Consider the following 56,448-nt stretch of genomic DNA (forward strand, 5'->3'; position numbering starts at 1 on the left):
GCAAGATGTGCAAAATCTGCAGACCTGTCGCGCGAAGCCGCATCCAGGGGTTGCTTGATCGCCAAAAAGGCGACCGTCGCCGGGGCCTTGAGCGAGGGAAACGGCCGCGCGTGCAATTCGCCCGAGAGCGCGTAGCGTTGGGGATAGTCCTTGATCGGGGCCATGGCGGGTCCGTCCAGCAATTGCATTTCGACGAAACATAGGGGAATTTTCCGGTTTTAACAGAGAAAACTGATTTTATTCAACATGTTGTCAGTACACCAATGTATACTGACCCGCCATCCGGGACCGGGAAATCACCGGCGTCCGCCCCGAAGCTTCAGCTTTTTGCCGCCTCGAAAACCTCCAGCGCCGCATTCAGCCCGTTGATCGCCGCAGGCATCCCCGCATAGACCGACATCTGCCAGATCGCCTCCACGATCTCGCGCCTGTCCGCCCCGGCGGCGAGGGTATGTTCGATGTTGACCTTCAGCTGCGGGCCGGTCCAGCCGCCCATCGACACCAGTGCGGCCACCGTGCACAATTGCCGGGTCCGGTTGTCCAGCCCGCCGCGCGTGTAATGCTGGCCATAGGCCCAGTCGATCAGGCTTTCGGCCATGCCGGGGACAAGGTGATCGTATTTGCCCGCCAAGGCCTCTTCCAGACCGGGGTTCATGTCGGCCACATGGGCCCGGCCGCGTTCCAAAGTTGCATCGGTCATATCTGTGGTGTCTCCGTTTCAGCCTCAAGTGTTTCATAAAGCGCGACCTTGTGGTCCATCAGCGCCATGGTCTGCTGCATCAGTTGCAGTTTCTCCCGGATCACCTCGCGGTGCGCCTCCAGCATCTCGCGGCGCGCGCACAAGGTGCTGTCGCCCTGCTGGTGCAGCTTGGCATAACGGATGCGGTCGGCCTGCTTCATGCCGGTGGCATTAAGCTGTTCGAGAAAACCGACCCAGCCCAAGACGTCCTTGCCATAGACCCGCCTACCCGCGTCGTTGCGCATCGGCGGTGCGATCAGGCCGATCTTTTCGTAGAACCGCAGCGTGTCGATGCTGAGCCCGGTGCGGTCGGATACTTCGCCGATCATCATGTCCTTGCTCCTATTTCCAGGTCACGAATCGACTTTACAAGCTGGAGTGCGCTCCAGCTCAAGCGGTTTTTCCGCGGAGCTGTTCCGTTTCGCGCTCCGGACCGGTGTTTTCGGAAACCCTGGCCGTTTTCTTCTCAGAAAACGGATCAAGGCAATGATGCCGGGCGTCGAAATCACCCCGATCGATTGAGCAGGGTGCCAGTTGCCTGCACCGGAGTTTTCAAAAACTCCGGGCCGTTTTCTTCGAAGAAAACGTACCCCGGCAGCGCCTGCAGCAACGACACCCCATCATCTTGAGCGATATACCATGCGCCTGCACCGGAGTTTTCAAAAACTCCGAACCGTTTTCTTCGAAGAAAACGTACCCCGGCAGCACCCGCGGCAACGCCACCCTATCATCTTGAGCGATATACCATGCGCCTGCACCGGAGTTTTCAAAAACTCCGAACCGTTTTCTTCGAAGAAAACGCACCCCGGCAGCACCCGCAGCAACACCACCTCATCATCTTGAGCGATATACCATCCGTCTGAACCGGAGTTTTCAAAAACTCCGAACCGTTTTCTTCGAAGAAAACGTACCCCCAACAAAAAACACCCCGCTCTCTCGAACGGGGTGTCTTCAACAGGCGCCGGAGGTTTCGAAACCTTCGGACCGGGTTTTTCGGAAAATCGCCTAGTCGATCAGCGGCAGCAGCTTGTCCAGGCTGGCCTTTGCATCGCCATAGAACATCCGCGTGTTTTCCTTGAAGAACAGCGGGTTCTCGATCCCGGAATAGCCCGTGCCCTGCCCCCGCTTGGAGACAAAGACCGTCTTGGCCTTCCAGCATTCCAGCACGGGCATGCCGGCAATCGGGCTGTTGGGATCGTCCTGAGCGGCAGGGTTCACGATGTCGTTGGACCCGATCACGATGGCCACATCCGTATCCGGAAAGTCCTCGTTGATCTCGTCCATCTCCATCACGATGTCATAGGGCACCTTGGCCTCTGCCAGCAGCACGTTCATATGCCCCGGCAGACGCCCCGCAACGGGGTGAATGGCGAAACGCACGTTCTTGCCCTGGGCGCGCAGCTTCTTGACCAGCTCGCTGACCGCCTGCTGGGCCTGTGCCACCGCCATGCCGTAGCCCGGAATGATGATGACACTGTCCGCCTCGTTCAGCGCCGCGGCAACGCCGTCGGCCTCGATGGCGATCTGTTCGCCCTCGACTGCCATCTGCTCGCCCGCCGGACCGCCAAAGCCGCCCAGGATCACGCTGACAAAACTGCGGTTCATCGCCTTGCACATGATGTAGGACAGGATCGCACCCGAAGAACCGACCAGCGCGCCGACCACGATCAGCAGGTCGTTGCCAAGGCTGAAGCCGATCGCCGCCGCCGCCCAGCCGGAATAGCTGTTCAGCATCGAGACCACCACGGGCATGTCCGCGCCGCCGATGCCCATGATCAGGTGATAGCCGATGAACAGCGCGCAAAGCGTCATGACAAACAGCGGCAGGAAGCCACCGGTGCCGAAGTACCAGATCAGGCAGATCAGCGAGAGACCGGCCGCACCGGCGTTCAGGATATGTCCGCCGGGCAGTTTCGCCGCCGATGAATTCACCCGCCCCGCCAGTTTGCCATAGGCAATGACGGACCCGGTAAAGGTGACCGCCCCGATGAAGATGCCCAGGAACAGTTCGACCCGAAGGATGTTGATCTCCACGGCCGTCTTCTTGGCGATCAGCGCGGCAAAGGTGCCGAACTGCGCGACATCATAATTGGGGTTCAGCAGCGTTTCCTGCACATTGGCGATCTCGAAATGGGCGTTGAAGCCGACGAAAACCGCCGCCAGACCCACCAGGCTGTGCATCGCCGCGACCAGTTCGGGCATCTGCGTCATCTGCACCCGCGTCGCCAGCTGATAGCCGATGGCCCCGCCTGCAATCACCAGGATCACCGACAGGATCCACAGCCCCGAACCGGGCCCGATCAGCGTGGCCAGCACCGCCAGCCCCATGCCGACAATGCCGTACCAGACCGCGCGTTTCGCACTCTCCTGCCCCGAAAGCCCCCCGAGCGAGAGGATGAACAGGACAGCCGCGACAACATAGGCCGCTGTTGTAAAACCAAATTCCATTGCTCTGGCTCCTTTAAGATTTCTGGAACATGGCGAGCATGCGCCGTGTCACGAGGAAGCCACCAAAGATGTTGATGCCACACATGAAGACCGACAGCGCGGCGAGGATCACCACGATGGCCGAGCCTGACCCAAGCTGCATCAGCGCACCGAGGATGATGATCGACGAGATCGCATTGGTCACGGCCATCAGCGGCGTGTGCAGGCTGTGCGCCACGCCCCAGATCACCTGGAAGCCGACAAAGACCGCCAGCACGAAGACGATGAAGTGCTGCATGAAGCTGGCAGGTGCCACCAGGCCGACTGCCAGCAGCAACGCACCGCCGATGGCCAGCAGGGTCACCTGATTGCGGGTCTGCGCCTTGAAGGCCGCAACTTCCTGCGCCGCCTTCTCCTCGCGGGTCAGCTCCTTTGGTTTTTCCTTCTTCGGCGCCGCCGCAATCGCCGCCACCTTGGGCGGTGGCGGTGGGAAGGTCACGGATTTGGCATGGGCAATCGTGGCGCCCCTTATCACGTCATCTTCCATGTTGTGATTGATCACGCCGTCTTTTTCCGGCGTCAGATCGGTCATCAGATGGCGGATGTTGGTCGCATAAAGCGTCGAGGCCTGGGTCGCCATCCGGCTGGGGAAGTCGGTGTAGCCGATGATGGTGACGCCATTGTCGGTGACGATCTTCTGGTCCGGCACGGTCAGCTTGCAGTTGCCGCCCTTTTCCGCCGCAAGGTCCACGATCACAGATCCCGGTTTCATGGATTTGACCATGTCCTCGGTCCACAGTTCCGGCGCTTCGCGGTTGGGGATCAGCGCGGTGGTGATCACGATGTCCACATCGGGGGCCAGTTCACGGAACTTGGCCAGCTGCGCCTCGCGGAATTCCGGAGAGGAAACAGAGGCATAGCCGCCCGAAGCGGATCCATCCTGCTGCTCTTCCTCGAAATCGAGATAGACGAATTCGGCGCCCATGCTCTCGACCTGTTCGGCCACTTCGGGGCGCACGTCAAAGGCATAGGTGATCGCACCCAGCGAGGTGGAGGTGCCGATCGCGGCAAGACCGGCCACACCGGCCCCGACGACCAGAACCTTGGCGGGGGGCACCTTGCCTGCCGCCGTGATCTGACCGGTAAAGAAACGGCCAAAGTTGTTGCCTGCCTCGATCACCGCGCGGTAGCCCGCGATATTGGCCATCGAGGACAGCGCATCCATCTTCTGCGCGCGGCTGATGCGCGGGATCATCTCCATCGCGACGACGGTGGCACCCTTCTCTGCGGCTAGGTTCATCCTGGCTTCATCGGCCACCGGGCTGAAGAAGGAGATCAGCGTCTGCCCGTCCCGCAGTCTTTTCATTTCTGCGTCTGACGGCACCCGCACCTTGGCGACCACATCAGCGGCCTTCCACAGGGCGGCGGCGGTCTTGACCACCTCGACCCCGGCCTCCTTGTAGGCGGCATCGGCAAATCCCGCGGCCAGGCCTGCACCGGTTTCGATCACGCAGTCATGACCCAGCTTTTGCAGCTGCAAAGCGGAATCAGGCGTCATCGCAACGCGGTTTTCTCCTTCGAATATTTCTTTCGGCGTACCGATCTTCACACTTCTTCCCCCATTCTGGACACCAGACACACGAACGTTGAGCCCGCACTGCCTGCACTTACCCTGCGCCCCCTTGATCCACAAGCAAAACACCATGTGAAAGGTGATCTTGGGACCGGGACGAGCCGCCGGAACGCCTCTTTTTCAGGCCTTGGCGCGGATTCGAATTTGAAACTTTATTTCACACAGATAAAGCGAAACGCAACAATGAAACTCCATGCCACGGCAGAAAATTCCGCAGCGCAGCGTAGGGGCCTCCCCGCCGCATACCGCCGCGCGCCGGAAACCGCAGGCTTCCTGCCCGCCCGGCGGGTTCTGCCCCGGCCTCCGGCTTAACCCCGCCTTAACCAAAATGCGCCTAGCCTGCCGCATGCCCGCCTGCCTTCACAGACGCCGCCCCGGTGGCACATATTTCTTCACAATCCGTCTGGCGGACCGCAACGATGATGCCCTGGTCCGCCGCATCGCCGAGTTGCGCCGCGCCATGCGCCACAGGCTGAAACACCATGCTTTCCGGATCGACGCAATTACCGTGCTGCCATCGGTCATCCACACGATCTGGACCCTGCCTGCAGACAGCGCCGGTTACCCCAACCGCATCGGGATGTTGAAAGCGCGCTTTTCCCGGGCCCTGCCGATGCCGCCGCATCGCACACCCGCGCAGATCGCGCGCGGGGAAAAAGGGATCTGGCAACGCCGTTTCTGGGAACACGAAATCCGCGACAGCGCCGATTTCAACCGGCACCGGGATCTGATCTATCTTGCCCCGGTACAGGCAGGCCTGGCCGCGCAGCCGCAGGACTGGCCCCATTGCTCATTGCACCGCGACCTCAGACGCGGCATGCCCGCATTCGCGCAGATCGGTCAGACTGCTGCGCGGATGCAATTCCCGCCTCCCGAACAGGAACCGCTTATCCTTACGCAATAGTGCCGGTTGTCAGGTGAAACCGGCGTCGCGTCACCGCGCTGACCCGGATCAATCGAGCGGAGCGCAAAACGGATAGTCGCGCAGATCGCTGCGAACGGCAGGAACCGGCCCCTCCTGGGCCTCAAAAACGAAGCGCAAGCCGGCCCGGCGCCTGCGGCTTGTTCCGGGCTTTGGCTCCATTGATCGACGGCAGCAATACCCGCTCACCTGCCCTCGATGCGGATCGCGTCAAAGCAACGCGGCAGGCGCCACATCGCTCAGACCGCCTTCAGCGCCGGTGCCACTTCACCCGCAGCCCAGCTGCGCGCCGCATCGCCGAAGGCCTGGAACAATTTGCGCGACACCGGGTCCTGACTGGCGTTCCATTCCGGATGCCACTGGACCGACAGGGTAAACCCGCAGGCCCCCTTGACATAGATCGCCTCGGGCGTGCCGTCATCGGCGAAACCGTCCATCATGATCCGGGCACCGGGGGTCTTGATCCCCTGCCCGTGCAGCGTGTTGGTGCGGACCTTCTGCGACCCGATCAGGTTGTGAAAGACACCCCCCTCGGAAAAGGTCACGTCATGGCGCAGCTCGAACTTCTCCTCGATGGTGCCATCGGGCGGCATCCGGTGGTTCATCCGGCCCGGCAGATCGCGGATTTCGGGGTAAAGCGTGCCCCCCATTGCCACGTTCACTTCCTGAAACCCCCGGCAAACGCCGAAAAACGGCTGCCCGCGCTCCACACAGGCGCGGATCAGCGGCAGGACAATCGCGTCCCGCGCGCGGTCGAAGGCGCCATGCGCCTCGGTTGCCGCCTCGCCATATTCCTCGGGGTGAACATTGGGCCGCCCGCCGGTGAACAGAAAGCCGTCACAGACCTCCATCAACTCGCTGACCGACAGATGCCTGGGGTCGGCGGGAATGATGAAAGGCACGCAGTCGGAAACGCCAGACACCGCCTCGGTGTTCATCTGTCCGCCTGCATGCACCTCGTACTGGTCATTGATCAGGTGCGAATTTCCGATAATGCCAACGACAGGACGCGCCATGGGTCACCTTCTATTGCTGCAATTGCATAAACATAGGCCAAGCCCGCCGCCCGCTCAAGCACCGCGTCAGATTTCGCCCTGCAACCGGGCGGCGGCAATGCCCGCCATCGCGCATTCTGCATCTTTTTCAGACGTATCGCCGGTCACGCCGACCGCGCCGATCACCGCCCCCTTGCGGTCGCGCAGCAGCACGCCGCCCGGCACCGGAATCACCTGACCGCCGTAAACCCCGTTCACCGCCGCCATGAAATAGGCCTGATCCTCCGCGCGTTTCATCTGCTCCGTCCCCGCCATGCCCAGCATCACCGCGCCATAGGCCTTGCCATGGGCAATGGCAAAGCGCCCCGCGGCCGCCCCGTCCTCGCGTTCAAAGGCCTGCACATGGCCGCCTGCATCCAGCACCACGACAGAGAGCGGTTTCAGCTCCATCTCGCGGCCCTTCTCCAGCGCCTTGCGTATGATCGTGCGTGCTTTTCTCAATGAAACAGCCACCTGCTTCTCCTCTTTTTGGCAAAAAATATTCCCGGGGTGTGGGGCAGCGCCCCACGCAGCTTTCACCCCGCGCTCAGCCCGCCGCCTTCAGCTCCAGCCGCCGCGCATGCAGCACCGGCTCGGTATAGCCCGAAGGCTGTTCGCGCCCCTTCAGCACCAGATCGCAGGCTGCCTGAAAGGCAATGCCGTCATAACCGGGCGCCATCGGGCGATAGGCCGGATCACCGGCATTCTGACCATCCACCACCCTGGCCATCTTCTTCAACCCCTCCATGACCTGATCCGCGTCGATCACCCCGTGATGCAGCCAGTTCGCCAGCGCCTGGGCGGAAATGCGACAGGTGGCGCGGTCTTCCATCAGGCCGACATCATTGATGTCCGGCACCTTGGAGCAGCCAACCCCCTGATCGACCCAGCGCACCACATAGCCCAGAATGCCCTGGGCATTGTTCTCGATCTCGCGGGTGATTTCGGCCGCGCTCAGGTTGCGCCCCTCCAGCACCGGGATCTCCAGCAGATCGGCCAGCGTGCCGCGCGGCCCGCCTGCCCGGATCTCGTCCTGCCGCGCGATCACATCGACCTGGTGATAATGCATCGCATGCAGGGTGGCCGCGGTCGGCGAGGGCACCCAGGCGCAGGAGGCCCCTGCCATCGGGTGACCCACCTTTGCCGCGATCATATCGGCCATCATGTCCGGCATCGCCCACATGCCCTTGCCGATCTGCGCCCGCCCCTGCAACCCGCAGGCCAGGCCGATATCCACATTGCGGTCCTCATAGGTGCCGATCCAGGTGGCGTTCTTCATGTCGCCCTTGGGCACCATCGGTCCGGCCTCCATCGAGGTATGGATCTCGTCGCCGGTGCGGTCCAGGAAACCGGTGTTGATGAAAGCCACCCGATGTTTCGCCGCGCGGATACATTCCCTGAGGTTGGCACTGGTGCGGCGTTCCTCGTCCATGATGCCCAGTTTCACGGTATGGGCCGGCAGGCCAAGCAGGCCTTCCACCATTGTGAAAATCTCGTCGGTAAAGGCAACTTCGGCAGGCCCGTGCATCTTGGGCTTGACCACATAGACCGACCCCTGCACCGAATTTCCGCCCGCGCGCTTCAGGTCGTGCATTGCGATCAGCGTGGTGATCATGGCATCCATCAGCCCCTCACCCACTTCGCTGCCCGCGCGGTCCAGCACCGCAGGGTTGGTCATCAGGTGGCCGACATTGCGCACCAGCATCAGCGCGCGGCCTTTCAGCGTCACCGCCCCGCCATCCGGCGCGGTATAGCGCCGGTCCGGGTGCATCACCCGTGTCATCGGCTTGCCGTTCTTCTCGAAAGTCTCCGACAGATCGCCCTTCATCAGCCCCAGCCAGTTGCGATAGGCCACCACCTTGTCCTCGGCATCCACCGCGGCCACGCTGTCCTCGCAATCCATGATGGTGGAGACCGCGCTTTCCAGCAGGACATCGGCCACATGGGCCGGGTCGGTCCTGCCGATGGGATGGTCCGCATCGACCGTGATTTCCACATGCAGCCCGTTGTTGCGCAGCAGGATCGCCGAGGGTGCCGCCGCATCCCCGCGATAGCCCGCGAATTGCGCAGGATCGGCAAGTGCGGGCACCAATGCGCCATCTTCCACGGCATAGCCGGTCACATCGGCATGCGAACCGCCCGCAAGCGGTGCCGCCTGATCCAGAAACGCCTTGGCCCGCGCCACCACCCGCGCACCGCGCGCCGCGTCATACCCACCCGCCGGGGGCAGATCGCCCAGCGCATCGGTGCCATAGAAGGCATCATAAAGGCTGCCCCAGCGCGCATTGCAGGCATTCAGCGCAAACCGCGCATTTGTGATCGGCACCACCAGCTGCGGGCCCGGCACCGTTGCGATCTCGGGGTCTACATTGGCGGTTTCGATGGTGAAATCAGGGCCTTCGGGCACCAGATAGCCGATATCTTTCAGAAAGCTGCGGTAGCTTTCGGCATCATGTTGCCTGCCCCGGTGGGCGATGTGCCAATCGTCGATCTGCTGCTGCAACGTCTCGCGCTCGGCCAGCAGGGCGCGGTTCCTGTCGCCCATCTCGTGCACCAGCTGCGAAAACCCCTGCCAGAAGGCATCCGGCGTCACGCCACTGCCCGGCAGGGCTTCATCCTCGATGAAAGCGACAAGGGCGGATTCCACCTGCAAATCGTGTTTGTTGATCCTGTCTGACATTGCTTGCGCTCCCTTCGCCCGGAAATTTCCAAAGGTGTACGGCGATTGGTTCCGAGCGACAAGTTTCTTGGTAAAGTAATCTTACCAAAATTCGCGCAATCCTTGCGGTACTGGCCTCCACCCCTGGGATGGAGGGCAAAATGGCGGCATCGGAAACGGGTGCCGCCACGCTGATCCTTCCGGGCGCGGCCCTAGTCGGAGCCGCCTGCCACCGGGGCCACGGCGTCATCGGTGCTGTTCACCGTGCTGCCCGTTTCAATCGCGGGCAGCTGATCATCGCCACCGCCCATCACGGCCAGGAAAAAGACGATCAGGACCATCAGCACACCAAAGACCATGGCCCCCTTGATCCCCAGCAATGCGGGCTTGTGACGTTGTTCCTGCTTGTCGATGTTTGTTTCGGGTGCAGACATCAGGGTGTCCTCCGTGTTGTTTGACTTTCGTTCCATTCGCCCCGTTGCAGGGCAGGTCTCATGGTCATAACGTGCAGCCCAACCGAACCGTTCCGGCAAAAAGAGGTACTTCCATGCGCGACGCGGCCCCCAAGACGATCTATCTGTCCGACTACACACCTTTTGGTTTTGTGGTCGACAGTGTTGCGCTGGACTTTGATCTTGATCCGCACAAGACCCGCGTCAAAAGCAGGATCGCCTTCCGCCCCAACCCCGATGCGACCGACAGGCGGTTCTTTCTGCACGGCGAAAACCTGTCGCTGATCTCTGCCCGCATCGACGGCAGGGAAGTCACCCCGGATCTGTCAGAGGACGGGCTGACCTGCGATACCCCCGACGGCCCGTTCCTGTGGGAATCGGAGGTCGAGATCGACCCCGCGAACAACACCGCGCTGGAGGGGCTTTACATGTCGAACGGCATGTATTGCACCCAATGCGAGGCCGAGGGTTTTCGCAAGATCACCTTTTATCCCGACCGCCCGGATGTGATGAGCGTCTTTACCGTCACCATCAACGGCCCCCACCCGGTGCTGCTGAGCAATGGCAACCCGGTCAGCACCGCGCAGCACAGCGCCGAATGGCACGATCCCTGGCCCAAGCCCGCGTATCTCTTTGCTCTGGTTGCCGGTGATCTCGTGGCGCATTCCGATCATTTCACCACCATGACCGGCCGCGAGTTGGCGCTGAACCTTTACGTGCGCCCCGGCGACGAGGGCAAATGCGCCTTCGGGATGCAGGCGCTGAAGGCCTCGATGAAATGGGACGAAGAGGTCTATGGCCGCGCATACGACCTTGAGCTGTTCAACATCGTCGCGGTGGATGATTTCAACATGGGCGCGATGGAGAACAAGGGGCTGAACATCTTCAACTCCTCCGCCGTGCTGGCCAGCCCCGAAACCTCCACCGACATGAATTTCGAGCGGATCGAGGCGATCATCGCCCATGAATATTTCCACAACTGGACCGGCAACCGGATCACCTGCCGCGACTGGTTCCAGCTCTGCCTCAAGGAGGGGCTGACGGTGTTCCGCGACAGTCAGTTCACCTCTGACATGCGTTCCGCCCCGGTGAAACGCATTCACGATGTGATCGACCTGCGCGCGCGCCAGTTCCCCGAGGATCAGGGCCCGCTTGCCCATCCGGTGCGGCCCGAAAGCTTTCAGGAAATCAACAACTTCTACACCGCCACCGTCTATGAAAAAGGCGCCGAGGTCATCCGCATGCTCAAAACCCTGGTCGGTGATGAGGCCTATGCCAGGGCGCTGGACCTCTATTTTGAACGCCATGACGGTCAGGCCTGCACGATCGAGGATTGGCTGAAGGTCTTTGAGGATACCACCGGCCGGAACCTCGCGCAGTTCAAGCGCTGGTATTCTCAGGCCGGCACCCCGCGCCTGTCTGTCACCGAAGACTGGGACGGCAGCACCCTCACACTGACCTTCCGGCAGGATACCAAGCCCAGCGCGGCCTCCCCCGATCCGAAACCGCAGGTCATCCCCATCGCCACCGGTCTGATCGGCCCGGACGGGAGCGAAGTGGGCGAAACCCGCATCCTTGAAATGTCCGAAGCCACGCAGAGCTTCAGCTTCGACGGGCTGGCGGCGCGCCCGGTCCCCTCGATCCTGCGCGGCTTTTCCGCGCCGGTGATGCTGGAACATGATCTCAGCGATGCCGACCGCGCCCATCTGCTGAGCCATGACACGGATCCCTTCAACCGCTGGGAAGCCGCGCGGATGCTGGCCCGCAAGGCGCTGATGCCGATGATCCACGACGGGGCGGATGCCGATCCCGCCTATCTGGCGGCCATCACCACGGTGCTCAGCGACACCGCGCTCGACCCCGCCTATCGCGCGCTGATGCTGGGCCTGCCCACGCAATCCGAACTGGCCGCGCTGATCCACGGCGAGGGCGGCACCCCGATGCCCGAGAACATCCATGCCGGTGTCGAGCGGATGCGCGATGCAATGGCCGATGCCCTGGGCGATGCCGCTCAGCAGATCCACGCCGCCAACCTTGTCACCGCCCCCTATGATCCCGGTGCCGAACAGGCCGGCAAACGCAGCCTTGCCAATGCCATGCTCTCCCTGATCACCCGCCGCGACGGGGGCCGGGCCGCACAGGCGCAATATGATGCGGCGGACAATATGACCAACCAGCTGGCAGCCCTCGCCGCCCTGCTGCACATCGGCAAGGGGGAAAAGGCGCTTGCCGCCTTCGAGGCGCAATGGAAGGACGACCGTCTGGTGATGGACAAATGGTTCGGCCTGCAGGTGCAGCAGGCAGAGCCCCGGGACGCCGCCGATGTCGCGGAGGACCTGACCCGCCACCCGGATTTCAACTGGCAGAACCCGAACCGCTTCCGCGCGGTCTTTGGCGCGCTGGCCATGCATCACGCCGGGTTCCACCACGCCTCGGGCAAGGCCTATCGGCTGCTGGCCGACTGGCTGATCCGGCTGGACCCGAAGAATCCGCAGACCACCGCGCGCATGTGCTCCGCCTTCCAGACCTGGAAACGCTATGACACGGACCGGCAAAGCCTCATCGCCACCGAGCTGGACCGGATGCTGGCCACGCCAGACCTCAGCCGCGACACGACCGAGATGCTGACCCGCATCCGGGGCGCGACATGACCCGGCCGGTCTGCCTGATCACCGGGGCCTCCACCGGGATCGGCGCGGCCTGCGCGCGGCTGGCGGCAACACGGGGCTATGACCTGGTGCTGAATTACCGGTCTGACCATGACAGCGCCCATATGGTTGCCAGCGATGTGGCAAAGTCAGGCGCGCATGCCCTGCTCTGCCCCGCTGATGTGGCCGACCCCGATGCCATCGAAGACATGTTCGCCCAGATCGACGCAGAGTTCGGCCAGCTTGACGCACTGATCAACAATGCAGGCATCGTCGACCACCCCTCGCCGGTGACCGCCCTGACCCATGACCGCCTGCGGCGGATGTTCGACATCAACGTGATCGGCGCGATCCTGATCGCCGGCGCTGCCGTCAGACGGATGCAGGCACAGGGCGACGGCGGCGCCATCGTCAATATCTCTTCGGCGGCGGCCCGGCTGGGCTCTGCCCATGAATTCGTGGATTATGCCGCCTCCAAGGCCGCCATCGACACCTTTACCAAGGGCCTGTCGGACGAGGTCGCAGCCGAGGGCATCCGCGTCATGTCGCTGCGCCCCGGGCTGATCGAAACCGGCATTCACGCCAAGGGCGGCAGCCCCGACCGGGCCACGCGCCTGTCGGGCAATGTGCCCATGCGCCGCGCGGGCACGGCAGAGGAAATCGCCCAGGCCGCCCTGTGGCTGCTGTCGGACGAGGCAAGCTATGTCACCGGCTCCACCCTTGATGTGTCGGGCGGCAGATAGGCCCCGTGACCGAGGTCCTGACCGACCCCGTCTTCAGCTACCGCCGCGCGGGCCGCAGCCTGCGCGGCATGGCAATCCTGGCCCTGGTCTGGGCCGCGCTGCTCTGCCTGCTGATCGTCTTTGAGGCCGCACCGATGGTGGTGGCGGTCCTCGCCGTCTTTACCCTGCCGACACTCTGGGACCTGATCCGCAATCCGCTGGCGGGCATCGATTTGAACGCAACCCATCTGCGCTGGTTCACCGGCCCGCGCGACGCGCTGATTGCCCTGGCCGAAGTTGACCACATCCGGCTGGACACACGGCTCGACTTTTCCGTGCGCGCCAGCATCGTCCTGCCGAATGGCCGCAAGATCAGGATGCCCTTTGAAGCCACCCCGCCCCATCAGGCATTCGAAGAGGCGCTGACCGCACAGGGTGTCACCGTGAAACGGTTCCACTTCCAGCTTTTGCAATAATTTCCGGCCGGCGGCTCAGGGGCGTGCGCGGGGCCGGGTCGCGTTGATCGGCTTGCAATAGGCCTGCTGCCGCAGCCAGCCCGCCATCTCGCGCCGCTTGGCGGCAGAGCGCATCGGCCCCCAATCGGCACCGACACCCTTGTTGCCGCGCGGGCCGGATATCACCCCGTCACGCGGCACGGTATGGGCCATGATCCGCACGGCACAGCTGAGATTTGCCGCACCACTTTTCAGCGCCGCGCCATCCCCTACGTTACATTTGTACCCCCGTGCGGTGCCCGGCAGGATCTGCAACAGCCCGTACCAGCGCCCGCCGCCGCCCACGGCCCAGGGTTTGTAGGTGCTTTCGTGCTTGGCCAGGGCCGACAGAAACCCCACCCAGAAGGCCCGCCGCCTGCGGTCGTCCGCCTTTGGGTAGGCCGGGCACCAGGTTTCGATGTCGCCCGGCACCATGTCCACCAGCGGCTTGCCATGCGCCTTGAGTGCGGCAAGCGCGGTTCGGGTCCACAGCGCATTGCCCGCCATATGCTGCCAGCGGGTGCGCGGCAGGTTCGGCGCGCGTGCCTTCGGGCGGATGAGCGGCGGACCCGGCACAACCAGAACGGGCGCACCGGGAAGCGCAGCCTCTTCCGGCAGTTCAAGCGGAGCAGCCTGCGCCCGGGCCGGAAGCTGCGGGACAGCAGATGCCTCCACCGGTTCCAGCGCCATGCCATCAACCTGTGATTGTTCAACGGGAATCGCGCGCGGCTGGGTCCGGAGCGGCGAACGCGCCTCGGCCCAGAGCGGCTCTGACATCATGACGAGCCCGATGGTCAACCCGATAAATTTCATGACGCGCACTATGTGCCGCCACTTTCAAGCTGGCAAGTAGACCGCAGACAAGCAGCGATAAAACGCAACAATGACCGCCTTTCGGTCTGATCGGTGTGAGGCCCGGAACAATCGTTAAAGTTTGAGACGCTGATGTGGAAAATGCACCCTATGGATGTATTATTTCCCTGATATCTTCGCACGTCAGCCATGTTTCAGCCCGATTGCAAAGGCAAGCTCACTGCAATCGAGAAATCTGCCGGATACTCCCAGAATGAAAACGCTGCGCTCCCTTCTGACCAAACACATCCGCCCGCTGGAAAACCGGCTGCGTCAGCGCCCGGAACCGGAGCCGGTCTTGCCGCTGCGAACCACCATTCTGCGCCGCCGCCCGCGTGCCGCCGCTGGCACGCCCACCGCCATGCTGAGCATTGCCTGCCCCGATCCCACGGCAGAGGAAAAGATTCGCGACCATTACCTCAACATCGGCCAGCGCATGGTCCGGCAGGAGGACTGGGACGCGCTTTCGGAACTGATCTATCAATCCGACGAGAAACGCGAGCTGACACCGGGCTTCATGCCGGTGGCCGAACTGCTGGCCTATGGCGCGCGCGCCGATGTGATCATGGCGGCGGAACATGCGCTGCTCGACGGGAAACCGGCCAAGGGTGCGCCGCTGCTGGCCGGGATCGAGGCGTTGGAACATGTCCTGGCCGAACGCCCCCGCGACCATATCGTCGGCGCAATTGTTGCCCAGGCGCATATGGACATCGGCTGGGCCTGGCGCGGCACCGGCTGGGATGCGGAAATTCCCGAACGCAACCGCGACGCCTTTGCCGCGCATTTTGACCGGGCCCGGGATATCGTGGCCGCCTACCCGGGCAAGGACTACGACTCGCCCCTGCTGGCGGCGACAAATTGCGCCCTGCTGGCCAATGCCTCGCAGAACGAACACCGCATTGCCAACCACTATGAAGCGCTGATCGACCTGAACCCGGCCAACCCCCGATCCATGCGGGCGCTCGGCAACCACATGCTGCCGCGCTGGTTCGGCTCCTACTCCGGGCTGGAGCTGGAAGCGCGCCGCACGGCGTCACGGACCGAAAAGATCTGGGGTGCGGGTGGCTATACCTGGGTCCAGTTCGATGCCATCGCCTGCGATGACCAGGCCTGCGCCAACCTCGATGTGGGTTTCTTCATCGAAGGGCTGCACGACATCCTCAAGCGCCGGCCCAATGCCTATACCGCCAACCTGCTGGCCGCCTATTGCGCCAATTCCGTGGGTCAGGCCTTTTCTGGCAACGATCATGCCGACCAGAACCGCATCCAGATCGCGGAATGTGCCCATGACATCGTGCGTGACCACCTGACAGAGCTGCACCCGATGATCTGGGCCCATGCGGCGCAGGGTTTCGACAACAACCTGCGGGTCCGCTCGCCCGCCCGCTTTGCCGCCTCTGGCCGCGAAGACGCGATGCGCATCATCACCTCCCTGTTCAGCCGCGAGATCGCCCAGGGCCACCGTATCGTCTTTACCGACACCGGCCCGCAGACCATCCCCGCCTGAAACGGCCCGCAGCAGGCCCTTGCGACACATCGCGCGCTATCCTATGACCCGGATAACCCGTTTATCCCAGACCAAGGTGCGCCATGCTTGACCTGACCTATGAAACCCCGAAACCCAAACGCATCGCGGGGGCCAAGGAGGATTGGGAACTGGTCATCGGGATGGAAGTGCACGCCCAGGTCTCCTCCAACGCCAAGCTGTTCTCGGGCGCCTCCACCCTCTTCGGGTCTGAACCCAATTCCAACGTCGCCTTCGTGGATGCCGCCATGCCCGGCATGCTGCCCGTGATCAACGAATATTGCATCGAACAGGCGGTCCGCACCGGGTTGGGCCTGAAGGCGCAGATCAACCTGAAATCGGCCTTCGACCGCAAGAACTATTTCTACCCCGACCAGCCGGCCGGCTACCAGATCAGCCAGCTTTACGAACCCATCGTCGGCGAAGGCGAAGTGCTGGTGGAAATGGGCGACGGCACCGCGCGGCTGGTCCGCGTCGAACGCATCCACATGGAACAGGACGCGGGCAAATCCATCCACGACATGGACCCCGACAGCTCCTTTGTCGACCTGAACCGCGCCGGCGTCTGCCTGATGGAGATCGTCTCCCGCCCCGACATCCGCGGCCCGGAAGAGGCCGCCGCCTATATCCTGAAACTGCGCCAGATCATGCGCTACCTCGGCACCTGCGACGGCGACATGCAGAACGGCAACCTGCGCGCCGACGTCAACGTCTCGGTCTGCCGCCCAGGCGATTACGAACGCTACCGCGAGACCGGCGATTTTGCCCATCTCGGCACAAGGTGCGAGATCAAGAACATGAACTCCACCCGCTTCATCCAGCAGGCGATCGAAGTCGAGGCGCGGCGCCAGATCGCCATCCTCGAAGCGGGCGGCACCGTCGATCAGGAAACCCGCGGCTTCGATCCCGTCAAGGGCGAGACCCGCACCCAGCGCTCCAAGGAAGAAGCGCATGATTACCGCTATTTCCCCGACCCCGACCTGCTGCCGCTGGAGATCGAACAGGGCTGGGTCGATGACATCGCCGCCCGCCTGCCCGAACTGCCCGACGCCAAGAAGGCGCGGTTTATCAATGACTTCGGCCTCAGCGATTATGACGCCTCCGTGCTGACCGCCGATCTCGACTCGGCGGGCTATTTCGAGGCGACGGCACAGGGCCGCGACGGCAAGATGGCCGCGAACTGGGTCATCAACGAACTCTTCGGACGGCTCAAGAAAGACGACAGCGACATCACCGACAGCCCGGTCAGCCCCGGCCAGCTTGGCGCCATCGTCGATCTCATCGCCTCCGACGCGATCAGCGGCAAGATCGCCAAGGATGTCTTCGAAATCTGCTACACCACCGGCCGCGACCCCGCCGAGATTGTCGAGACCGAAGGCATGAAACAGGTCACCGACACCGGCGCCATCGAGGCCGCGGTGGACGAGATCATAGCCGCCAACCCCGACCAGGTCGCCAAGGCGCGCGAGAATCCCAAGCTGGCAGGCTGGTTCGTGGGCCAGGTGATGAAGGCGACCGGCGGCAAGGCGAACCCCAAGGCGGTCAACCAGATCGTGGCGGCCAAGCTCGGCGCGTAGCGCCCGCTTGGACGACACGATCAGCGCGAGGCAGGGCATCTGAAAGATGCCCGTTCGCGCCCCTTGCCCGCATCGCCACCAACGCAAAAAGCCGCCGGAGAAACCCCCATGAACGCCCCTTTCCGATCCAGCTTGATGACCGTCAAACCGGAATGGATCGACTTCAACGGCCATCTCAACATGGCCTATTACTCCGTGCTGTTCGACCAGGCGGTGGATGAGGTCTATGGCCAGCTGGGCTTTGGTCCCGATTATCAAAAGACCGGCTGCACCACCTATGTGGCGGAATTCCACATCTGTTACTTGCGTGAATTGCATGAGGGCGACCGGGTGAACGCCGCCTTCCATCTGATTGATTTCGATGAGAAACGCTTTCATTCCTATCAGGAATTGTACCACGAGGACGGCTGGCTTGCCGCCACGGCCGAAGGGCTGACCCTGCATGTCGACCAATCCGGCCCGCGCGTCGCCCCGATGCCGCAGAACATCAGGGACGCGCTGGAGGCCTTCAAGGCCCGCCAGGGCGCGCTGCCCCCCGAAGCCCGCGTCGGCCGCCGCATCGGGTTGAAGCGGTAGGGTGGGGTTTGGCCCAGCCTTGTACTTGCAACCGCTCGCGCCGATTTGGGGTGATCGACAACCATAATTCGGGAAATCGGCAAACTTGTTGCCACTTGTGTGACCTGTATTAGCGCATCCTTGCCGACATCGCTGCCCTGCCACCTGAGTAATCCCGGCGCTGCGGTGTGCTTTCGGTGTACAGCCCGTGCACGTTGTGTGACCCTTTCCAATCGGTTAAGAACCCCTGCGAACCCCCGTCGAAGGATGCCCATGCCCCGTTACGAGTACAAAGTCGTCCCCGCCCCCTCCAAGGGGCGCAAGGGCAAAGGTGTGAAGGGGGCTGAGGCCCGGTTTTCCTATGGGTTGCAAGAGCTTATGAACGAGCTTGCGGGCGAAGGCTGGGAATATCAGCGGGCAGAGACGCTGCCCTCGGTTGAACGCTCCGGCCTCACCTCCACCACCACCGAATGGCGCAACGTGCTGGTCTTCCGCCGTCTGCGCAATAATGATGCAGAGGCCTTCTCCCCCGAGCTTCTGCCCGCCCCGGCGGAAGATGATGCGCCCGGGCAACTGGCGGAAAAACCGGCGGCTGTGGCCGCAAAAACCCCGGCCGGAACCGCAGCGCAACAAGCCTCCGCGCCGGTGCAGACCCCCGGCGCCGCACAGGCGTCATCCGATGATCAGCCCTGGGACAATGGCGTCGAGGACACCAGTGATGTGCGTGGGCTAAGCGCCTCGCTTGAGAAGCTGGCAGCGGCAAGGAAGCCTTCTGATTCAGCGTCATAGACGGCACTCCTAAAGCGCCCGACCTTGGACTGAGACCCGCATAGCCTGCCGCGCCTGCGGCGCTCTCGGGACAGTCGTGTCACAGGATGATTCTGGTTAAAGGTCGGGTGCCTTAAACGTCCAGATCAAGCGCCAGCGCGTGGATGCGCCCGATCAGGTCGGGGCCAAGCGCGGCGTGAACGGCACGATGCCGCGCGATGCGCGACTGCCCCTTGAAAGCCGCCGACCGGATGCGCAGGTTGTAATGCGTTTCCCCGCCCTCGCGATAGCCGCCATGCCCGCGGTGGCTCTCGCTGTCGTCCACCACTTCCAGCTCACGCGGATCGAACGCGGTTTGCAATGCCGATCTGATCTCTTCCGTCTTCGACATTTTTACCGTCATTTTCCTGTCAAGCCCCTTCAATCTCTTCGCGGAAAGTCTAAACTCCTCTCTTCGAGTCGAAAAGGTCAATCGCTATGTCCAAACCAGATCCCTTCGGATTCGACATGTCCGTGTCGTCTTCGAAAAAGAAAAACCCGCGCGGTCGGCGCGGCATGTCCGGCGCGTCTGAAACATCGACCCGGATCTGTGATCATGAGGGCTGCGAAGAGGCCGGGAAATACCGCGCGCCGAAAGCGCCCGACGTGCTGGACGATTACTTCTGGTTCTGCCAGCAGCACGTCCGCGAATACAACCTCAAGTGGAACTTCTTCGACGGCACCACCGAGGCGGAGATGAACGCGCAGCTGTCCGAGGACAAGGTCTGGGAACGCAAGACCAAGCCGCTGGGCGATCCGGAGGCGCGTGCATGGGCGCGGCTGGGCATCGAGGATCCGCATCAGGTGCTGGGCAAGAACGCGACCCAGAACCCCGGTCGCGGTGGCCAGGCGGGGCGCAGGCTGCCCCCCACCGAACGCCGCGCGGTCGAGATCCTGGAGGTCAAGGACACGATGACCAAGCCCGAGATCCGCAAGGCCTACAAGCTGCTGATCAAGGTGCTGCACCCCGACATGAACGGCGGCGACCGGTCGCAGGAGGACCAGCTGCAGCAGGTCATGTGGGCCTGGGACCAGATCAAGGGCAGCCGCAGCTTCAAGGACTGACCGGGCCAGGGTGCAGCATGGCTGCACCCGACGCACCACCTGGTAAGCTACGGGCCCCCCGCACCTTAGGTGCGGGAAATCAGGTGGGCGGCCCGGCTGGCCGCAACCCCGCCTGCCCAGACCACAAGGACCAGCAGATCATCTGCCAGAACCTCCAGCACATGAAGTGGTCCGACAAGGCTGCCTGCCACCCAGTCCCGCAGGATTTCCAGCGGCAAGACCTGTCGCCAAAGCGAATCGAACGGCATCAGCAACACCGCGATCACCGCCCCCAGCACGGTGGCCCCAAGAAAGCTGAGCAGCGCGCGCAGCAGCCCCGGAACCCCCTGCCCGCCAAAACCGCCCGCCACCAGCAGCCCCGCCAGAAACGCCCCTGCGCTGGCCACCCGCAGGAAACCGGCGTCGCCATAGCCGAAATTCCCCTGCCCGATCATCGCCAATGCGACGCCGCCGCCTGCCGCGCCAATCGCGGCCGCCACGGCAAAGCGCTGTTGTAGTGTCAATGTTGTCATGATGCATTCTCCTGTATTGCCTGAACCGGAATAGCCCCGCCTGGTGCAGATATTGCCCTCCGGTTGCGCATCTTTCGTGCAGCTCTGTGGAATGTTCTGGGCAAGGCCGGCCCGTCTTGGCATGTTCGGGTACGAAAAAAGGAGCATCGCGATGCGCTATCCCTACGATCTGGGCCAATACACACGGGCCGTCACCACAGGCTCTGCCGATGCGCAACGCTGGTTCGACCGGGGGCTCAACTGGACCTATGGTTTCAACCACAAGGAGGCGATTGCCTGCTTTACCAGGGCCGCCGCCGCCGATCCGGCCTGCGCCATGGCCCATTGGGGCCACGCCTATGCCGCCGGGCCGAATTACAACTTGCCCTGGGTCCTGTTCGACAGCAAAGGCCGGGCGGAGGCTCTGGCCGAAGCCTATGATGCGACCCGGGCCGCGCGCGCCGTGATCGACAATGCCAGCCCGGTCGAAGCGGCATTGATCCGGGCGCTGAGCGCCCGTTATCCGCAACGCGACCCGGTGGAGGATATGGCCCCCTGGGACCGCGCCTTTGCCGATGCCATGCGGGCCGTTCATCAGGCCCATCCGACCGATCCGGACATCGCAACCGTCTTTGTCGATGCGCTGATGAACCTGACGCCCTGGGCCATGTGGGACATCGCGGAAGGTGACGTGGCCCCGGGTGCCGAAACGCTGGAGGCGCAGGCGGTTCTGGAAACCCAGATGGCCCTGCCCGGCGGCATGACCCACCCCGGTATCCTGCATCTTTACGTGCATCTGATGGAGATGTCGCCCTATCCCGAAAAGGCGCTGAAAGCCTCTGACGTCTTGCGCAGGCTGGTGCCTGATGCCGGCCATCTGGTGCATATGCCCACGCATATCGACGTGCTTTGCGGTGCTTACGAGAACGTGGTGCGCTGGAACGAGCGCGCCATCGAGGCGGACCTGAAATACTACGAGGCCGAAGGCGCGTTCAACATCTACACCGGCTACCGGCAGCACAATTACCATTTTGTCATCAGCGGGGCGCTCTATCTGGGTCAGTTCGAACCGGCGATGCGTGCCGTCCGGGGCATGCGCGAGACGACGCCGGATGCCTTGCTGCAGATCAAATCGCCACCGATGGCGGATTTCTTTGAAACCATCCTGGGGATGGAGCCACATGTGCTGATCCGCTTCGGCATGTGGGAGGAGATCCTCAAGCTGGAACTGCCCGAGGATACCGAAACCTACATCATGTGCACCGCCTTCATCGAATACGCCAGGGGGCTGGCCTATTCCGCGCTGGGGCATATCGAGGAAGCGGATGCGCAGCTTGATACCTTCCTTGCGGTCAAGGCACGCGTGCCCGAAAGCCGCCTGTTGCACAATGTGCGCGGCGTCGACCTGCTGGAGGTCGCGGCCGCCATGCTTGAAGGGGAACTGGCCTATCGCAAGGGCGACCATGACCTGGCCTTTGCACATCTGCGGCGTGCCGTGTCACTGGACGATGCCCTGCCTTACGACGAACCCTGGGGCTGGATGCAGCCGACCCGCCATGCGCTGGGGGCGCTGCTGTTCGAACAGGGTCACACCGTGGAGGCAGAGCAGGTGTTTCGCCAGGATCTGGGGCTGGTCCCCGGCCTGCCCCGCGCCTGCGTGCATCCTGACAACGTCTGGGCCCTGCGCGGGCTGTACGATTGCCTGATCGCCAACGGCAAGACGGATGAGGCGCCGCATGTCAAACTGCGCCTCGACCTTGCAGAGGCGCGCGCGGACCGGCCCGTCAAGGCCGCCTGCGGCTGCGCGCAGGTTGCCATTGACGCGATCTGCGCCAGTTAGGCTCGTGTGACGCAACAAACCCACAGCCCAACCCTTGCACGTACTCAGGATATGTTGCACCAGAGGCGGGCTGATATTTCCCCAATCGGGGTGAAGACCGAAAAGGACGAGGACAAATGGCTGACGGCGCGCTGGACATCAACACCAAACCCACCGAAGACATCAGCGTCCGCGAGGTTTTCGGCATCGACACGGACATGGTTGTCAAGGGTTTCGCCGCCCGGACAGAACGGGTGCCGGAACTGGACAGCACCTACAAGTTCGATCCCGACACCACACTGGCAATCCTGGCAGGCTTCAGCCACAACCGCCGGGTGATGATCCAGGGGTATCACGGCACCGGCAAATCGACGCATATCGAACAGGTCGCATCGCGGCTGAACTGGCCTGCGGTGCGCGTGAACCTCGACAGCCACATCAGCCGGATCGACCTGATCGGCAAGGATGCGATCAAGCTGCGCGATGGCAAGCAGGTCACCGATTTTCAGGAAGGCATCCTGCCCTGGGCGCTGCGCAACCCCACCGCCATCGTCTTTGACGAATATGACGCGGGCCGCGCGGATGTCATGTTCGTGATCCAGCGGGTGCTGGAGGTGGACGGCAAGCTGACGCTGCTGGACCAGAACCAGGTGATCGAACCGCATCCCTATTTCCGCATCTTCGCCACCGCCAACACCGTTGGTCTGGGCGACACCACCGGGCTGTACCACGGCACCCAGCAGATCAACCAGGGTCAGATGGACCGCTGGTCGCTGGTGGCCACGCTGAACTATCTGTCCATCGACGCGGAAACCGCAATCGTTCTGTCGAAGAACCCGCATTACAACAATGCAGAGGGGCGCAAGACCGTGCGCCAGATGGTCACCGTTGCCGATCTGACCCGCACTGCCTTCATGAACGGGGAACTCTCCACCGTGATGTCGCCGCGTACCGTGATCGCATGGGCCCAGAACGCCACGATCTTCCGCAATGTCGGCTATGCCTTCCGCCTGTCCTTCCTCAACAAATGCGATGAGCTGGAGCGTCAGACAGTGGCCGAGTTCTATCAGCGCCTGTTTGACGAGGAACTGCCGGAAAGCGCCGCAAGCGTCAGCCTGGGCTGATCCCGGCAGGCCCCCGCACCGCATGAGTGATTGCAGGCCCGGTCGCGCCTGCGATCGGGCCTGCATCCACCGGTCAGACCGTGCTGCGCTTGGTGCCACGCACCTGCGGTTTTGCAGCACCGGGCACGCATTGAACATGCAGGATCATGCAGAGGTTTCCTCTTCCCAGCGCTTCTGCATCTCTTCGGGCGAAACCGCCTCGATGGTTTGCGACAGCATCCACCGGTGACCGAACGGATCCAGCAGCGTCGCCGTGCGTTCGCCAAAGGATTGATCCGCCGGCGCGCGCAACAGGGTCGCCCCGGCCGCCACGGCCTGCGCCACATCCCCGTCGACGGAGGTGGTGGCAAGGTGGAAGGTCACGGCGGTCCCGCCCAGCGTGTCGGGGCTGACGGCGCCGAAATCGGGATATTCATCGCTCAGCATGATGCGCGACTCGCCGATGACCAATTCGGCATGGCCAATCCTGCCGTCGCCGGGATCGGTCATGCGGAAGTCTTCCACGGCGCCAAACGCCTTTGCATAGAACTGGATGGCATCTTTTGCACCTTTGGCAACAAGGTAGGGGACGATGGTATGGGACATCTTTGGAATCCTTGGCTTGTCATGATAGATTATTTACGTTACGTTTCGTAAAGAAATGAGTCAAGAAAAACAAAATCCGCGCGGCCGCCCGCCCAGCAAGGCCGCCAGAGCCAAGGCGCTGGCCGCTGCCGTCGATATCCTCATGCAAGAGGGTTTCGGGCGATTGACCATTGATGCCGTGGCCCTGCGGTCGGGTGTCGGAAAGCCGACGATCTACCGGAACTGGGCAAACGCCAGCGAATTGGCGATGGCCGCCCTGATGGAGAGCCAGCCGAAGGTGAGCCTGCAAACGGCGGGCAGCCTGCCCGTCCGGCTGGAGCATCAGATCATGGCGATCGTGGCGGCCTTTGCGACCACGCGGGGCCGTCAGATCGGCCTTGCGCTTGCCGCAGCGGACCGGGACAGCGAAATGACCCGCGCCTTCCGAAACCGTGTGATCCTGTCGGGGCGCGAGGTCGGGCGTGGCCTGATCGCCGAGGCCGTCAGGGAAGGTCAGATTGCCGCGCCGGAGAGCACCGAAGTCATCCTCGACATGATCTATGCCCCGATCTTCTACCGTCTGCTTGTCGGGCATCTGCCGCTGGATCAGCCCTTTGCCAGGGCGCTGGTCGACAAGGGGATGCAGCTTCTTGGTCAGGCGACATCCTGACCAGAGGCTGAAACGCGGCCCGCCGTCGGACCACCGCCCCCTCTCAACTGCAAAACCACCGCCGCGGATGCGACGGTGGCCTTGTTCAGCAGCGGGGCGATGTGTCGCCCGGCGCTATCATTCCAGCGGCTGGGACTGGACCTCGCCTTCGGCAGGCATGGATTCAACCGATCGCTGGGCGGCGGCCATGTCCCGCGCGGTGACGAAAGGTTCTGCCGCTTCGAGATCAGCCTTGGTGGCAGAGCTGGTCAGCGTGACATTGCCATTCTCGTCCTGCTGGGCGGACAGGCTGTCCAGTTTCACGGCAACCCATTTCTCACCGATCCCCAGGAAGCCACCGACACCGATCACGGCACCTTCAACGGAACCGTCGAGGTTCACGATCAGGTCGTCGATCTCGCCGATGCTTTCACCGCTGGCCGAATACACATTTGACCCCATCAGGTCATCTGCAAGGATGGTGTTCTCACCCTGCATGTGGATCTGGCCTTCGACAGGTTTCGCGGTCTCTTCGGGTGCGACCTCGGCGGTCTGGTTCGGATCGCCGGCCAGGCCGTCATCCGCAGGCACCTCGGCGGTGTCGGTCCCATCGGACTGCATCGCATCATCGGCAGGTGCTTCGGCAGTGTCGGTGGCCGTGTCATCGGCAGGTACTTCGGCAGTATCAGAGGCCGCGTCGTCAGCAGGCACCGCTGAATCGGCGGTATCGGTTGTCTCCTCCGCCGGGGCTTCCGCATTGTCCTGTGTCAGCGGCTGCTCGCTCGCGGTTGCAGCATCGTCGGCAGGCGCGGTTGCGGTCTGGGCGGCAAGAATGGCGGGGGTCGCAGTCAGTGTCGCGATCAGCGCCAGAGTACTCGCATGTTGCTTCAAATTGGTCATGGTTTTTCTCCTCACTTGGTTGCAGACGGGCTGACTGTGCAGCGTGCAGCGCCGGTCCCGCCGTTCTGACCAGCCAATTCGCAAACCGGTGGTTCGGTTCCGGTCAATTTTTCGGGAACCGGCAGGTTTCAGCCCATGCAGGCCGGGGCATGACGCAGGTCACCGAGGCAAACCAACCTGAAATCAAGGGGATACAACCAGAGGTTAACAGATGCGGAAAACCGCCGATCCCGGCAACCCCGCGACAGGCCTGCCCGGAACATCGCAAAACGCCGGCCCCGCCGCGCGGGCCCCGCTGCCTTCAGGTGCCAGGGGCTGCGGCACCCCGGCATCATTGCGGGGTCAAATCCAAAAAAATTGCCGCCACGACGCGCAATTCGGGAAATCCGTCATAAACTTGTTACATGATCAGTTCTTGCGCGATTCGGATTGCCCTTGCCTGCCTGGCCCTGAGCGGCCCGGCCCGGGCGCTGCCGACCTCCCCTTCCGAACGGGCGACGCTCTTTGCCGCCTGCGCCGGTCGCTACGCCGCGCAGGAGACATTCTGGGGCAGGCAAGCGGACGAAGACCGGGACAGCGACACATTCGACGCGCTGACCGAAGCCGTGATGCCCGCCGCCATCGACTATGGCATGCCGCCCGCCGTTGCCCGGAACGCCAAGTTTCATGCCTGGCGCGACCATGCCTATCTGCGTAATGATGCCGAATTCTCTCCCGACCAGGGCCGCCGCAGCCGCGCCCGCGACCGGCTGGCGCGCGAATTGACGGAATGCAGCGATCTGATCCGCTGAAAGCCACGCGGCCCGCTGGTCATCCGGTCCCAATCGGCCTAGGTTGCATGGCAGAACAGACCATTGCATGAGTGCCCGATGACCACCAAATCCGACAACCCTGCCGACGCGTTCAAAAAGGCACTCGCCGAGGCCTCCAAGGTCATGGCCAACGACCCGGAGCTGAATGTCAGCTATTCGGTCGATCCCTCCGGCCTGTCGGGCGATATGATGCGCCTGCCGCAGGTCAGCCGCCGCATGACCCGCGAAGAGGTGCTGCTGGCGCGGGGCACGGCGGATGCGCTGGCGCTGAACCGGCGCTATCACAACGGCCAGACCCATGCGCGTTACCAGCCGCAGGGCGAAATGGCCCGCGATCTGTACGAGGCGATGGAAACCGCGCGCTGCGAGGCAATGGGCGCGCGCGACATGCCCGGCACGGCGGGCAACATCGACGTCAAGATCAAGCATGACGCGCTGCGCAAGGGCTATGATCAGGCCCGGCAGGCCAGCGACGTGCCCCTGGCCACGGCGGCAGGCTACCTTGTGCGCCATCTGGCGACCGGCCGCGACCTGCCCGCGGGCGCGGACAATGCGATGGACCTGTGGCGCGGCTTTATCGAGGAGCAGGCCGGCGGCGCGCTTGAGACATTGGACGACGTGCTGCATGATCAGTCCGCCTTTGCCAAATTCGCGCGCAAGATGATCTCGGATCTCGGCTATGGCGATCAGCTGGGCGATGACCCCGACCAGATGGACGACGATCAGCAGGACGATGCCGAAGAGGGCGCGGAAGAGGAGCAGGATCCCGATTCCACCGGCCAGGACGATCAGGACGAGGATGAGGCTGAAGGCAGCGCCGAACAATCGCAGGAGGATCAGCAGGATGCCTCCGAGGCGCAGGTCAGCATGGACGACATGGCCGATCAGGAGATGGGCGATGAGGCCGAAATGCCCGAAGGCGACGCGCCGCTGGAACCGCCTGCCCCGCAACCCGTGTCGGATGCCGATCCCAATTACCTTGTCTATCTCGATGCCCATGACGAGGTGATCGGGGCGGAGGAACTGGCCGAACCGGTGGAGCTGGAGCGCCTGCGCGCCTATCTGGACCAGCAGCTTGACCCCCTGAAGGGGGCGGTCAGCCGTCTGGCCAACAAGCTGCAACGCCGTCTTCAGGCGCAGCAGAACCGGTCCTGGGAGTTTGACCTGGAGGAAGGCACGCTTGACGCGGGCAGGCTGGCCCGTGTGGTGGCCAACCCCACCACGCCGCTGTCCTTCAAGGTCGAGAAAGACACCGAATTCCGCGACACCTGCGTGACGCTGCTGCTGGACAATTCCGGCTCCATGCGGGGTCGGCCCATCTCCATCGCGGCGATCTGTGCCGATGTGCTCGCGCGCACGCTGGAGCGCTGCAACGTCAAGGTGGAGATCCTTGGCTTTACCACCCGCGCCTGGAAGGGCGGACAGGCCCGCGAGGCCTGGCTGAACGAGGGCCGCCCGGTGCAGCCCGGCCGCCTGAACGACCTGCGCCACATCATCTACAAATCCGCCGATGCGCCCTGGCGCCGGACCCGGTCGAACCTTGGCCTGATGATGAAGGAAGGCTTGCTGAAAGAGAACATCGACGGCGAAGCGCTGGAATGGGCGCACCGCCGGATGATGGCCCGCCACGAGGCGCGCAAGATCCTGATGGTGATTTCCGACGGGGCGCCGGTGGATGATTCCACCCTGAGCGTGAACCCGGCGAATTACCTGGAAAAGCACCTGCGCGACGTGATCGCCATGGTCGAAAAGCGCAAGGCGGTGGAACTGCTGGCCATCGGCATCGGCCATGACGTGACGCGCTATTATGACCGCGCCGTGACGATCACGGATGTGGATCAGCTGGCGGGTGCGATGACCGAACAGCTGGCCGCGCTCTTTGACAAGGACCCAAGGGCACGGGCGCGCGTCATGGGCATGCGCCGCGCCGGTTGAAGCCGGGTATTTGTGTATTTTGAAGAACAATGAAGGAGCGGGCATGTTCCAGAGTTTCGAGGTCACCGCGCGGCCGGAACAGGGACCGCCCCGGCTGCGGGCGCTGCGCGCAGAGATTGCCGCCGAGAGGCTGGCAGGGTTCATCGTGCCCCGTGCGGATGCCCATCAGGGTGAATATGTGGCCCCCCGCGACGACCGGCTGGCCTGGCTGACGGGGTTCACCGGCTCTGCCGGGTTCTGCGCTGTATTGGCAGAGGTGGCCGGTGTTTTCATCGACGGGCGCTATCGCACCCAGGTCAAGGCGCAGGTCGCCGCCGATTTCACGCCGGTGCCCTGGCCCGAAACAGGTTTGGGCGAGTGGCTGCGCCGGGAATTGCCGAAAGGGGGCATCGTGGGGTTCGATCCCTGGCTGCATACGCCGGGGCAGATCGCCCAGGTCGAAGAGGCGCTGACAGGCAGTGATGTGACCCTGCGCGTCTGCGACAATCTGGTGGACCGGATCTGGCCCGATCAGCCCGCGCCGCCGATGGGGGCGGCCAAGGTGCATCCCATCGAATTCGCGGGCGAAAGCCATGACGCCAAACGCGCGCGCCTGGCAGCGGCATTGCGCGAGGCGGGCCACCGCGCTGCCGTGATCACCCTGCCCGACAGCCACAACTGGCTGTTGAACATCCGGGGCGCGGACATCGTGCACAACCCCGTCGCCCATGGCTTTGCCGTTCTGCATGACACTGGCGTGGTGGACCTCTTCATGGCGCCTTCCAAGCTGGCGGGCATGGCGGATCACCTTGGGTCCGACGTGCATGTGCATGCGCCCGACAGGCTTTTGGCCTGCCTGTCGGCCCTGGAAGGGCCGGTGCGGCTGGACAAGCAATCGGTGCCCGTCGCCATTGCCGAGGCTTTGGGGGAGCGTGGCATCTGGGGCGATGACCCCTGTGCGCTGCCCAAGGCCTGCAAGAACGAGGCGGAAATCGCGGGATCAGCCGCCGCCCATCTGCGCGACGGCGCGGCCCTGTGCGAGCTCCTGGCCTGGCTTGACGCGCAGCCGGCGGGCAGCGTGACGGAAACCCAGGTGGTGACCGAGCTTGAAGCCAGCCGCCGCCGCGACAATGCCCTGCAGGAGATCAGTTTCGACACCATCGCGGGCACCGGCCCGAATGGCGCGATCATGCACTACCGGGTGACCGAGGAGAGCGATGCCAGGCTGGAAGACGGCCAGCTGATCGTGCTGGATTCCGGCGGCCAATACCTGGACGGGACCACCGACATCACCCGGACCATCGCCATCGGCACCCCGCCCGAGGAGGCGCGCGCCGCCTTTACCCGCGTGCTGGCAGGCATGATCGCGATGAGCCGCCTGCGCTGGCCCGCAGGTCTGGCCGGAAGTCACATAGAAGCCGTGGGGCGCATGCCGCTGTGGCTGGCGGGCCAGGATTTTGACCATGGGCTGGGCCATGGCGTGGGCGCCTATCTGAGCGTGCACGAAGGCCCGCAGCGCCTGAGCAGGCTCAGCAACACGCCGCTGCAGCCCGGCATGATCCTGAGCAATGAGCCCGGCTATTACCGCGAGGGGGCCTTTGGCATCCGCATCGAGAACCTGCTGGTGGTGCGCGCGGCGCCTGCCCTGCCCGGCGGCGACGATCACCGCGCCATGCTGCACTGGGAAACGCTCAGCTTTGCCCCCATCGACCGCCGCCTGATCCTGCCCGAAATGCTGGAGCCTGCGCATATCGCCTGGCTGAACGCTTATCACGCAGCAGTTGCAGAAAAAATCGGGCCGCGGGTATCGCCTGTCACAAAACTGTGGTTGGATGCCGCCACCGCACCACTTTGAAAGGGCGCGGAACGAGGGGAAAGCGATGTCAGACCATATCAAGATCACCAAGGCAGTTGGCACCTGGAGCGTCCGCGCGGGCGGCGCGGTGTTGGGCGAAAGCAGCAATGCGCTGGAACTGGCAGAGGGGGATTATCCCCCGGTGATCTATTTCCCCCGTGGCGATATCGCGATGGCCTTTCTCGACCGGACGGATCACACATCGCATTGCCCGCACAAGGGCGACGCGGTTTATTATTCCGTCGTGACCAAGAGCCGGACTCTGGAAAACGCGGTCTGGTCCTATGAGGCGCCCAAGGAAGCCATGGCCCGGATCAAGGACCACCTGGCCTTCTACCCGCTGGACGAGATCACCGTCGAACAGATCTGACCACCGGCGGGGAAGCCGGTGGTGCCTGTGCATCCCTGATCCGCGCGCAGCGCCGGTCAGGCCCCGGCCTGTTCCGCCGGAACTGCCGTGCGCGCGCTGCGCAGGCTGCACCCCCACCACAGCAGCTGGTCCAGCATCTTCTCTGCCGAGGTCTCCAGATGGGGGAAATCGGACAGCTGTTTCTCGCCCTTTGCCACCGGCAGGTAATCGCCAAAGATGATATGGACGGCGGCCTGCATCGTCACCATCTCCAGCTCGGCGGCGATGCCCCGGACATGTTCAACCGCCCGCGCCCCGCCAACGCCGCCATATCCGATCAGCCCTGCCGGTTTGCGCCGCCATTCCGCGTGATCCAGCGCGTTTTTCAGCACCGCGGTCGGGCCGTGGTTGTATTCGGCGACGGTGAACACATAGGCGTCGAATTCGGCCATGCGGGCGCGGAAGGCCCCGGCTGCCTGTCTTTGCGCGTCACTCGCCTGCGGGTCGCCGAAAAACGGCAGGGTCACATCGCGCAGGTCGATCCCGCTCACCTCAAAGCCGTGTTGCGCTGCCTTGCGGGCGATCCAGCCTGCGGGTTTGTCGGCGAACCTTCCGTCGCGGGTGCTGCCGGTGATCACCGCCAGGCGCAGCGGTGCCGCCTCCTCGACACCGCGGAACGCGCCGGCCAGGGTCACCGGCAGTGAATCGACACTTTCGATCAGGGGGGCAATCCGCGCCAGATGTGCGGCAAATTCCGGGGATGCCGCCTATTCCTCCTTGGCCTCTTTCGACTGAAACCGGGTGACAATCACCAACCGGCTGCCGTCCGCCGCGCGGTAGACCTCATTGCCAAGCCAGCCGGTTCTGGTGGCCTTCCCGCGCAGCTTCGCGATCTCGTCGAGCTGTACCTTCAGCAAAGCGTCGGCATTGCCGCTCTTTGGTGTGAAGGTGTTTATCAATGTCTCAATGCTCTGGCCTGTCATGGGGATTTTCCTTGCTCTGCTTGCGATTCCGTTACAGGCTTACAATAAGTAAGCCGCTTACGATTAAAAGAACCGGGATCATTGTAAGGAACTGACATGAAAGTAAGCCCTGCGCCCACAGATCCGTCAGATCCGATGCATGCCGATTGCCCCGGTCGCGAGGTGTTCAAGCTGATTACCGGTCGTTGGAGCCTGCTGATCCTGTGGTCGCTGAAATCCGGCCCGGTTCGGTTTCACCGGATCCGGGATACGGTCGAGGGTATCAGCGAAAGGGTGCTGTCCAGCAGCCTCAAGGATCTTTGCCGTCACGGCCTGATCAGCCGCCATGTCGACCCGAGCGTGCCGCCAAAGGTCAGTTACAGCCTCACGCAGAGCGGGGAAGGACTGCTTGATATCACCGATCAGCTGACAGGCTGGATTGCCCGCGAGCTGGACAATATCGACGCGGCCAAACGGCGATATGACAGGGCGCAATAATCCGCGGAACCCAGGGCGATCATCTGGCCGATTTACCGCCTTCTCATCAGGGGTTTGGGGCAGAAGGTGAAAACGGCGCGAGGTTGCCCGCGCGCCGTCTTTCTTGAAACAATGAATGCCGCTCAGGCCGCAGGCGAAGCCGGTGTCTCCGGCACTACCGGCAGCGGTGCCGGGGGTGACGCCTGAACCACATTGGCCAGCCAGTTCGTATCCGCCGCCAGCGCGCTGGCATTGGTGTTCTGCAGCACCGCACAGACCACCCCGTCGAACACCACTTCGGTATCGGTGCCGTTGGTCGCGGCACGGATGTCCAGGCGGCTGTCGTCGGCCTCGATGCTCAGGGGGTTGCCCTGGCTTTGCGCCAGCATCAGCACATCTTCGTCCGGGTCGAAATCCGTCACCACGATGGCGGCCTCGCCGGTCTGGTCGAACCCCAGCGCCTCGATGATGTCGGCACCTGCCCCGCCGGTCACCGTGTCGCCGTCATTGGCGCGGATCAGGTCATCGTTGTTGCCGCCGTTGAGCACGTCTGACGCTTCATCAGACAGGCCGGGGATCTCGGTGCCATTGGTGGGTGTGCGGTAGCCGATGAGCGTATCCTGCCCCGCACCACCCAGGATGGTATCCGCGCCCAGGCCCCCTTCGAGCACATCATTGCCCAGTTCACCTGCAATGAGGTCATCGCCACGCCCGCCAAAGATGGTGTCACCCTGCGCGCCACCTGACAGGCTGTCGTCGCCACTGTCGCCCAAGATCACATCCGCGCCAAAGCCGCCGTTGATCGTGTCGTTCCCTTCGCGGCCCTGCAGGCTGTCCGCGCCCTGGCGGCCGTCGATCAGGTCATCCCCGCCGCCTGCGTTGATGCTGTCGTCGCCGGCAGAACCGTCAAGCGTGTCGTCGCCGCCATAGCCGTTCAGCACGTCATCCCCCGCGCCGGCGCGGAACAGGTCGTCACCACCGGTGCCGATATAGACGTCATCACCCGAGGTGCCTTCTGTCACCGGTTCTTCGGGTGTCTCAGGCGTTTCCGGTTCTTCGGGTGTTTCCGGCGTTTCGGGTGCCGGCGTGTCATCATCGTCATCGTTGAAAATGGCCCCGATCAGGCCCAACCCCAAAAGAGGCAAGAGGAAATAGGCGAGCATGGCAGATCATTCCTTATTTTTGACATATTCCAGAGTTTAAGAATTTGTTAACCTGATAAGGAAGCCCCCAATCCGGCGTTTTTCGCTCTTTGGTGCGCGCATGGAAACAATGCCGGTAAATCCGGCGAATATACATGGAATCAGAAACGCTTAGGGTCAGGACTCATAGCCAGTAGATAACGACTGCCGCGAGAGCGATGGCGGACAAAAAGACCTTTGGACATCTGTCGTATCGCGTTGCCACACGCCGCCAGTCCTTCAACCTGCCGAACATAATCTCGATCCGGTTGCGTCGTTTGTAGCGCCGCTTGTCGTATTTCACGGCCGTCTTGCGTTGCTTTCGACCCGGGATACAGGGGCGTATCCCTTTGTCTTTCAACGCTTCTCTGAACCAATCGGCATCATAGCCTCTGTCGCCCAGTAGCCAATCGACCTTCGGCAGGCTGCTCAGCAACGCCCGGGCGCCAATGTAGTCACTGACTTGTCCGGCGGTCACGAACAGATTCAGCGGTCGGCCCAGGCTGTCGCAGATGGCGTGCAGCTTAGTGTTCATGCCGCCTTTGGTGCGACCAATCAGACGACCACGCCCCCCTTTTTGACGCCCAAACTGGACGCCGTACGGTGCGCTTTGAGATAGGTCGCATCAATCATCACGGTCTTCTCCTCGCCGTGATCGGCTGCCAGCCCCATCATCATCTTTGCGAAGATGCCCTTATCGCTCCAGCGCTTCCAACGGTTATAAAGCGTCTTGTGCGGACCATATTCCGTGGGTGCATCGCGCCAGCGTAAGCCATTGCGGTTAATGAAGATAATCCCACTCAACACACGCATATCATCAACGCGAGGTTTGCCATGGGGCTTCGGGAAGAAGGGCTCAAGACGCGCCATCTGCGCATCTGTTAGCCAGAATAGATCAGACATGTTCACCGCTCGTTTTTGAACCGTGAATCATGCCGCTATGCAGAAATCAATGGGTCCAGAGCCTAGCTGTGTTCTTCGGCTGCGGTCGCGGCCAGCGCCCGGTTATAGGCTTTCAGCGCATCGACATGAAAAAGCGCCCCCAGCAACTCCGGGGTGGTATCAGCCGACAGTGTTACAACCGGAATGAAGCGTGCGCCGGAACTCTCGAAAATCGGCATCGCCGATTCGAGGGTCGCCGTGGCGTCGATATAGGTGCCTTCGTCGATCAGGGCCCAGCATTGCTCGGCATTTGCCGCGCGCGGGTCTTCGGGCCGCCGCATGACCCGGGCCGCCGTGAACATCGCCAGCAGGTAAGCCTGCGGCCCCGCCGCAAGGTGAATGCCCCGCCGTTCGATCTGGGTGAGGAAGAAACTGCGGTCCACCAGGCGGCTGCCAAGCGCGGTGGACATGCTGACCGCCACCATGACCGCCAGCCCGGTCTGCCAGTCTCCGGTCATCTCGAAGACGATCAGGGTGGTCGAAATCGGCGCGCCCAGCACGGCGGCGGCCACCGCCCCCATGCCCGCCAGCGCATAAAGGCTCGACGAGCCGGACACATCCGGGAACACGCCCGTCGCGATCAGCCCGAAGCCCAGCCCGGTCAGCGCCCCGATCATCAGCGAGGGGGAAAACACCCCGCCCCCCATCCGGCCCCCCAGCGTGATGGCCACCGCCGCCACCTTGAGCACGGCGAAAACGATCACCTCGTTCAGGACCAGCGACCCGGTCAGGGCGCGCGAGGTCGTCTCATAACCGACGCCGATGATATGGGGAAACCACAGCGCGATCACGCCCAGCAGCGCCCCGGCCACCATGGGCCGCAGCCAGCGCGGCAGACGGGTGCGCCCCTGCAGGTAGTTCCCGAAATCCTCGGCCCAGAAGATGCTGCGCATCAGCGCCACGGCGACGATGCCACAGGTCAGACCAAGCAGCAGGAAGGCAGGCAGCTCGACATAGAACTGCAGATCGCCATAGGTCGGCAGGGCAAATTCGGTCACCCCGCCAAATTCCAGCCGGTTGATGACGGTGCCCGCCGCCGATGCGATCACGATGGGGGCAAAGGCATGGACGGCAAAGTGGCGCAACACCACCTCCAGCGCAAAGAGCGCCCCCGCGATCGGCGCGTTGAAGCTGGCCGATACCGCCGCCGCCACCGCACAGCCCAGCAGGTCGCGCCCGTTGACGCCGTCGGCGTGGATCAACCGGCAGATCTTGGTCGAGATGACGGCGGCCAGATGCACCACCGGTCCCTCGCGTCCGGAGGAGCCCCCGGTACTGAGGGTGATCCATGACGCCACCGCAGAGGCCAGCCCGGCACGGGTTTCCACCCGCCCCTCGTGCAGCGCGGCCCCCAGGATGACATCACCCACCGTCCGCGCCCGCGCGTCCGGGGTGAAGTGATGCAGGATCACCCCGACAATCAGCCCCCCGATGGCCGGGATCAGGACCACCCAGTACCATTCAAGGCCGGTGATGAAACTATGCAGGGAATTGACATCTTCGGTCCCGTAAAGAGTGGCCTGTAACCAATTGATCCCTTTACGGAAAAAGAGCGCGGCAAAGCCCGCCGCAATGCCGATCACAAGCGCGATGAACCAGAATTGTACCTTGCCCGGCCCCTGTTGCTTCAACACCTTCCAGCCGTGGCGGCAGGCATTTGTGGCCCCGCTGATCTGGCCGGAAACAAAGGAGTCCTCCGGCCCGTTCATGGCAGGCTCCGCAGGCATGTCGCGCATTGTCCGGCCCCGGTAAGGTCAGCGGGCCGCAGCGGCCTGGGAGAGGCACCGGGCAAACCCACTACCCTGCCAACAAAGCCTCTGCCGCCGCGCGGGCCGCATCCGTCACCTGGTCGCCGGACAACATCCGCGCGACCTCGTCCACCCGTTCGGGCGGGCTGAGCGGGACAACGGTCGAGGTGGTCATGCCCTTGCTGACCGCCTTGGCCACACGCCAGTGATGTGCGCCAAGTGCCGCGACCTGCGGCGAATGGGTCACCACCAGCACCTGCCCCCCATCGGCCAGCGCCGACAGCCGCCGGCCCACGGCATCCGCGGTTGCCCCGCCGACACCCCGGTCGATCTCGTCGAAAATCAGGGTCAGGCCCGGTTGCCCCTGGGTCAGACAGACCTTGAGCGCCAGCAGGAAGCGGCTCAGCTCCCCGCCCGAGGCGATCTTGCCCAGCGGCCCGGCGGGCGCACCGGGGTTGGTGGCCACAGTGAAAGACACGGTGTCGCGCCCCTCGGGGCCGGGCTCTTCCGGTTCGATCCGGGTTTCAAAAACCGCGCGTTCCATTTTCAGCGGCGCAAGTTCCGCCGTCACTGCCTTGTCCAGCTTGCGGGCGGCCCTTGCCCGTGCCGCGCTCAGCGCCTCGGCCGCAGCGTCGTAATCCGCCTCGGCCTCGCGCACCGCCTTTTCCAGCCCCGCCTGTGCCGCCTCTCCCGCGTCCAGCGCCTCCAGCTTGGCGCGCAGGGTGCCTGCGAAACCGGCCAGCTCGTCCGGAGCCACGTCATGTTTGCGCGCCAGGGCGCGGATCGCGAACAGCCGTTCCTCGGTCTCTTCCAGTTCCAGCGGGTTGAACGACATCTGGTCGATGGCATCGGCCACGCCCGACATCGCCTCGTCCAGTTCCACCATGGCGCGGTTCAGCGCGGCCATCGGCGCCTCCAGCGCGCCCTCGGCACGGGAGGCCGCCCCGTCCAGCCAGCGCAGCGCATCGCCAAGCTGCTGTTCCGCGCCGTTCTGGCCCATGATCTCATAGGCGTTGACCACATCGGCGCGGATTTTCTCTGCCCCCTGCATCAGGCGGCGCTTTGTATCCAGCGTGGCTTCCTCGCCTTCCTGCGGATCAAGCTTGTCCAGCTCGGCCACCGCGTGACGCAGGAATTCCTCCTCCGCCGCGATGGCATCGCGCTCTGCCGCGGCCACCTGCGCTGCCTTGCGGGCCGCCGACAGGGCCGCCCAGGCCCGGCGGCAGCGCCCAATCGCATCCGCGTTGCCGGCAAAATCGTCCAGGATGCTGCGGTGGCCGCGCGGGTTCAGCAGGCCGCGGTCGTCGTGCTGGCCATGCAGTTCCACCAGCGTGTCGGAGAGCGCGCGCAGCACCTCGCCGGAACAGCGGCGGTCGTTGACCCAGGATGTCTTGCGCCCGTCAGAGCTGTTGATGCGCCGCAGGATCAGCTCATCCCCGCCCGGCAGCCCCGCCTCTTCCAGCACCGCATGGGCAGCATGTCCCGGCGGCAGATCGAACCAGGCGGTCACCTCGCCCTGCTCTGCCCCCTGCCGGACCAGATCGGCACGCCCGCGCCAGCCCAGCACGAACCCCAGGCTGTCGAGAAGGATGGATTTGCCCGCCCCGGTTTCACCGGTCAGCACGTTAAGACCCGGCTGAAAGCCAAGCTCCAGCCGGTCGATGATCAGCATATCCGAAATATCGAGTCCGCGCAGCATGACAGCTTTCCGATGGGCCGGTGGTTATCCCACCTTGCTTACAACCACTCGCCCTTGATGGTCTGCCGGTAAATCGCGCCCAGCCAGTTGTTCTTGTAAAACTTCGGCTCCAGCCCCTGCCCGGTCAACAGCTTGTAGCTGTCCTCGTACCAGTCACTGCCCCGGAAGTTATGTCCAAGGATCGCACCGGCGGTCTGCGCCTCGTGGTTCAGGCCCAGCGACAGGTAGGATTCGACAAGACGGTGCAGCGCTTCGGCGGTGTGGCTTGTGGTCTGGAAATCCTCGACCACCACACGGAACCGGTTGATCGCCGCCGTATAATGGTTGCGCCGCAGATAGTAGCGACCGATCTCCATCTCCTTGCCGGCCAGATGGTCGAAGGCCAGGTCGAACTTGAGAATCGCCGCCTTGGCATATTCGCTGTCGGGATAACGTTCGATCACGTCACGCAGGGATTGCAGCGCCTGAAAGGTCAGGCCCTGGTCCCGGCCCACTTCGTCAATCTGGTCGTAATAGCTCAGCGCCAGCAGGTACTGGGCATAGGCCGCATCGTCATCGTCGGGATAAAAGTCGATGAAACGCTGCGCGGCGGAACGGCTGTTGGGGTAATCCTGATCCTGATGATAGGAAAACGCCTGCATGATCAGCGCGCGCTTGGCCCATTCGGAATAGGGATAGAGCCGCTCGATCTCGGCAAAGTAGAAAGCCGCTTCCTCGGGCTGGCGGCGGTTCAGCTCGAATTCACCGCGTTCGAAAATCTGCTCCGCCGAATAGGTCTCAAGCGGGATTTCCTGCGGATTGAAGAAACTCTTGGTAAGGCGGCCCGTATTCTGACTGCCCCCACAGGCGCCGAGGGTGGCAACAAGGAGCACGGTGCCGATCATGCGCTTGCGCGACATCTTTCGAGACATGCGTTACCCCCTTCGTCCGGTCCTGGCGAGGGTCTTGTGACCCCTGTTAAGCATCTGACTAGCACAATATTTTGCGATGCAAAACTTCGTTTCCACGCTTTGTAGCAAGGTGGCGATCAAAAGTTGCACAACAATTGCGCCAGATGGCGTTGCATTGGAAATACAGCGCCTTGTGGCATGATTCAATGGGGGTAAATCGACTTAGGCGACCTGCGGGATCTCGTCCCAGACCAGCCCGTAGCCGGGCAGCCGGGCCGCCATTGTCGGATCGCATTTCACCAGCCGGACCGCGTCCGGGGTGGCGAAAAGCGCGCGCAGCAGCGTGTTGGTCAGCGAATGGCCCGCGCGATACCCCGTGTAATGGCCCAGCAGCGGCGCACCGGCCAGCGCCAGGTCGCCCAGGGCATCCAGCATCTTGTGGCGCACGGGCTCATCCGCATGGCGCAGCCCGCCCGGCGTCAGGATCGCGGCACCATCGACCACCACGGCGTTTTCCGCCGTGCCGCCAAGCGCCAGACCGTTGGCACGCATCGCCTCCACGTCTGCGCGGCGGCAGAAGGTGCGGCTGTCGCAAAGCTCGCGCGCAAAGGAGCCGTTGTTCATCACCAGTGTCTTTTGCTGGTGCCCGATGGCGGCATCGGCAAAGTCGATCTCGAAATCAATGCGCAGCGTATCGGCAGGCGCCAGGGTTGCACGTGCTTCCCCATCGGTCACGGTCACTTCCTTGAGCACTTCAAAGGCCATGACCGGGGCCGCCAGCACACGGATGCCGCGCTGCATGAAACCGCGCACGAACTGCACGGCGGACCCATCCAGGATCGGCACTTCGGGGCCGTCAATCTCGATCAGGGCGTTGTGGATGCCACAGCCTGCCAGCGCCGCCATGATATGTTCCACGGTGGAGACATGCAGACCGGCGGCATTTTCCAGCTTTGTGCAGAGTGGCGAACGGTTGACCGCATCCCAGCGCGCCGGGATCATCCGGTCACCCAGGGCGATGTCGGTCCGCTTGAACCAGATGCCGTGATGCGCGCTGGCGGGATTCACGGTCACCGTGGCGGGCGCACCGGAGTGCAGGCCATGGCCACCGAAGGAGATCGGAGATTTGATGGTTGTTTGCACGGGCTCGTCCTCAGGGTTCATAGATCGCTGTCTAAGTTGAACCCACAAGTAGGGATGCCGTTCGTTACACTCAATTCAATCTTTGCAACCGACTGAAACATGACCGTAACAATTGGGCACAAATGTGCTGGGACATCTGCAATTCATTGATAACAAAAGAAAAGGGCCGCCTATTGGCGGCCCGCTTCGTCACATGATGTGAGGTCTCAGTTTGCCTGACGGCGCAGGAAGGCGGGGATTTCGATGCGTTCCTGGTCCGGATCGGCCTCATGCGAGGGCTGAGGTGCCGCCGATGCGCTGCGCTGGGGCGCCTGCTGAACCGGGGGTTGCTGGCGCACCGGGCGCTGCTGCGGCTGGGCCTGGGCTTCGCCTTCGCCGTGGCCGGTCATGCGGTTGATCAGGGAGTTGATGCCGAAACGTGGCTTGTCCTGACCACCCTGCCCGGCCGGTGCGGCCTGCTGCGGGCGTTGCTGCGGTGCCGCGGCACGGGGCTGCTGCTCCGGGTTGGCCTTTTGCGCAGCGGCGCGCAGACGGGCCAGCGCCTCGGGCGACGGGGTGCCGGGTGCGGGCGCACGGGGCGCGACATAGCTTTCCGCCTCGGCTTCCGCCTCGATGCTGTCTTCCTCATGGCGCGGCTCGAAAGCGGCAACCTGAGGCTGATAGGCAGGCGCCGGCAGGCCGTCGTTCTCGTCAGTGGACTCATCGGCAAAGATGTCCTCTGCCTGCTCTTCGGCGGCGACACGCTGCACATCCATGTCATTGAACAGCGGCTGCTGGTCTTCCTGCGCGACAGAGGCGGCGGCAGCGGCAACAGGCGCTTCTTCGGTCACGGCCTGCGGCTTCAGCGGCTGGCTCATGGAGCGGCGCGGCACCGGCATTTCGGTGTTCACATCGGTGGCGTCGATCCCTGTCGCCACGACGCTCACGCGCATCACGCCGCCCATGCCCTCGTCCATGGTAGAACCGACGATGATGTTCGCCTCTGGGTCCACTTCCTCGCGGATGCGGTTGGCGGCCTCGTCCAGTTCGAACAGGGTCAGGTCAGCACCGCCGGTGATGTTGATCAGCACGCCTTTGGCACCGCGCAGGCTGATTTCGTCCAGCAGCGGGTTGGCAATGGCCTTTTCGGCGGCCTGGATGGCGCGATCTTCGCCCTCGGCCTCGCCGGTGCCCATCATCGCCTTGCCCATTTCGTCCATCACGGCGCGGACATCGGCAAAGTCGAGGTTGATCAGGCCCGGACGGACCATCAGGTCGGTCACGCCCTTGACGCCCTGATACAGCACGTCGTCAGCCATGGAGAAGGCTTCGGTGAAGGTGGTTTTCTCATTCGCCAGCCGGAACAGGTTCTGGTTGGGAATGATGATCAGCGTATCGACGACCTTTTGCAGCGCCTCGACGCCATCCTCGGCCTGACGCATCCGCTTGGCACCCTCGAACTGGAACGGCTTGGTCACGACGCCGACGGTCAGCACGCCCAATTCGCGGGCGGCCTGCGCGATGATCGGGGCTGCACCCGTCCCGGTGCCGCCGCCCATGCCCGCAGTGATAAAGCACATATGCGCGCCTGCCAGGTGGTCGACGATCTGTTCGATTGATTCTTCGGCGGCCGCAGCACCGACAGAGGCGCGCGCCCCGGCGCCCAGACCCTCGGTCACTTTGATGCCAAGCTGCACCTTGTTCTCTGCGCGGGCCTGCTGCAACGCCTGGGCGTCCGTGTTGGCCACGACGAAATCCACGCCATCCAGTTGTTTTTCGATCATATTATTGACCGCGTTACCACCGGCGCCGCCAACACCGAAAACGGTGATGCGAGGTTTCAGATCGTCCTGTCCGGGCATAGAAAGGTTCAGTGTCATGTGCTGTCCGCCTGTTTTTTAGCCCACGTCCCATGAGCGCTTCTTCGTCATAAATTCAGGCGATCTTAACGGTCTGAGGCCGTATCGTCACCTATAAAACACCATAATTACGCAACATATGGGCAAATTCTTGCTGATTTTGCCTCTATGTCGGTCGCGCCACTCCATATTGCGATCACCAGTTGTCACGGAACCATTTGACCGCACGTTTGAGCGACCGTGCCGGGTATCTGTCGGCGGGAATGTCGAAATCCCACCATTCGTCCTGTGGATGCGCCGCAAAGAGCGACAGGCCCACCGCGCTGGCAAAACCCGGGCCCGTTGCCGCCTGGGGCAGGCCATGCACCCGCAGCGGGCGACCCAGCCGCACCTGCTGGCCCAGGATCTTGCTGGCCAGCCCGTCCAGACCCGGAATCTGGCTGCCGCCGCCGGTAAGTACAATCTGTTGGCTGGGCAGGTGGTCGAATCCGGCGGCATCCAGCCGGACCCGGACCTCTTCCAGAATTTCCTCCACCCTGGGCCGCATGATGCCGATCAGTTCGGCGCGGCTGGCGGTCCGGCGGTCATGTTCGTAATCGCCGGTCTCGCCGCCGATCTCGATCATCTCGCGGTCGTCCATCCCGGTGGCATGCACGCCACCATAGAAGGTCTTGATCCGCTCGGCGTTTGCGGTCGGCACCTGCAGCCCCATGGAAATATCCGAGGTCACGTGATCACCGCCCATGCGCACGCAATCCGCATAGATCATGTGTTTCTTGATAAAGATCGACACCCCGGTCGACCCGCCGCCCATGTCGATACAGGCCGCGCCCAGTTCCTGTTCATCCTCCACCAGCGAGGAAATGCCCGAGACATAGGCCGAGTTCGCGATACCGGCCAGTTCCAGGTCGCAACGTTTGATGCAATGCGCCAGGTGCTGCACGGCGGCGGCATCGACGGTCAGCATGTGCATGTCCACCGACAGGCTGTTGCCCAGCTGGCCCCGCGGGTCGATCAGCCCGGACCGGTGATCCAGTGCAAAGTTCACCGGCTGCGCATGCAGCACTTCGCGGTCCTCGCCGTATTCGGGCACATCGCAATTGGCCAGCACCTGGGCCACGTCCTGTTCGGTCACCGCCTGACCTTCCAGGTCGATCTGGGCATCCAGCCCGTAGCTGCGCGGCTCCGCCCCGGAGAAACAGGCAATCACGTGATCGACGCGGATGCCGGCCATCTTCTGCGCCGCCTGCAGGGCGGTGCGGATGGCACGCTCGGTCTCGCTCATCACGCAGATTTCGCCAAAGCGGACCCCGCGCGACCGGGTTGTCGCGGCGCCGATGACGCGGAACCCCGACTGACCGGCCAGCGATCCGATCTCGCCCTCTTCGCCCAGTTCGCCACTGCCGTCGAAGCGCAGCACAAGACATGCGATCTTGGAACTGCCCACGTCGAGAATGGCCACAACGCCCCGCTGCATCGCAACCCTGCGCATGTTCCGCATCGAGCGTTGACTGTCGTAAAGGTCCATCATCGTGTCACTGCCTTGTGATATGGCCGGGGCTTATTGTCCCGTGCTCTGCCTTATGTCCCACCACGCTTCGGTGGCTTCTTGTGTCAACCTGACCGTGGGCCGCTGGGCCAGCCGCATGTCCACGCGGGACACGTCGCGGCTGAGAACTTCCTGCGCGCCTTCCAGCGCGATGACCCGCTCCAGCGCCGGGATCGCGTCATATTCGGGCAGCATGATCCGCTGGTCGCGGTCCAGCACCACATCCCAGCGTCTTGCGCCCATCCGGACCAGCCCGCGCAGGCGCCCGGCGATCGGTTTGGTTGTCTTGATCAGCTCCAGCGCCTCCGGCACATGGCGCGCCGCCCCTTCGCCCGCGATCAGCGGCAGATCGGGGCGCAGGGCCCGGTTGGCGATCTGGCCCACGGGCGCACCGCCATCATCCACAAGCGTCAGCCCCTCGGCCGTGCGCCAGATCGCCACCGGCACCCGGGGCTTCACGATGACCTGCAACACCCCGCCGGGTTTGATCCGGACATTCGCGTTCTTCACGCTGCTCAGGGATGTGATCGTGCTGCGGACCTGGCCCAGGTCCAGATCGAAGGAACTGAGCGGAAACTCGATGGGCACGGCGGTCCGGATTTCGGCGGCCAGCGGCCCGTCAGCCCCGTCGATGGCCATCAGCTTGACCATGAATTCGGGCCGTTCCTCGACCGCGCGGCGCGCATCGGCCACGGCCTCGGTGATTGCGCTCCGGCGCGCGTCGTCGGCCAGATAGATTGTCCCGGCCAGCAGCGTCAGGCAAAAGGGCACCCCTGCCCGCAGCATCAGCCGGAATCCCGGCGTCAGCATCAGCCGCTGCATCCGCCAGGCCCAGCGCGAGGGGGCGGGATCGGCCTTGACCGATGCGGGGGCCTTGCGCCGGATCAGCGACCGCATGAGGCATCCTCCACCATCCAGGCGCAGAAGTCGGGAAAGGACATGCCGCAGCTCTGCGCCTGTTCGGGTGACAGCGAGGTGGCGGTCATGCCCGGCTGGGTGTTTGTCTCCAGCAGGATCAGCCCGTCGGCGCCGCGTGTCTCGTCCCAGCGGAAATCGGTGCGGCTGACCCCCCGGCATCCCAGCGCCTCATGGGCGCGCAGGGCATAATCCAGGCACAGGTCGAAGATTTCCTGCGGAATGTCGGCGGGCACCACATGGGTCGATCCGCCTTCCTTGTACTTGGCATCGTAGTCGTACCAGCCGGTTGTGATGATGTCGGTCACCGTCAGGGCGCGCGCGTCGCCGCCAGCCCGGGAGCCCATCACCGTGGTGGTCAGCTCGCGCCCCGGCGCATAGGTTTCGACCATGACGAACTCAGGCATGGCATCGTCAAGCTGCGGCGGGCCGTTGTTTTCCGCATTCACCAGATAGACCCCGACAGAGGAGCCTTCGTTGTTCGGCTTGACCACATAGGGCGGCGGCATGACATGCTGCGCCATCACCTCGGCCTTGCGGCAGATCACGCTGTCCACCACCGGCAGACCGGCGCTGCGATAGACTTCCTTGCTGCGCTGCTTGTCCATTGCCAGGGCCGAGGCCAGAACGCCCGAATGGCTGTAGGGCAGCCCCATCCATTCCAGCAGACCCTGCACGCAGCCATCCTCGCCCCAGCGTCCATGCAGGCAATTCAGGATGGCATCGGGATTGAGATCGGTCAGAACGGCACAAAGATCGCGGCCTGCATCGACCTCGACCACGTTATATCCGCCATGTTCCCGCAGTGCAGCGGCGCATGCGCGCCCGGATGAGAGAGACACCTCGCGCTCTGCCGAGAGTCCGCCCAATAGTACCGCCACTGTCGGGGTTGTCCTGCTCGACGTACCCACTGGAGTGCCTTTGTCCCGGACCGTTCTGGCCCATTGTTCTTATTGTTTTCGCCGTTTTCGGCTTATGCCTCTGCGTCCGGCGCGCCTTGAAATTCGCCGATCCGCATGATTTCCCATTCTAGCGTGATCCCGCTTGAATCGTAAACCTTTTTTCGCACCTGCTCACCAAGGTTTTCCAGGTCAGCCGCGGTTGCGTTCTCCGCATTGATCAGAAAGTTCGGGTGTTTCGGGCTCATCTGTGCCCCGCCCAGGCGCGCGCCGCGCATCCCGGCCGCGTCGATCACCTTCCAGGCTTTCAGATCATGCACGTCATCGGCCTGCCCGGTGCTGGAATACCCCGCCGGATTGCGAAAGGTACTGCCCGCGGAACGGTCCTTGGTCGGCTGGGTTTCATCGCGCCTGGCCAGTTGCGCGGTCATCCGCGCATGCAGCGCTTCCGGGTCGCCTTTTGGCGGGGCGAACACCGCGCTGACAATCACTGCGCCATCGGGCAAGTCACTCTGGCGATAGCGGAAATTCAGGTCCCCGGCGGTCAGGGTCACGATCTCTCCCGCACGGGTGACCACCTGCGCACTGACGAAGTGATCCGCCGTATAGCTGCCGTAACAGCCGGCGTTCATGCGCACCGCACCGCCGATGCTGCCCGGAATCGTGCGCAGGAATGTCAGGTCCAGACCGGCATCCGCCGCCTTGCGTGCCACATGGGCATCCAGCGCCGCGGCCCCGGCGATGACATGATCCCCGTCAATCTCTATCCCGTTGAAGCCGCGCCCCAGCCGGATCACCACGGCGCGCAACCCGCCGTCGCGCACGATCAGGTTGGAGCCGACGCCCATGGGGAAAACCGCCACCTCATCGGGCAAATCGCGCAGAAAACCGCTCAGGTCCTCCGGATCGGCGGGCTGGAACAGGTAATCCGCCGGGCCACCGACACGCAGCCAGGTCAGATCATTCAGCGGGCGTCGCGCCGTCAGCTTGCCGCGCACGGCCGGAAAGGAAATCTTGTTCATACCGCCCGATTAGCCGCAAAGGCCGGAGCCGTCAAACCGTGGCGCGCGCACGGCGGCTCAGCGCGTCTGGTCATCCACCCGGCTGGCCCGGAACTGCCGCACCAGGCGACCGGCCAGCCAGCCGAAACCGAAGGCGCAAAGCCCGTAGAGCACCAGCGCCGCCTGCGCCATCAGCGCATTGCCCTCTAGCGGGGTGGCATTCAGATGCAGGGCCATCCACAGCATGTTCAGCGCCATGCCCAGGATCAGCACGCCCAGAAAGCCCAGGAACCGCGCGCGGTATCCCTGAAAGGCACAGGCCAGCATCCAGACGGCAAGCACCGCGATCAGCGCCATGATGGTCGGGCTCATTCCGCAGGCCCCTTGATTTCAACCCGGCCCGCGCCCCGGCGCAGCCAGCGCATCAGGTAGATCACCGGCCAGCGCAGAACCGAACAGCCGCCCGCCAGCACCAGCAGGCCGATCCAGGGCCCATGCTGCATCGTGACATAGCCCAGAATCGGAATACCGATGGCAATCAGGATATAGGCGTTGCGCCAGTGGTAGTCCTTGCTGGGTGTCATCGCGATGACATTCGCCGAAAGCGCCCAGAGACAGGCCAGGATGAGCGATGGGCTCACTGCGGGACCTCAAAGCTCTGACCGCGCAGCCGGGCGATCAGGTAGCGCAGGGGGTTGCGGTACATCGACACGAAGGCGGCGATGGCCAGAAGCGCCATGAACCAGCCAACATGAAGCGCAATCGCGATGATCAGCACCGGTGCCGACAGCAGCAGGGCCACCCCCGGCACATATTGCCGGCGCATCGGCAGCATTGCCACCGCCGCGGATGCCAGCACCCATAGAACGGAAATCCACAATAATGTCATAGCTGCTGCTCCTTCTTCGTCTCGTCGCCACCCTTTCCGGGGCTCTTTGATCAGCCGGGCCGCGGTGTTGGATCACAGGCAAGCGGCAGAATTATGGCCAAGAGGCCCGCCGTCAGGCGGCGGCCCCCTTGAGAGCGCGTAGTTTTTCCGGCAGCGCATTGGCCCAGGCGCTGATTGTCCCTGCCCCGAGACAAACCACCATGTCGCCCGGTCCGGCCTGTTCGCGCACCAGGCGCATCAGATCTTCCTCGTTCTGGACCGCACGGGCGTGGCGATGGCCATGGCGGATCAGCCCCGCCACCAGACCGTCGCGGTCCGCGCCCTCGATCGGGTCTTCGCCTGCGGCATAGACCTCGGCAATGCCCACCACATCGGCATCATTGAAACAGGCGCAGAATTCCTCGAAATGGTGATGCAGTCGGGTATAGCGGTGCGGCTGGTGCACGGCGATCACCCGGCCCTCCGTCGCCTGACGCGCGGCTTTCAGCACCGCGGCAATCTCGACCGGATGGTGGCCATAGTCGTCGATGATGGTGACCCCGTCCACTTCGCCCACCTTGGTAAAGCGCCGGTTGACCCCGCCAAAACTTTTCAGCGCCGCGCGGATCTCGTCGCGCTTCATGCCCAGATGGCGCGCCACCGCAACGGCACTCAGCGCGTTGGAGACGTTGTGATCCCCCGGCATCGGCAGTTCGCAGCCTTCGATCACCGCCCCTTCGGCCTGCAGGTGAATGTCGAAATGCGCCACGCCGCCCTTGTAGGTCAGGTTCCGCGCGCGCACATCGGCCTGGGCGTTGAACCCATAGGTGACAACGCGGCGGTCGGTGATCTTGCCCACCAGCGCCTGCACCTCGGGATGATCGGTGCAGCAGACCGCCAGACCGTAGAAGGGAATGTTGGACACGAAATCAAGGAAACCCTGCCGCAGCCTGTCGAAATCGCCCCAATGCTCCATATGCTCGGGGTCGATGTTGGTGACGATGGCAATGGTTGCGGGCAGCCGGTTGAAGGTGCCGTCGCTTTCGTCGGCCTCCACCACCATCCATTCGCCCTGCCCCATGCGCGCATTCGATCCATAGGCATGGATGATCCCGCCATTGACCACGGTGGGGTCGATGCCGCCCTTGACCAGCAGTTCCGCAACCATGGTGGTTGTCGTCGTCTTGCCATGGGTGCCCGCGACCGCGATGTTGGATTTCAGCCGCATCAGCTCTGCCAGCATCTCTGCCCGGCGCACGATGGGCAGGCCCGCCAGCCGCGCCGCGTCCAGCTCGGGGTTGCCGGGCTTGATCGCCGAAGAGATGACCACCACCTCGGCATTTTCGATGTTCTCGGCCTTTTGCCCCTCGAAAATCACCGCCCCCAGCTCAGCCAGCCGGTCGGTGATCTTGGTCGTCTTCAGGTCGGAGCCCTGCACCCGGTAGCCGTGGTTGATCAGCACCTCGGCAATGCCCGACATGCCGATGCCGCCAATGCCGACAAAATGGATCGGGCCCACATCGGTGGGCAGTTTGGTGGCCGCTGCTGCGTTCATTTTCGTTTTCCTTCCTGGGCCAGGGTCTCGACCATCTGCGCCAGGGCTTGCGCCGCTTCGGGCTTGCCCACCGAATGGGCCGCCCGCGACATCTGCAATGCGGCGTCGGGCTGTTCGAGAATGCTTTGTATCTGTTCGGCCAGCGCCTCGGGGCTGAGCCTGCTTTCGGGAACCATGATCGCGGCCCCCGCCTCGACCAGCCCGCGCGCATTGGCGGTCTGGTGGTCACCTGTCGCGGCGGCAAAGGGGATCAGGATCGAGGGTCGCCCGATCACCGAGATATCCGCGACCGAAGAGGCCCCCGACCGGCTGATGACCAGCTGCGCCTCGGACATCCGGCGCGGCACATCTTCAAAGAAGGGCTGCACGTCCGCGTCAATGGCGTTCTCGGCGTAGTAATCGGCAACCCGCTGGCCGTCCTCGTCGCGGGCCTGATGGCTGACGCGGATGTTCTTGAGCATGGCAAGCGGCAGTGCGGCCAGCGCGGCGGGCACCACATCGCTCAGGATGCGCGCACCCTGCGAGCCGCCCATCACCAGAATTTCCATCGGATAGTCACCGGGGGGGATATAGCCCGCGCCTGCCCGGTCGAGCACCGCGGCGCGCACCGGGTTGCCCACATGCACACCTTCCACCCCCTCGGGCAACTCCGTCGGCCAGGTGCCGCAGGCCATGGCATCGACCCGTTTGGCAAAGATCGTGTTGACCCGGCCCAGCACGCCGTTCTGTTCATGGATCATGCGCGGCACCCGCAACAGGGTCGCCGCCGACAGCGCCGGGATCGACGGATATCCGCCAAACCCCACAACCACGGCAGGCCGGTCGCGCATCATCCGCAGGGCAGCCCCCAGCGCCCCCGCACCGATGCGCAGCGGCACCATCGCCTTGGCCAGCACGCCGCCCCGCGCAAAGGTGGCGGAACTGACCTGGCTGATTTCGACCTCCGCCGGGAACCCGCCGGTATAGCGCGCGCCGCGTGCGTCGGTGGACAGGCGCACCCGCCAGCCGCGCGTCAGCATCACCTCGGCCAGGGCCTGCGCGGGGAACATGTGGCCCCCGGTGCCTCCGGCTGCGATGATCAACAAGGGTGCGGTCATGGTGTCCTCCGTCCGGGCGCGCCTTCAGCGGGCGCGGCCCCGGCCAAGAATGTCAGAAATCTCGCCCTGCGGCCTGCTGCGCGTGAAGGCCAGCAACATCCCTACCGCGATGCCCGAAGCGATCACCGAAGACCCCCCGTAGCTGACAAAAGGCAGGGTCATCCCCTTGGCCGGCAGCAGCCGCACGGCGACGCCCATGTTTATCATGGCCTGCACGCCAAAGATACAGGCAAGCCCGGTGCCCGCAAGCCGCGTGAAAGGGTCCCGTTCACGCACCAGACGCAGCAGCGACCGGACCACGATCACGGTGTAAAGCGCAATGATGCAGAGCACCAGAACCAGCCCGTATTCCTCTGCCGCGACGGCAATGATGAAATCGGTATGGGCATCGGGCAGCGACCATTTCACTTCGCCCTCGCCCACGCCGACACCAAAAAGACCGCCCTCGCGGATCGCATTGGTGGCATAGCCCAGCTGCGTGGTCGGATCGACATCGGGGCTGAGAAAGCCATCGATCCGGCGCGCGAAGTGTTCCGAACTGGAATAGGCGAAACTGCCCGCGATCACCACCATCGCGGCCATGCCCACCAGCAGCAGCATCGGCGCCCCGGCGACAAAATACATCACGCCCCAGCCGAACAGCACCAGACAGGCCTGACCGAAGTCGGGCTGCAAAGCCAGCATCAGCACGATCGACATGCACAGGGCAAAGGACCAGGCCTTGCCCGGCGGGCCATTGATCTCAAGGCTCGCGGCCAGAAGCCAGGCGGTTGCCACGATAAATCCGGGCTTGAGAAATTCCGAAGGCTGCACACTGGCAAATCCCAGCGAATACCAGCGGGTCGCCCCCTTGCCAAAATCGGTGCCGAAAAACGGCAGCAGCGCCAGAGCGATGAAGGCGCCGATAAAGCCCAGCACCGCCAGGCGGCGCACCACCACAGGCGACATCATCGAGGTCAGCACCATCGCAAAGATCGCAAGCCCGCCAAAGAAGGCCTGCCTTTGGACATAGTGGAACGGGTCAAACCCGTTCTTGGCAGCCAGCGGCGGCGAGGCGGCCAGCCCCAGCAACATGCCGACCGCGAACAGCATCAACACGCAGGACAAGGCCCAGCGATCCACCGTGCGCCACCATTTTGGAAGAATTGGCTCGCCTTCCCGAACGGGAACCGCGCCATAGACCATCTCTGTCATGGATACACTGCCTTAAACTGCCTCGAACGCCCCATTTTCTGGGGTCTAACTGTCAGCATAACGCCATTTTGCGGATCACGCCAGTCAATTTCCGCCGCGCGCCACCGGCACGCCGTGCAATGACGACGGGCAAAGCGGCGGCACAAGGGGCATCACGCCAACTTGACCCCCCGCTCCGAACCGGGCAAGCCGCTGGCATGAAAGTGGATACGGCAATCATTGGCGCGGGTGCGGCCGGCATGATGTGCGCGGCACATGCCGGGGGCCGTGTGCTTGTGGTCGATCACGCCAGGGCACCGGGCGAAAAGATCCGCATCTCCGGCGGCGGGCGGTGCAATTTCACCAACCTCCACTGCGACCCCTCCGCCTTTCTCAGCCAGAATCCGCATTTCGCGAAATCCGCGCTTGCCCGCTATACCCAATGGGATTTCATCGCTTTGGTCGAAGCCCATGGCATCCCCTGGCATGAAAAGACTTTGGGGCAATTGTTCTGTGACACCTCCGCCAGGGATATCGTCGCGATGCTGCGCCGGATGATGCAGGTGGCCGGGGCGGAGCTGCATTTGCAAACTACCGCATCACAGTTTGCAAAGTCACCGGAGGGCTTTACCTTTGACCTGCAAGGCCCTGATTATACTGGAAAGATCACCGCCAGAAATCTTGTCGTCGCTTCGGGGGGCAAATCCATCCCGAAAATGGGCGCAACCGGCCTTGCCTATGAGATCGCGCGCCGCTTCGACCTGCCGGTGACGGAAACACGCGCGGGCCTTGTGCCCTTCACCTTTGCCGATGGCCGCTTTGCCGAGATATCCGGCGTCGCCACACCGGCCCGCGTTACCGCAGGCGGCACCAGCTTTGACGAGGCGCTGCTGTTCACCCATCGGGGCCTCTCCGGCCCTGCCGTCCTGCAAGCCTCCTCCTATTGGAAAGAGGGTGAGGACATTACGATAAACCTTTGCCCTGAAACAAATATCCTCGAAGAGCTGAAGGCACGCCGTCAGGCACGGGGCCGCAAGAACCTGACCACGGAACTGGCCCAGCATCTGCCCGCGCGGTTGGTCGAACACCTGGCCAGCCAGCTGGACCTGAGCGGCAATCTGGCGGATTGGTCAGACACACGTTTGCAAAATCTCGTGACGCATTTGCAAAACTGGCATCTGACCCCCGGCGGCACCGAAGGTTACCGCACCGCCGAAGTCACCCTTGGCGGTGTCGATACCGCCGCGCTCTCCTCCCGCTCGATGATGAGCAAGACGGTGCCCGGGCTTTATTTCATTGGCGAAGCGGTGGATGTCACCGGCTGGCTGGGCGGCTACAATTTCCAATGGGCCTGGTCCTCCGCCATGGCGGCCGCCCGCGACATCGCCGGTTGATCAGCCGCCGGTCGCTGCCGCGACCTGTGCCGCGAAATCCTCGCCCCGGCGTTCGAAACTGTCGTATTGGTCAAAACTGGCCGCCGCCGGCGCCAGCAGCACCACATCCCCCGGTTCCGCCTCTGCCACCGCGCGGGCCACGGCGACCTCCATCGTGCCACAGACCTCCGCCTCCACGTTCAGCTGCATGGCAAATCCGGCAGCCTCGCGCCCGATCACATAGGCCTTGCGCACGCCGCCCGTGGCAGCGGCCAGCCCTTCCAGCCCGCCTTCCTTCTCAAGCCCGCCACAAATCCAGCGAATCTTGTCGAAAGCCATCAGCGCCTTGGCGGCGGAATCCACATTGGTCGCCTTGCTGTCGTTGACATAGCGCACGCCGCCCACCTCCGCGATGGTCTGGGACCGGTGCGGCAACCCGCCAAAGCTGTGAAACGCCGCCTCGATCACCCGCGGTGCCAGCCCCAGCGACCGGCAGGCGGCATAGGCCGCGCAGGCATTCTGATGATTATGCGCCCCCGGCAGCCCCGCCACCCCGCGCAGATCCACGGAAGCCACCTGCTTGCCCTTGCGGTATTCCGACAGGAACCCCTTGCGCGCAAAGACCTGCCAGCCCGGCCCGGTCAGCTTGCGCGTCACGCTGACCCGGATCACCCGGTCATCGGCCCGCCCTTCGGTCATCTGCCCGGCCAGGTATTGCCCCTCCACCTCGTCCACGCCGATCACCGCGCGGTCCGGCCCGCCCTCGGCAAAGAGCCGCCGCTTCGCCGAGAAATAGCCGCCCATCCCGTGGTGCCGGTCCAGGTGATCGGGGCTGAGATTGGTGAAGACCGCCACATCCGGCGTCAGCGCCCGCGCCAGATCGGTCTGGTAGCTGCTCAGCTCCAGCACCACGACCTCGCCGTCCACCGCAGGCTCCAGGTCCAGCACCCCGCGGCCGATGTTGCCGGCCAGCTGGCAGGGCCGCCCGGCCTCTTCGAGAATGTGATGGATCAACGCCGAGGTGGTGGATTTCCCGTTCGATCCGGTCACCGCCACCACCCGCGGCATCGCGTCGAACCCGTTCCAGTCCGATGTGGCAAAGCTTTGAAAGAACAGGCCGATGTCATTGTCCACCGGCACGCCCGCGTCCAGCGCCGCCGCCACAACCGGGTTTGGCGCCGGGTAAAGATGCGGAATACCGGGGCTGACGATCAGCCGGGCGATGGCTTCGAAGGCACCGGGTTTCTTCAGATCGGCACAGGTCAGCCCCTCGGCCTCTGCCCTGGCGCGGGCATCGGGATTGTCGTCCCAGCACAGCGGCAGGGCACCGCCCGCCACCAGCGCACGCGCCGCCACCAGACCCGACCGGCCCAGCCCCAGCACCGCCACCTGCGCACCTTCCAATCCCCGTACTGGAATCATTGCATCACCCCTGCTACCCGTTGGCCCGCAGAATGGTCGCAATACGCGCCCTTCACAAGCCGGAGCGCCCAGAATGCCAAACCTCGATACCATCCTGCACCAGCTTGACCAAAAGGCCCGCCTGGATGCCGACTGGGGCCAGGTGGCCAGCTACATTCCGCAGCTGGCCCGGGTCGATCCGGCACAATTCGCGATTTCCGTCGTCACCGCCGATGGCCAGCTGCACCAGGCCGGCGACCATGGCGTGGCTTTCTCCGTCCAGTCGATCACCAAGGTTTTCACCCTTGCCATCGCCCTTGGCCGCTCGGGCGACCAGCTCTGGACACGGGTGGGCCGCGAACCCTCGGGCCGGGCCTTCAACTCCATCGTCCAGCTCGAACAGGAAAACGGCCGCCCCCGCAACCCCTTCATCAACGCAGGCGCCATCGTCACCACCGATGCGGTGCTGGGCAACCGCGCCCCGCGCGAAGCCCTGGCCGAGATCATCCATTTCGTGCGCAGCGCCGCCGGATCCGGCGATATCCACATCAACGAAACCGTCGCGGCCTCGGAAACCGCCTATGGCCACCGCAACTTCGCGCTCGCGCATTTTCTGGCGGCACATGACAATCTGACCAACAGCCCCGACAAGGTGCTGGGCACCTACTTCCACCATTGCGCCATCGAGATGACCACCGCCCAGCTGGCCATGGCGGGCCGCTTCCTGATTCACGCGCCAAACATGCCGCGGCTGGTCTCACCCCGCCGCATCCGCAGGCTGAACGCGATGATGCTCACCTGCGGCCATTACGACGGCTCGGGCGACTTCGCCTACCGTGTCGGCATTCCGGGCAAAAGCGGCGTCGGCGGTGGCATCCTCGCCATCGTGCCGCACCAGGCCGCCATCGCGGTCTGGAGCCCGGGTCTCAACCGCTACGGCAATTCCCACCGCGGCACCGAAGCGCTCGCCGAACTGACCACCAGGATGGGCTGGTCGATCTTCTAGAGCGTCCCGCCTTTGCCCTGAGGCAGATGACAGCACCATGTCCCGAGAGCGCGCCGCGCGGCAGGCAATGGCGCATCAACTTCAAGACGGGGCGCGGTGACCCCCGCTTCATTGTTCCCCAAATATACCGGAGGTGTGGAGGCAGCGCCTCCACCGGCGCGCGCCCCGGCGCGCCGCCCCCGCCCGCGGCACGCGGCGCGCCAGCGCGGTTACCGGACCTTCAGCGTCGCCAGACCGATCATGGCGAGGATCAGCGAGATGATCCAGAACCGGATCACGATCTGCGGCTCGGCCCAGCCCTTCTTTTCATAGTGATGGTGGATCGGCGCCATCAGAAAGACCCGTTTGCCGGTGCGCTTGAAGTAGAGCACCTGAATGATCACCGACAGCGCCTCCACCACGAACAACCCGCCGACAATCGCCAGCACCAGCTCGTGCTTGGTCGCCACCGCAATCGCCCCCAGGGCACCGCCCAGGGCCAGGGACCCGGTGTCGCCCATGAAGACCGCAGCCGGCGGCGCGTTGTACCAAAGGAAACCAAGCCCCCCGCCAAAGAGCCCGGCGGTAAAGATCAGGATTTCACCGGTGCCGGGCACGTAATGCACATCCAGATAATCGGTGAAATCGACCCGCCCCACCGCATAGGCAATGACCCCCAACGTGCCGGCCGCGATCATCACCGGCATGATCGCAAGACCGTCCAGACCGTCGGTCAGGTTCACCGCATTGGCCGCCCCCACGATCACGATGATCGAGAAGGGCACAAAGAGGACCCCGAGGTTGATCAGCGTATCCTTGAAGACCGGCAGCGCCAGCTGATATTGCAGCGCTTCGGGATGATATTGCGCGGCCCAGAATCCGGCAATGCCCGAAATCAGAAATCCCAACAATAACCGTATCTTGCCGGACACACCTGATGTGTTCTGCTTGCTGACCTTGGCGTAGTCATCCGCAAATCCGATGGCGGCAAAGCTCATGGTCACGAAAAGTACCAGCCAGACAAAGGGATTGTCGAGCCGCGCCCAGAGCAGTGTCGAGGTCAGCAGCGCCCCCACGATCAGCAGCCCGCCCATGGTCGGCGTGCCCGCCTTCACGAAATGCCCCTCGGGGCCATCGTCGCGGATCGGCTGGCCCTTGCCCTGCCTGCGGCGCAGCACCGCGATCAGCGGCCGCCCGAAGAGAAAGCCGAACACCAGCGCGGTCAGGAAAGCCCCCCCCGCACGGAAGGTGATGTAACGAAACAGGTTAAAGAAATCACCGCCATCCGAAAGCAGGGTCAACCAATAGAGCATTCAAACGCGTCCTTACTCAACATCTTGTCACATCACCCCGGGTTACAGGGTTTCAACCGGATGGCCCATTTTGCGGATGGCGTCAACAATCGCCCCCAGTTTCATTGAAAGCGACCCTTTGGCCAGCACCACATCCCCGGAATCGAGCAGCCCGCGCAGGTCCGGCAGGACCTCGGCAGAGGTTTCGGCCCGGATCCCGCGCTGGTGTTCGGGCAGCAGGTCATGCAGCGATCCCATCAGCGGGCCGATGCAATGCACCACATCCAGCGCCTGGGTCGCAGGCAGATGGGCAAGGCCCGCGTGCAGCGCCACCGCATCGGGGCCCAGTTCCTTCATGTCACCGAGAAAGGCGATCCGCCGCCCCTTGCTGACCCGGCCGATGTCATGGGTCACCTCTGAGGCGGCCAGAACTTCAAGTGCGGCGGCCATCGAGGTCGGATTGGCATTGTAGCTGTCGTCGATCAGGGCCAGCGTCAGATGGGTTTCGATCGGGTCGAGCACGATCACCTCGCGCACGCCGCGCCCCTTGTAGGGCTGCCAGCGGCCCAGCGATTGCGCCGCCAGCGCCATATCGACCCCCAGCGCATGGCAGACCGCCAGCGCCCCAAGGCCGTTCATCGCGAAATGGCGCCCCGGCGTGGCGATCTTGAACAGGATCGGGACATCCTCATGGCTGGCCTGCACCACGGTGGTATCGGCCTGCACATGCACGTCCAGCAGTTTGAAGTGATGGCCATGCAGGCCGAATTCCAGTTCCCGCAAGCGGCAGTCCACCGCCTTGGCCATCAGGATCGCCGCATGTTCGATATCGGCGTTGATCACGGCCCAGCCGCCCGGTTTCACCCCTTCAA

The 56,448-nt window shown here is 63.7% G+C and carries 55 protein-coding genes (2 of these 55 cut by a window edge); 19 read left to right on the plus strand and 36 right to left on the minus strand.

From position 1 onward, the window contains the following. The 5 genes from ACWNZ3_RS11645 to ACWNZ3_RS11665 form a co-directional block, all read right to left on the minus strand. A protein-coding gene (locus tag ACWNZ3_RS11645) for a DUF3422 family protein (protein ID WP_274575130.1) crosses the window boundary here: on the minus strand, positions 1 to 164 show its beginning. 1,120 nt of this gene lie to the left of the window's left edge; the window shows 164 of its 1,284 coding nt (coding positions 1-164); it begins with the start codon at positions 162 to 164; its stop codon lies beyond the left edge, outside the window. A gap of 155 nt (positions 165 to 319) precedes the next feature. Then, on the minus strand, positions 320 to 700 hold the full coding sequence (locus ACWNZ3_RS11650) for a carboxymuconolactone decarboxylase family protein (RefSeq protein ID WP_496900035.1): 381 nt from the start codon (positions 698 to 700) through the stop codon (positions 320 to 322). Continuing rightward, on the minus strand, positions 697 to 1,071 hold the full coding sequence (locus ACWNZ3_RS11655; protein WP_496900036.1) for a MerR family transcriptional regulator: 375 nt from the start codon (positions 1,069 to 1,071) through the stop codon (positions 697 to 699). The genes ACWNZ3_RS11650 and ACWNZ3_RS11655 overlap by 4 nt, the downstream gene beginning before the upstream one ends. 673 nt (positions 1,072 to 1,744) lie before the next feature. Next, entirely contained in the window at positions 1,745 to 3,187 is a 1,443-nt protein-coding gene (locus tag ACWNZ3_RS11660) for an NAD(P)(+) transhydrogenase (Re/Si-specific) subunit beta (RefSeq protein WP_269361614.1), read from the minus strand. A 13-nt stretch (positions 3,188 to 3,200) separates the two neighbouring features. Continuing rightward, entirely contained in the window at positions 3,201 to 4,775 is a 1,575-nt protein-coding gene (locus ACWNZ3_RS11665) for a Re/Si-specific NAD(P)(+) transhydrogenase subunit alpha (protein ID WP_496900037.1), read from the minus strand. Between the two features lie 370 nt (positions 4,776 to 5,145). Between ACWNZ3_RS11665 and ACWNZ3_RS11670 the strand changes: the two genes are divergently transcribed. Next, positions 5,146 to 5,703: an REP-associated tyrosine transposase gene (locus ACWNZ3_RS11670; protein WP_496900038.1), complete on the plus strand. Its 558-nt coding sequence runs from the start codon at positions 5,146 to 5,148 to the stop codon at positions 5,701 to 5,703. Between the two features lie 257 nt (positions 5,704 to 5,960). On the opposite strand, the gene ACWNZ3_RS11675 is transcribed toward ACWNZ3_RS11670, so the two are convergent. The 4 genes from ACWNZ3_RS11675 to ACWNZ3_RS11690 all read right to left on the minus strand — a co-directional run bounded on the left by ACWNZ3_RS11675 (position 5,961) and on the right by ACWNZ3_RS11690 (position 9,848). Beyond that, a complete protein-coding gene (locus ACWNZ3_RS11675; RefSeq protein WP_496900039.1) occupies positions 5,961 to 6,737 on the minus strand; it encodes a gamma-glutamyl-gamma-aminobutyrate hydrolase family protein in 777 nt (258 codons plus the stop codon). 66 nt (positions 6,738 to 6,803) lie between these two features. Further along, positions 6,804 to 7,229 carry a GlcG/HbpS family heme-binding protein gene (locus tag ACWNZ3_RS11680; protein ID WP_496900040.1) on the minus strand — a complete coding sequence of 142 codons (426 nt, stop codon included), beginning with the start codon at positions 7,227 to 7,229 and terminating at the stop codon, positions 6,804 to 6,806. 73 nt (positions 7,230 to 7,302) lie between these two features. After that, a complete protein-coding gene (locus ACWNZ3_RS11685; RefSeq protein WP_496900041.1) occupies positions 7,303 to 9,435 on the minus strand; it encodes a malate synthase G in 2,133 nt (710 codons plus the stop codon). A 191-nt stretch (positions 9,436 to 9,626) separates the two neighbouring features. Further along, positions 9,627 to 9,848 (minus strand): hypothetical protein, encoded by a 222-nt coding sequence (locus ACWNZ3_RS11690; protein WP_496900042.1) that lies wholly within the window; start codon positions 9,846 to 9,848, stop codon positions 9,627 to 9,629. A 113-nt stretch (positions 9,849 to 9,961) separates the two neighbouring features. On the opposite strand from ACWNZ3_RS11690, the gene pepN reads away from it, so the two are divergent. From pepN to ACWNZ3_RS11705, 3 genes are read left to right on the plus strand one after another with little or no spacing between them, the layout of a single operon-like run. After that, positions 9,962 to 12,517, plus strand: coding sequence for an aminopeptidase N (gene pepN / locus ACWNZ3_RS11695; protein WP_496900043.1), 2,556 nt, complete (start codon positions 9,962 to 9,964; stop codon positions 12,515 to 12,517). Beyond that, positions 12,514 to 13,257 (plus strand): SDR family oxidoreductase, encoded by a 744-nt coding sequence (locus ACWNZ3_RS11700; protein ID WP_496900044.1) that lies wholly within the window; start codon positions 12,514 to 12,516, stop codon positions 13,255 to 13,257. The genes pepN and ACWNZ3_RS11700 overlap by 4 nt, the downstream gene beginning before the upstream one ends. A gap of 5 nt (positions 13,258 to 13,262) precedes the next feature. Further along, on the plus strand, positions 13,263 to 13,712 hold the full coding sequence (locus tag ACWNZ3_RS11705) for a hypothetical protein (RefSeq protein WP_496900045.1): 450 nt from the start codon (positions 13,263 to 13,265) through the stop codon (positions 13,710 to 13,712). Positions 13,713 to 13,727: 15 nt separating this feature from the next. On the opposite strand, the gene ACWNZ3_RS11710 is transcribed toward ACWNZ3_RS11705, so the two are convergent. Next, complete coding sequence (locus ACWNZ3_RS11710) at positions 13,728 to 14,543, minus strand: transglycosylase SLT domain-containing protein (RefSeq protein WP_269363644.1); 816 nt, start codon at positions 14,541 to 14,543, stop codon at positions 13,728 to 13,730. A 253-nt stretch (positions 14,544 to 14,796) separates the two neighbouring features. Here ACWNZ3_RS11710 and ACWNZ3_RS11715 point away from each other — a divergent pair, with 253 nt between their 5' ends. From ACWNZ3_RS11715 to ACWNZ3_RS11730, 4 genes are all read left to right on the plus strand, one after another. After that, positions 14,797 to 16,089, plus strand: coding sequence for a hypothetical protein (locus tag ACWNZ3_RS11715; protein ID WP_496900046.1), 1,293 nt, complete (start codon positions 14,797 to 14,799; stop codon positions 16,087 to 16,089). An 83-nt stretch (positions 16,090 to 16,172) separates the two neighbouring features. Then, positions 16,173 to 17,684 carry an Asp-tRNA(Asn)/Glu-tRNA(Gln) amidotransferase subunit GatB gene (gene gatB / locus ACWNZ3_RS11720; RefSeq protein ID WP_496900047.1) on the plus strand — a complete coding sequence of 504 codons (1,512 nt, stop codon included), beginning with the start codon at positions 16,173 to 16,175 and terminating at the stop codon, positions 17,682 to 17,684. 108 nt (positions 17,685 to 17,792) lie between these two features. Then, positions 17,793 to 18,260: a thioesterase family protein gene (locus tag ACWNZ3_RS11725; protein WP_274575112.1), complete on the plus strand. Its 468-nt coding sequence runs from the start codon at positions 17,793 to 17,795 to the stop codon at positions 18,258 to 18,260. 252 nt (positions 18,261 to 18,512) lie between these two features. After that, entirely contained in the window at positions 18,513 to 19,028 is a 516-nt protein-coding gene (locus ACWNZ3_RS11730) for a DUF4177 domain-containing protein (protein ID WP_496900048.1), read from the plus strand. Between the two features lie 112 nt (positions 19,029 to 19,140). Here ACWNZ3_RS11730 and ACWNZ3_RS11735 read toward each other — a convergent pair whose 3' ends face one another. Beyond that, positions 19,141 to 19,398, minus strand: coding sequence for a BolA family protein (locus ACWNZ3_RS11735; protein WP_269363654.1), 258 nt, complete (start codon positions 19,396 to 19,398; stop codon positions 19,141 to 19,143). 86 nt (positions 19,399 to 19,484) lie between these two features. Here ACWNZ3_RS11735 and ACWNZ3_RS11740 point away from each other — a divergent pair, with 86 nt between their 5' ends. Next, entirely contained in the window at positions 19,485 to 20,111 is a 627-nt protein-coding gene (locus ACWNZ3_RS11740) for a J domain-containing protein (RefSeq protein WP_067287897.1), read from the plus strand. Positions 20,112 to 20,176: 65 nt separating this feature from the next. Here ACWNZ3_RS11740 and ACWNZ3_RS11745 read toward each other — a convergent pair whose 3' ends face one another. Then, entirely contained in the window at positions 20,177 to 20,623 is a 447-nt protein-coding gene (locus ACWNZ3_RS11745) for a hypothetical protein (RefSeq protein WP_496900049.1), read from the minus strand. 151 nt (positions 20,624 to 20,774) lie between these two features. Between ACWNZ3_RS11745 and ACWNZ3_RS11750 the strand changes: the two genes are divergently transcribed. Together ACWNZ3_RS11750 and cobS are read left to right on the plus strand one after the other, a co-directional pair. Beyond that, on the plus strand, positions 20,775 to 22,442 hold the full coding sequence (locus ACWNZ3_RS11750; protein WP_496900050.1) for a hypothetical protein: 1,668 nt from the start codon (positions 20,775 to 20,777) through the stop codon (positions 22,440 to 22,442). 116 nt (positions 22,443 to 22,558) lie between these two features. Beyond that, positions 22,559 to 23,545 carry a cobaltochelatase subunit CobS gene (gene cobS, locus ACWNZ3_RS11755; protein WP_274575108.1) on the plus strand — a complete coding sequence of 329 codons (987 nt, stop codon included), beginning with the start codon at positions 22,559 to 22,561 and terminating at the stop codon, positions 23,543 to 23,545. 144 nt (positions 23,546 to 23,689) lie between these two features. On the opposite strand, the gene ACWNZ3_RS11760 is transcribed toward cobS, so the two are convergent. Beyond that, complete coding sequence (locus ACWNZ3_RS11760; protein ID WP_496900051.1) at positions 23,690 to 24,130, minus strand: VOC family protein; 441 nt, start codon at positions 24,128 to 24,130, stop codon at positions 23,690 to 23,692. Between the two features lie 55 nt (positions 24,131 to 24,185). Between ACWNZ3_RS11760 and ACWNZ3_RS11765 the strand changes: the two genes are divergently transcribed. Then, the gene (locus ACWNZ3_RS11765) at positions 24,186 to 24,779 is read left to right on the plus strand and encodes a TetR/AcrR family transcriptional regulator (RefSeq protein WP_496900052.1); all 594 of its coding nucleotides are present in this window, start codon (positions 24,186 to 24,188) and stop codon (positions 24,777 to 24,779) included. 117 nt (positions 24,780 to 24,896) lie between these two features. Here the strand turns inward: ACWNZ3_RS11765 and ACWNZ3_RS11770 are convergent, their stop codons facing one another. After that, positions 24,897 to 25,658, minus strand: coding sequence for a PRC-barrel domain-containing protein (locus ACWNZ3_RS11770; protein WP_269363663.1), 762 nt, complete (start codon positions 25,656 to 25,658; stop codon positions 24,897 to 24,899). Between the two features lie 404 nt (positions 25,659 to 26,062). Between ACWNZ3_RS11770 and ACWNZ3_RS11775 the strand changes: the two genes are divergently transcribed. From ACWNZ3_RS11775 to ACWNZ3_RS11790, 4 genes are all read left to right on the plus strand, one after another. Further along, positions 26,063 to 26,449, plus strand: a complete 387-nt coding sequence (locus tag ACWNZ3_RS11775) for a hypothetical protein (protein WP_496900053.1) — start codon at positions 26,063 to 26,065, stop codon at positions 26,447 to 26,449. 78 nt (positions 26,450 to 26,527) lie between these two features. Further along, the gene (cobT, locus tag ACWNZ3_RS11780) at positions 26,528 to 28,405 is read left to right on the plus strand and encodes a cobaltochelatase subunit CobT (RefSeq protein WP_269363667.1); all 1,878 of its coding nucleotides are present in this window, start codon (positions 26,528 to 26,530) and stop codon (positions 28,403 to 28,405) included. A gap of 43 nt (positions 28,406 to 28,448) precedes the next feature. Beyond that, positions 28,449 to 30,239 carry an aminopeptidase P family protein gene (locus ACWNZ3_RS11785; protein ID WP_496900054.1) on the plus strand — a complete coding sequence of 597 codons (1,791 nt, stop codon included), beginning with the start codon at positions 28,449 to 28,451 and terminating at the stop codon, positions 30,237 to 30,239. Positions 30,240 to 30,264: 25 nt separating this feature from the next. After that, positions 30,265 to 30,609 carry a DUF427 domain-containing protein gene (locus tag ACWNZ3_RS11790; protein WP_114276560.1) on the plus strand — a complete coding sequence of 115 codons (345 nt, stop codon included), beginning with the start codon at positions 30,265 to 30,267 and terminating at the stop codon, positions 30,607 to 30,609. A gap of 56 nt (positions 30,610 to 30,665) precedes the next feature. Here the strand turns inward: ACWNZ3_RS11790 and ACWNZ3_RS11795 are convergent, their stop codons facing one another. Together ACWNZ3_RS11795 and ACWNZ3_RS11800 are read right to left on the minus strand one after the other, a co-directional pair. Beyond that, positions 30,666 to 31,283, minus strand: a complete 618-nt coding sequence (locus ACWNZ3_RS11795; RefSeq protein ID WP_496900055.1) for an NADPH-dependent FMN reductase — start codon at positions 31,281 to 31,283, stop codon at positions 30,666 to 30,668. Positions 31,284 to 31,355: 72 nt separating this feature from the next. Continuing rightward, complete coding sequence (locus ACWNZ3_RS11800; RefSeq protein WP_496900056.1) at positions 31,356 to 31,571, minus strand: hypothetical protein; 216 nt, start codon at positions 31,569 to 31,571, stop codon at positions 31,356 to 31,358. 96 nt (positions 31,572 to 31,667) lie between these two features. Between ACWNZ3_RS11800 and ACWNZ3_RS11805 the strand changes: the two genes are divergently transcribed. Beyond that, on the plus strand, positions 31,668 to 32,048 hold the full coding sequence (locus tag ACWNZ3_RS11805) for a winged helix-turn-helix transcriptional regulator (protein ID WP_269363672.1): 381 nt from the start codon (positions 31,668 to 31,670) through the stop codon (positions 32,046 to 32,048). Between the two features lie 122 nt (positions 32,049 to 32,170). Here the strand turns inward: ACWNZ3_RS11805 and ACWNZ3_RS11810 are convergent, their stop codons facing one another. From ACWNZ3_RS11810 to ftsW, 17 genes are all read right to left on the minus strand, one after another. Further along, positions 32,171 to 33,190 carry a calcium-binding protein gene (locus ACWNZ3_RS11810; RefSeq protein WP_496900057.1) on the minus strand — a complete coding sequence of 340 codons (1,020 nt, stop codon included), beginning with the start codon at positions 33,188 to 33,190 and terminating at the stop codon, positions 32,171 to 32,173. 163 nt (positions 33,191 to 33,353) lie between these two features. After that, a protein-coding gene (locus tag ACWNZ3_RS11815; RefSeq protein ID WP_269368091.1) for an IS5 family transposase occupies positions 33,354 to 34,111 on the minus strand; the annotation gives its coding sequence in 2 pieces (ribosomal slippage) (positions 33,354 to 33,790 and positions 33,790 to 34,111; 759 coding nt in all). Positions 34,112 to 34,173: 62 nt separating this feature from the next. Next, on the minus strand, positions 34,174 to 35,859 hold the full coding sequence (locus ACWNZ3_RS11820) for a chloride channel protein (protein ID WP_496901903.1): 1,686 nt from the start codon (positions 35,857 to 35,859) through the stop codon (positions 34,174 to 34,176). Positions 35,860 to 35,947: 88 nt separating this feature from the next. Continuing rightward, positions 35,948 to 37,597 (minus strand): DNA repair protein RecN, encoded by a 1,650-nt coding sequence (gene recN, locus ACWNZ3_RS11825; protein ID WP_496900058.1) that lies wholly within the window; start codon positions 37,595 to 37,597, stop codon positions 35,948 to 35,950. A gap of 38 nt (positions 37,598 to 37,635) precedes the next feature. Beyond that, positions 37,636 to 38,508, minus strand: coding sequence for an outer membrane protein assembly factor BamD (locus ACWNZ3_RS11830; protein WP_114276565.1), 873 nt, complete (start codon positions 38,506 to 38,508; stop codon positions 37,636 to 37,638). Between the two features lie 201 nt (positions 38,509 to 38,709). Next, the gene (lpxC, locus tag ACWNZ3_RS11835) at positions 38,710 to 39,630 is read right to left on the minus strand and encodes a UDP-3-O-acyl-N-acetylglucosamine deacetylase (RefSeq protein ID WP_114277492.1); all 921 of its coding nucleotides are present in this window, start codon (positions 39,628 to 39,630) and stop codon (positions 38,710 to 38,712) included. 206 nt (positions 39,631 to 39,836) lie between these two features. Further along, positions 39,837 to 41,489, minus strand: a complete 1,653-nt coding sequence (gene ftsZ, locus ACWNZ3_RS11840) for a cell division protein FtsZ (RefSeq protein WP_496900059.1) — start codon at positions 41,487 to 41,489, stop codon at positions 39,837 to 39,839. 175 nt (positions 41,490 to 41,664) lie between these two features. Then, positions 41,665 to 42,999, minus strand: a complete 1,335-nt coding sequence (gene ftsA, locus ACWNZ3_RS11845) for a cell division protein FtsA (protein WP_205388287.1) — start codon at positions 42,997 to 42,999, stop codon at positions 41,665 to 41,667. A 30-nt stretch (positions 43,000 to 43,029) separates the two neighbouring features. Continuing rightward, on the minus strand, positions 43,030 to 43,914 hold the full coding sequence (locus tag ACWNZ3_RS11850; RefSeq protein WP_496900060.1) for a cell division protein FtsQ/DivIB: 885 nt from the start codon (positions 43,912 to 43,914) through the stop codon (positions 43,030 to 43,032). Continuing rightward, positions 43,902 to 44,843: a D-alanine--D-alanine ligase gene (locus ACWNZ3_RS11855; protein ID WP_269363682.1), complete on the minus strand. Its 942-nt coding sequence runs from the start codon at positions 44,841 to 44,843 to the stop codon at positions 43,902 to 43,904. Before ACWNZ3_RS11855 ends, ACWNZ3_RS11850 begins: the two co-directional genes overlap by 13 nt. Before the next feature lie 62 nt (positions 44,844 to 44,905). Further along, a complete protein-coding gene (gene murB, locus ACWNZ3_RS11860; RefSeq protein WP_496900061.1) occupies positions 44,906 to 45,853 on the minus strand; it encodes a UDP-N-acetylmuramate dehydrogenase in 948 nt (315 codons plus the stop codon). A 57-nt stretch (positions 45,854 to 45,910) separates the two neighbouring features. Beyond that, the gene (locus ACWNZ3_RS11865) at positions 45,911 to 46,204 is read right to left on the minus strand and encodes a hypothetical protein (RefSeq protein ID WP_496900062.1); all 294 of its coding nucleotides are present in this window, start codon (positions 46,202 to 46,204) and stop codon (positions 45,911 to 45,913) included. Then, positions 46,201 to 46,473 carry a DUF2484 family protein gene (locus ACWNZ3_RS11870; RefSeq protein ID WP_269363687.1) on the minus strand — a complete coding sequence of 91 codons (273 nt, stop codon included), beginning with the start codon at positions 46,471 to 46,473 and terminating at the stop codon, positions 46,201 to 46,203. The genes ACWNZ3_RS11865 and ACWNZ3_RS11870 overlap by 4 nt, the downstream gene beginning before the upstream one ends. After that, on the minus strand, positions 46,470 to 46,721 hold the full coding sequence (locus ACWNZ3_RS11875) for a DUF2484 family protein (protein WP_269363688.1): 252 nt from the start codon (positions 46,719 to 46,721) through the stop codon (positions 46,470 to 46,472). The genes ACWNZ3_RS11870 and ACWNZ3_RS11875 overlap by 4 nt, the downstream gene beginning before the upstream one ends. A gap of 112 nt (positions 46,722 to 46,833) precedes the next feature. Continuing rightward, positions 46,834 to 48,255 carry a UDP-N-acetylmuramate--L-alanine ligase gene (gene murC / locus ACWNZ3_RS11880; protein WP_114276573.1) on the minus strand — a complete coding sequence of 474 codons (1,422 nt, stop codon included), beginning with the start codon at positions 48,253 to 48,255 and terminating at the stop codon, positions 46,834 to 46,836. Continuing rightward, entirely contained in the window at positions 48,252 to 49,352 is a 1,101-nt protein-coding gene (locus ACWNZ3_RS11885) for a UDP-N-acetylglucosamine--N-acetylmuramyl-(pentapeptide) pyrophosphoryl-undecaprenol N-acetylglucosamine transferase (RefSeq protein WP_496900063.1), read from the minus strand. Before ACWNZ3_RS11885 ends, murC begins: the two co-directional genes overlap by 4 nt. Before the next feature lie 24 nt (positions 49,353 to 49,376). After that, the gene (gene ftsW / locus ACWNZ3_RS11890; protein ID WP_269363692.1) at positions 49,377 to 50,546 is read right to left on the minus strand and encodes a putative lipid II flippase FtsW; all 1,170 of its coding nucleotides are present in this window, start codon (positions 50,544 to 50,546) and stop codon (positions 49,377 to 49,379) included. Between the two features lie 197 nt (positions 50,547 to 50,743). On the opposite strand from ftsW, the gene ACWNZ3_RS11895 reads away from it, so the two are divergent. Further along, entirely contained in the window at positions 50,744 to 51,919 is a 1,176-nt protein-coding gene (locus ACWNZ3_RS11895) for a BaiN/RdsA family NAD(P)/FAD-dependent oxidoreductase (protein WP_496900064.1), read from the plus strand. Here ACWNZ3_RS11895 and murD read toward each other — a convergent pair whose 3' ends face one another. Continuing rightward, positions 51,920 to 53,320 (minus strand): UDP-N-acetylmuramoyl-L-alanine--D-glutamate ligase, encoded by a 1,401-nt coding sequence (murD, locus tag ACWNZ3_RS11900; RefSeq protein ID WP_496900065.1) that lies wholly within the window; start codon positions 53,318 to 53,320, stop codon positions 51,920 to 51,922. 73 nt (positions 53,321 to 53,393) lie between these two features. Here murD and ACWNZ3_RS11905 point away from each other — a divergent pair, with 73 nt between their 5' ends. After that, positions 53,394 to 54,305, plus strand: coding sequence for a glutaminase (locus tag ACWNZ3_RS11905; protein WP_114276578.1), 912 nt, complete (start codon positions 53,394 to 53,396; stop codon positions 54,303 to 54,305). Between the two features lie 209 nt (positions 54,306 to 54,514). Here ACWNZ3_RS11905 and mraY read toward each other — a convergent pair whose 3' ends face one another. Beyond that, positions 54,515 to 55,597 carry a phospho-N-acetylmuramoyl-pentapeptide-transferase gene (gene mraY / locus ACWNZ3_RS11910; protein WP_274575087.1) on the minus strand — a complete coding sequence of 361 codons (1,083 nt, stop codon included), beginning with the start codon at positions 55,595 to 55,597 and terminating at the stop codon, positions 54,515 to 54,517. Positions 55,598 to 55,639: 42 nt separating this feature from the next. Next, a protein-coding gene (locus ACWNZ3_RS11915) for a UDP-N-acetylmuramoyl-tripeptide--D-alanyl-D-alanine ligase (protein WP_496900066.1) crosses the window boundary here: on the minus strand, positions 55,640 to 56,448 show its 3' portion. The gene runs 619 nt beyond the window's last position; only the last 809 of its 1,428 coding nucleotides appear in the window; its start codon lies off the right edge, out of view; the stop codon is at positions 55,640 to 55,642.

This window comes from Sulfitobacter sp. IGS-18 (assembly GCF_059628195.1).

Coding starts and splice junctions, on each gene's coding strand:
- ACWNZ3_RS11650 (WP_496900035.1), bottom strand. CDS start 700: ATGACCGATGCAACTTTGGAACGCGGCCGGGCCCATGTGGCCGACATG.
- ACWNZ3_RS11655 (WP_496900036.1), bottom strand. CDS start 1,071: ATGATGATCGGCGAAGTATCCGACCGCACCGGGCTCAGCATCGACACG.
- ACWNZ3_RS11660 (WP_269361614.1), bottom strand. CDS start 3,187: ATGGAATTTGGTTTTACAACAGCGGCCTATGTTGTCGCGGCTGTCCTG.
- ACWNZ3_RS11670 (WP_496900038.1), top strand. CDS start 5,146: ATGCCCGCCTGCCTTCACAGACGCCGCCCCGGTGGCACATATTTCTTC.
- ACWNZ3_RS11675 (WP_496900039.1), bottom strand. CDS start 6,737: ATGGCGCGTCCTGTCGTTGGCATTATCGGAAATTCGCACCTGATCAAT.
- ACWNZ3_RS11685 (WP_496900041.1), bottom strand. CDS start 9,435: ATGTCAGACAGGATCAACAAACACGATTTGCAGGTGGAATCCGCCCTT.
- ACWNZ3_RS11690 (WP_496900042.1), bottom strand. CDS start 9,848: ATGTCTGCACCCGAAACAAACATCGACAAGCAGGAACAACGTCACAAG.
- pepN (WP_496900043.1), top strand. CDS start 9,962: ATGCGCGACGCGGCCCCCAAGACGATCTATCTGTCCGACTACACACCT.
- ACWNZ3_RS11700 (WP_496900044.1), top strand. CDS start 12,514: ATGACCCGGCCGGTCTGCCTGATCACCGGGGCCTCCACCGGGATCGGC.
- ACWNZ3_RS11710 (WP_269363644.1), bottom strand. CDS start 14,543: ATGAAATTTATCGGGTTGACCATCGGGCTCGTCATGATGTCAGAGCCG.
- ACWNZ3_RS11715 (WP_496900046.1), top strand. CDS start 14,797: ATGAAAACGCTGCGCTCCCTTCTGACCAAACACATCCGCCCGCTGGAA.
- gatB (WP_496900047.1), top strand. CDS start 16,173: ATGCTTGACCTGACCTATGAAACCCCGAAACCCAAACGCATCGCGGGG.
- ACWNZ3_RS11725 (WP_274575112.1), top strand. CDS start 17,793: ATGAACGCCCCTTTCCGATCCAGCTTGATGACCGTCAAACCGGAATGG.
- ACWNZ3_RS11730 (WP_496900048.1), top strand. CDS start 18,513: ATGCCCCGTTACGAGTACAAAGTCGTCCCCGCCCCCTCCAAGGGGCGC.
- ACWNZ3_RS11735 (WP_269363654.1), bottom strand. CDS start 19,398: ATGTCGAAGACGGAAGAGATCAGATCGGCATTGCAAACCGCGTTCGAT.
- ACWNZ3_RS11740 (WP_067287897.1), top strand. CDS start 19,485: ATGTCCAAACCAGATCCCTTCGGATTCGACATGTCCGTGTCGTCTTCG.
- ACWNZ3_RS11745 (WP_496900049.1), bottom strand. CDS start 20,623: ATGACAACATTGACACTACAACAGCGCTTTGCCGTGGCGGCCGCGATT.
- ACWNZ3_RS11750 (WP_496900050.1), top strand. CDS start 20,775: ATGCGCTATCCCTACGATCTGGGCCAATACACACGGGCCGTCACCACA.
- cobS (WP_274575108.1), top strand. CDS start 22,559: ATGGCTGACGGCGCGCTGGACATCAACACCAAACCCACCGAAGACATC.
- ACWNZ3_RS11760 (WP_496900051.1), bottom strand. CDS start 24,130: ATGTCCCATACCATCGTCCCCTACCTTGTTGCCAAAGGTGCAAAAGAT.
- ACWNZ3_RS11765 (WP_496900052.1), top strand. CDS start 24,186: ATGAGTCAAGAAAAACAAAATCCGCGCGGCCGCCCGCCCAGCAAGGCC.
- ACWNZ3_RS11770 (WP_269363663.1), bottom strand. CDS start 25,658: ATGACCAATTTGAAGCAACATGCGAGTACTCTGGCGCTGATCGCGACA.
- ACWNZ3_RS11775 (WP_496900053.1), top strand. CDS start 26,063: ATGATCAGTTCTTGCGCGATTCGGATTGCCCTTGCCTGCCTGGCCCTG.
- cobT (WP_269363667.1), top strand. CDS start 26,528: ATGACCACCAAATCCGACAACCCTGCCGACGCGTTCAAAAAGGCACTC.
- ACWNZ3_RS11785 (WP_496900054.1), top strand. CDS start 28,449: ATGTTCCAGAGTTTCGAGGTCACCGCGCGGCCGGAACAGGGACCGCCC.
- ACWNZ3_RS11790 (WP_114276560.1), top strand. CDS start 30,265: ATGTCAGACCATATCAAGATCACCAAGGCAGTTGGCACCTGGAGCGTC.
- ACWNZ3_RS11800 (WP_496900056.1), bottom strand. CDS start 31,571: ATGACAGGCCAGAGCATTGAGACATTGATAAACACCTTCACACCAAAG.
- ACWNZ3_RS11805 (WP_269363672.1), top strand. CDS start 31,668: ATGAAAGTAAGCCCTGCGCCCACAGATCCGTCAGATCCGATGCATGCC.
- ACWNZ3_RS11810 (WP_496900057.1), bottom strand. CDS start 33,190: ATGCTCGCCTATTTCCTCTTGCCTCTTTTGGGGTTGGGCCTGATCGGG.
- ACWNZ3_RS11820 (WP_496901903.1), bottom strand. CDS start 35,859: ATGAACGGGCCGGAGGACTCCTTTGTTTCCGGCCAGATCAGCGGGGCC.
- recN (WP_496900058.1), bottom strand. CDS start 37,597: ATGCTGCGCGGACTCGATATTTCGGATATGCTGATCATCGACCGGCTG.
- ACWNZ3_RS11830 (WP_114276565.1), bottom strand. CDS start 38,508: ATGTCTCGAAAGATGTCGCGCAAGCGCATGATCGGCACCGTGCTCCTT.
- ftsZ (WP_496900059.1), bottom strand. CDS start 41,489: ATGACACTGAACCTTTCTATGCCCGGACAGGACGATCTGAAACCTCGC.
- ftsA (WP_205388287.1), bottom strand. CDS start 42,999: ATGATGGACCTTTACGACAGTCAACGCTCGATGCGGAACATGCGCAGG.
- ACWNZ3_RS11850 (WP_496900060.1), bottom strand. CDS start 43,914: ATGCGGTCGCTGATCCGGCGCAAGGCCCCCGCATCGGTCAAGGCCGAT.
- murB (WP_496900061.1), bottom strand. CDS start 45,853: ATGAACAAGATTTCCTTTCCGGCCGTGCGCGGCAAGCTGACGGCGCGA.
- ACWNZ3_RS11865 (WP_496900062.1), bottom strand. CDS start 46,204: ATGAGCCCGACCATCATGGCGCTGATCGCGGTGCTTGCCGTCTGGATG.
- ACWNZ3_RS11875 (WP_269363688.1), bottom strand. CDS start 46,721: ATGACATTATTGTGGATTTCCGTTCTATGGGTGCTGGCATCCGCGGCG.
- murC (WP_114276573.1), bottom strand. CDS start 48,255: ATGAACGCAGCAGCGGCCACCAAACTGCCCACCGATGTGGGCCCGATC.
- ACWNZ3_RS11885 (WP_496900063.1), bottom strand. CDS start 49,352: ATGACCGCACCCTTGTTGATCATCGCAGCCGGAGGCACCGGGGGCCAC.
- ftsW (WP_269363692.1), bottom strand. CDS start 50,546: ATGACAGAGATGGTCTATGGCGCGGTTCCCGTTCGGGAAGGCGAGCCA.
- ACWNZ3_RS11895 (WP_496900064.1), top strand. CDS start 50,744: ATGAAAGTGGATACGGCAATCATTGGCGCGGGTGCGGCCGGCATGATG.
- murD (WP_496900065.1), bottom strand. CDS start 53,320: ATGATTCCAGTACGGGGATTGGAAGGTGCGCAGGTGGCGGTGCTGGGG.
- ACWNZ3_RS11905 (WP_114276578.1), top strand. CDS start 53,394: ATGCCAAACCTCGATACCATCCTGCACCAGCTTGACCAAAAGGCCCGC.
- mraY (WP_274575087.1), bottom strand. CDS start 55,597: ATGCTCTATTGGTTGACCCTGCTTTCGGATGGCGGTGATTTCTTTAAC.